The following is a 41239-nucleotide window of genomic DNA, read 5'->3' on the forward strand; positions in this document are numbered from 1 at the left end:
TCCAGTTATAAGTTATGAGATATTAGTTAGGAATTAGGAGCTATGAGTTATGATTACCGAAAATTTAAGCGGTAGAATCCGCCGCTTAAACTGTTTGCCGACTGAAGAAATAAGAGTAACTCAATGCTACAAAAACGTTAGCAGTAAGCTAAACAATGATTTATAGATTAATCATAATCAAAATCTTAATTATTCATAACTCCTAACTCTTAACTACTAAATTCCAACTCCCCTCTTAACTATTTATTGTCAATCATATTTGTCAAAATTCAATCATGACTTTAGTCATGGGTATAACCATGACTTTCTCCTCATGTAACTACTAAAGATAAGTTCTTATGATGGTGGCATCCAACCAGGAAAAACCCACCACACAATGAAACTCAAAGCATTATCGCTAGTCGCTGGAGCAATTGCCTTAACTTTAACTGCAACCTCCTTTGCTGTTCACGCCCAAACAGCCTCTCCTTCACCCGTGTTACTTGCACAAACTCCACAAAAAGAAAGAGGCCCTTGGAAAGAATTGGGTCTAACGGATGCCCAAAAAACCCAAATTCAGACAATTCGCCGCGATAGCCGCACCAAATTTGAAGCAGTTTTGACCCCAGAACAAAAGGCCAAGTTAGAGGCAGCGAAACAAGCACATCGGGCTGAGTGGCAAGCGCGTAAGGCTCAGGGGCAAACAGGTCAAGGTCAACGGCAACCAGGTGAGCATCATGGTCGCAAAAAAGGTGATTTTGCTGATTTAAATCTGAGTGAATCACAGAAAACCCAAATGCGACAAATCCGCGAGTCTGAAAAACAACAGATTCAAGCAGTGTTCACCCCGGAACAGCGCCAAAAATTAGAGCAATTCCGTCAAAATGCTCCTTCTCGCCGTCAACAAGGTAATCCTCAATAATCATCTTTCAAAAAATAGTTAATAATTCTGGGGTGGGCAGTGTCGCCCATCTCAATCCCAAAATAGATTATGATGCAACCCTTTGCCGCTTCCCCAAATCCCGCTCCTCGTCTGCAACAGGTTTTAGATGTACTCGATCGCATCGCTGAAGCACAGGGGCGAGATGTTCCTCAAATTGTGCAAATAGAGAAATTGCGTTTCCTCCCGACTGGCACTTTTGGCAGAACTTGGGCAGACTTCCTCAATGAACACAATTTAAAACCCTTTACTACAGGTAGCCGCCGTAAACAACTCCATGATGGGGTTCACGTCTTCACAGGCTATGGCACAGACTTCATTGGTGAAGCAGAAGTACAGGCATTTTTATTAGGAACAAAATTTAGCATAACTAACTTGATGCTAGGGCTAGGACTGTTGCGAGTTATCCATAAAAACTTAAATTCTCGACAACAATTTACCTGGGATAGACTTTGGCAAGCATACCAACGCGGTTGTCACTCTCACTTTGACCCAGATACTTGGCAACCAGAATTACTCTGGCACTTACCCTTGACTGATGTCCAGGTATTGTTTTCCATAGTCAAAAATTAACAGACTTCTTGCAGAAGATGCGGAAAGGGGAAAAACTTCATCCCCTTTCCCTTTCCCTATTTATCCCCATACTCCAATACTGCGTAGGTTTTGGCTAAAAAATAAAAATGTTAGGACTTACGCATTGACAAGAAATACTAAATATGCATAAGTTTAAAAACCACATCTTTTGTAAGGGCACAGCATTGCTGTGCCCCGACATTCTGGTCTATTGACGATCGCAGGATAATTAAGAAAAGCCTGAAACAACCGGGAGCATCGTTAATTCACATCACGAGGCATTTGTACAGTGCCTAAGTCCTAAATGTGTAGGCTGGGTTTGTTGGGTAACGCTCAAGCTCAACCCAACCTACGAATATTCAAAACCTACGCAGTATTGCCCCATGCCCAATGCCCAATTTAGTAGACTTTCAAGATAGTTTTGAGTTATGAGTTAATCAAAACTCCTAGCTTGATTAAGATGTCGAAAGAATTCGCAATTGGTAGTAAAGTCCGTGTTGTGGCACTACCAGCCTACGTCAAAACTGCTGAACCTATGCCGATGCTGCGCCCTCCCAATGTAATTCACATTGGCGAAGAAGGTATAGTCATTGACCGCAGACCCGGTGGATATTGGGGTATTCGCTTTGCTAGGGGGGCTTTTCTCCTAGATAGTCAATACATCGAAAGCACAGATACCCCTGCCGAATCTCACTTAGAATGAGATTTCTCGCAACCAAGAATTGTAAACTTGTGTAAAGTTGTGATTCTGGTTTGCACCATGATTTCCCGCCGCACTTTTTTAAGCATATTATTTGCCAGCTGTATTTCTGTGATCAGCTGGCTGAATTTTACCCCTGCTGCTAATGCTCTTGGTGGTAAACTTCCTGCAATTAATCAACCCGCACCAGAGTTTACTTTGCCAACCAACACAGGTGATGGCAAAATTTCCCTCTCTGACTTGCGCGGTAAATGGCTAGTCCTGTACTTTTATCCTAAAGACTTCACCTCTGGTTGTACTATAGAGGCTCGTCGTTTTCAGCAAGACTTACCCCAATACCTCGAAAAAAATACCCAAATTATTGGCGTTAGTGCTGATGACATTGATTCTCACGCCAAATTTTGCGATTCAGAGGGACTAAAATTCCCGTTGTTGGCTGACACTGATGGTTCAGTGAGTAAAGCTTACGGTTCGTGGCTTGGCTTTTTATCTATGCGCCACAGTTTTATCATCGATCCTCAAGGTGTCTTGCGCGATACTTTTGTGAAAGTTAACCCAACTATTCACAGTTCAGAAGTGCTGGCACGACTAGAAAAATTACAGTCCACAGCTTCTTAGACGATTAGCCTAATCAAGGTGGATTTTTTAATAAAGTGTAACTTTCGTAGGGTGCGTTAGGAATGTAACGCACCATTGAGAATGCTTTCGGTGTGTTACGCGTAGGCGTAGCCCGTCGTAGACATCGCTAACACACCCTAGAATTCACATTTTTTACTCAGAAAAAAAGGGTTTTTGACTTTTGACTAACGGACAATAAACCCATCTTTTTTGAGTACAGCTTTGACTTGACTGCCAGATAGAAACTCGACAAACTCTTTGGCAGCAGAAGTATTTTTACTGCTTTTAATTATTGCTACCGGATAGACAATCGGTGAGTGAAACTTATCATCAGCAGCGACTACGACTTTTACTTTGTTGGAAATTTTGGCATCAGTGGCATAAACTAAACCTGCTTCGGCGTTACCACTTTCTACTGCTGCCAAAACTTGACGCACATTGTTAGCAAAAACCAATTTTGACTTGACCTGCTCATAAATTTTCAACTTTTTTAATACTTGCTCTCCATATTGACCGGCCGGTACACTTCTGGGTTCACCGATCGCAATTTTTTTAATCTTACTATCTCTTAAATCGTAGAAGCTAGTGATGCCAACAACATCCTGAGCCACAATCAAGACTAGACGGTTATTTGCCAGGTTAATACGGCTATCTGGTAGCAACAGTCCTTTTTCTTCCAAGGCATCCATTTGCTTTTTGCCAGCAGAAATAAAGATATCTGCTGGGGCACCTTGCTCAATCTGTTGCTGCAATGCACCAGAAGCCCCAAAATTATAACTAATATTGATATTCGATTTACTTTGTTGGTACAAAGGCTTAATTTCTTCCAGCGCCTCTTTTAAGCTGGCGGCTGCGGACACGAGTATGCTGGTGTTCGACTGTGCTATTACAGGAGAAGGAGTAACCAACGGTAAACCAATTGCTAGCAGCAAGCCAGCGATCGCTATACCCAGGAAGCCAAAAATTTGTCTTCTTTTCATAGAAAAGGCGTTTGAAAGGTTTCTTCCATAAAATTGATGCTAGGTAAAATAGTAGCAAATATACCAACTTTTAACCAACCATATCGGTAAAAATATGCCTAGAAAAGAACAAGGGTGGGTTACATTCCAAACCTCAGAAGAGGAGCGAAAGATTTTGGAAGAGTTTTGTGGGCAGTCTCAGCGAACCAAGACCGAGATTCTTCGGGAACTGGTACGTGGTCTTAATCAACACTCTTCACCATCAAACTTGCTACCAACCATAAACACAGAAGAGGAAGATATCTACGCTCAAATGCCTGAGATAGAAATTAGTATTCAAAAGAAACCACTCAAAGTTAGCTCTCGCAATATTCTCAAGGGTGTTGTTAAGCGAGTTGTCACTGGAGCCGTTAATAGTGAGGTGACGCTGGAGATTGTTCACAAAGTTGAGTTAACTTCGATTATCACCAGAGTATCGGTAGAGGAGTTGGATTTGTCTGAAGGGAAAGAGGCTTATGCTGTTATTAAGTCCAACGATATAGTTATTGCCAGGGAATAGGCTGTGGTGATGTCTCTGAACAATTACTTTGGCGTAGCCCGTCGTAGACATCGCTATTCACTCAAGAGAAACGATCAGACATCTGGTGAAAAAGAATGTAGAGACTTAGCAGTGCTAAGTCTCTACAAGGGTTCTGGATAACGCATATTTAATTTCACCAGATGTCTATTCATAATTGCTGTACAAATAAATTTCTTAATAAGTATCTAGGCATAAATAAATTTAAAGTTTGTAGTAAGGACTTTAGTCCTGATAATCCTTGCTCTGAGGGATAAATCGCTCACTACAAACTAGGAGTTTATTTTATATTTAATTATGTCTACCTACTTACTACGCAAATAAATTTATATTTCCGCTAGATACTTAAGTAGATAAACCGGGCTACGAACAGATTTCGCAGTCCGGTTTACCACTCTGTAGCTTATGAAAGTACTGGTACTGCTTCCAGTTTCTCGGCTTGGTTCTTCAAGATGGTTGGTAATTCGCTACTGAACGCCTCACCTTCAACCACTTGCGAAAGGAAACCATCTGGCCCAACTGGAACATCGCCTGTGATGGTGGTGCGATAGAGGACGCGCTCGACTTCTACATGATCTAGATCCTGAGGGGCCAAATGTGATGTGGCACGGTTGTCCCAAAACGCGATGTCACCGTTGTTCCAGCGGAAGCGGGTGGTGTAGGCGGGCTTGGTGATCTGGTTGAAGAACAACTCAAGCAGCAGGTCGCTTTCTTGTCGTGATACGTCAATAATGTGCGAGGTGAAGCCAGGGTTCACGTACAATGCGCGTTCACCAGTCTCAGGATGAACCCTTACTACTGGGTGGATTGAAACCAGGGGATTGGCTGCAATGCGCTGGGCAATCTTGCTGTTGCTGGGCAGATTCAAACGCGCATTGAAGCGATGTTCGGCTTTTAATGTGTCTGCTAGCGCTCGTAGGGGTGCTGACAGACCTTCGTAAGCTGCAACTAAATTTGTCCACTGTGTGTCACCACCGAAGTTAGGGACGTTAACCGCACGCAAAATCGATGCAGCAGGCGGGTTGACAACTGCTGTCACATCGGTGTGCCAACGGCTTTCGTAGCTGGAACGCCGCAAACCATTGCGCCGCTCGTAACGGCTGCGGTCAATGGGCAGGATTTCTGAGAAGCCTTCAATCGGCTCATCTTCGTGGGGATGTGCGTAAGTTACTTCGCCGAAACGAGCCGTGAACGCAATCTGTGCCGCATGATCGATGTTTTGACCGCGAAAGAACACAACTTTCCACTTCAATAGTGCTTGACGAATTTCTTTGACTGCATCATCGTGCAAAGGACGCGACAGGTCTACGCCGCTGATTTCGGCACCGATGAAACCAGCTACTTGTTTGACCTCAATGTGTTTGTTGCTCATCTGAATTCTCCATAGTTTGATCAATAGGGCGGTGTTCGCACTCGTTAGATATGTTGCTTGCACTTAATGGGTAAATACCAAAGGAAGCGATCGCATCTGAAAATTATCATACTATAAATCGATAGACTTATCGTAGTATCTATTTTCGTATTTTAGACTGCCGCAACAATAGTCGATTTAGTCTGGGCAAGGGCAAGTTAAAATAGACCGATAAGCACTAATTTAGACTTGCCACGTCAAGCGATCTCTTGACGAGCTTCTCTACCAGACGCTACGCATAGTTTGTTTCCCTGTAGAGGTACTGTAAGCACACAAGAGCATTCCAGTCGCTAGTGCTTGGTTTTGGTTCAACTAAAGCTTTTACAATCGCTCTGGCTGCGATCAGAACACGGCTCGTAATATTCACCTCTGGCGAGAAGCAAGCTACGTGATTAAATGGCTACAGAACAAGCACTAAATCTTCGCTGCGAGTGCCTTTTTTTGGAACTTACGACGATTCCACAATAGCGTCTCTATGTTGTTTGCTACTGACAGGCGTATTTATAGTACTTTCATCTAAACTTTATGAAATCTTTTTACTTTTAACACAAGTATTTCATGTCTTGATTAATTTATGCTGTAGGATTACAGAGAAACAATTGTATTTGCTATAGGATAGTTTTGCCAAAAGCTACAAAATTATTAACATTCATTCTGTGGACATAAAAAACTTTTAATTAAAATATTTATAAACAATTTGATACTGCTGAAGAAGCAAATAATACCTTGTGTTTAATTTGTAAATTAGATAAATCCTAATTTTAGTCTATTCTGATATTCAGAGATAATAGTTTGCTTTTGTGATTAGCGACAGGCTAATAACAAATTAGGAGTTGCCTTTTTACCAACCTTTATTAAGGCTTTAAGGAGATTGAAAATTACATGAACAAGCAATTATCGATTAAAAAGCAATTATCACAGAAATCGACTATTTCTAAATCTTGGTTACGCTTTTTAATTATCATCTTATTAGTAATAGGCGTATTTTTTCGCTTCGTCAATATTGACAAAAAAATTTATTGGGGTGATGAAGTTTTTTCATCATTACGCATATCTGGCTATACGCAGTTAGAAATGAGGAAGCAATTAAGTGATGGTCGTTTGATTAGCATAGAAGATTTACATAAATACCAGCATCCTAACCCTGAAAAAAATGCAATTGATACAATTAAAGGAATTATTCTAGAAGACTCGCAGATTTTGCCACTATACATCTTGATGACCCGGTTTTGGGTAGAGTGCTTTGGCAATTCTATAGCAGCGATCAGAACTTTTTCGGCATTGATTAGTCTGCTCACCTTTCCTTGTCTTTATTTACTATGTCAAGAATTATTTGAGTCTTCACTAGTAGGGTGGATAGCCATCGGGTTGGTAGCCGTTTCACCGATTCATATCGTGTATGCACAAGAAACGCGATCGTACAGTTTAGGGATAGTAGCCATCTTAATATCGAGCGTAGCACTGCTGCGAGCCATGCGCCTGAAAACAAAGGTTAGTTGGGGCATTTATGCAGCAACATTACCACTAGGATTTTATACTCATCTATTTTTTACCTTGGTTGCTTTTGCACAAGGAATTTATGTCGTTGCAATCGAACGCTTCCGATTGAGTAAAACATCGATTTATTGGCTGCTATCATTGCTTGCAGGGTTTATAACTTTTGTACCTTGGATTTGGATTATTATTACCAATCCTCAGCTAGAAGCAGTAGCTTGGACAAATACTAAACAAACATTATTTATGTCAGCTGCAAGATGGGCTGGTATATTTAGTCGGGCGTTTCTTGATTTAGGTATTAGTCCTAGCGATCCCGGAAAACTTAAGATTATCTTAATTCCTTTTATTTTAATTATTTTAGGTTTAATCAGCTACTCAATTTATGTTATGTGTCGAAGAACCTCTAAAGAAGTTTGGTTATTTGTCTTAACCTTGATTGGATCTGTAGGGCTTCCACTACTGATAACGGATTTCGTCTTTCAAAAGCGATACGCTACTAGTCGATATACACTTCCTTCAGTTTTAGGTATAGAGTTAGCTGTTGCTTACCTATTTTCCACTAAGTTCACGTCTATTTCTACTAAAGCTTGGCAAAAAAAGCTTTGGTCACTTGTAGCGTTTATGGTAATTATGGGCGAAGTTGTATCTTGTATGGTTCACTATCAAGCGGATATTTGGTGGAACCAAGTCCCTGAAAAATACCAAGAATATCCTCAAATTGCTAACATTATTAATCAAGGTAATAAACCGCTTTTAATTAGTGATGAGGATAACATCATTCCCCCATTACAAGTACTTAGTAACTTAATCGATCCCAAAGTGCAATTTCAAATTGTCGGAAAAAATCAGTTACCAGAGATTACTAATGGCTTTAGTGACATATTTTTGTTCTTGTTCGAGCCGTCTGATTCCTTAAAAGCTGGAATTGAAAAAGTTTATAACTCAAAGTTACAGCAGGTAAGCGACTTTCTCTGGAAAATAACAAAACCTAATTAAACCAAGGATACGGGCACATCTAGCGGTTGGGAGACTGCGAGGTGGAAACTAAAAGCAGACAGTTGGCATTTGAATATCGCTTGTAAGTAAGTCGGTGCTAATATTTCCAGCTATGTTAAGGAATTTTAATGTAGGGGAGCGAGTGCGTTGCAGAGGTTCCCGACGCTCGTTCGCCTTTGGCGTCTCCCCTTCCCCCAGACTCGCTAACGCTGCGCTATCCGTTGTAGCAACTGGCGTTACACCGGCAACAATCCAAGATGCGTTAGCCTACGGCATAACACACCGTACAGCTAATTTATAGATATTTATTTATATATATATTGAATTTCTTTCGCCGACTTAACTTAGGTTAAAAATTAATATCAATTAGGCTTATAAGTGGCACAGTTAGAGCAAAAATATACTTTAATTAAACAAATAATTTAAGTATATACTTGTACTGCTGCGGCTTATGTCATCGCCCCTTGAGCGCCCGCTAAAAATTGAAATCAGACTGCCATCTTCCCATCCTCAGTTATTAGAAGGACTGGATATATGGCTGCGCTTAGGTCTGATATCTGATATACAAGTTAGGCAGTTATGCCAAGAGTTCCTGGTGTGTGGGGTGGTGTTAGAACCCCAGGCTGAAGCGAAAACAAAGGTAGTATTTGCAACTTCCGATACCATGCAGGAGTTGCCCATAGGAGATTTACAATCGAGTAGCCGTAGACAAGCGCAACAAACACCAGCTAAACCCAACTTTATCAGCACAATGTTGCAGTCTTTGGGGGCAGAACTAAGTGTTCGTTGGCTGCTTTTTCTAGGGGTTTTCCTGGTAGTGGTATCCTCTGGGGTACTGGCTGCTAGTCAGTGGGCGAGGTTTCCCGCTTCTGGACAGTACGGGGTTTTATTTGCTTATACTTTGAGTTTCTGGGGATTAAGCTTTTGGGCGACTAGGCAAAATAACCTCACATTGACGGCTCAGACATTGCTGATTGTCACCCTTTTGTTAGTGCCAGTGAATTTTTGGGCAATTGATAGCTTTCAATTGTGGCAAAATCCTCTGGATTGGATTGTAGTGGCGATCGCCTGTCCTACCCTTACTGCTATAACTGTTTTACTCTCCAAAAATCGGACTATTTTTGCCAATTTACATCTGGGTATTTTACCTCTAGCAAATATTTTGGGGCTGAGTTATCTGCATTGGGGTTGGCAATTAAGAGGATTTCCCTTAATTGCCGTTTATGTGGCAATGATCGGCACAACGATTATTACCGTTTATCACAATCTTTACCAACAGCCTCATACTGTCAGCACGGAAGATCGGGGCGATGTCTACGACGGGCTACCCCTACGCCGTGGGTTAAGTATTAGTTTACCTGCTGCTGTAATTATTTATGCTTTAATAATATTATTGGTGCGGGCGATTTTTGTTACCAAGGTAGATGTCACACTGTTGGGGTTAGCTATTGGCATTTGTGGCTGGTTGGTGACTTGGTTAGCACAGCAGGGAAGTGGAGCAGAAGAAGTAACAGTAATATTCTCCCCATCCCTGGGGGAAGCTAAAGTTACATCTCCCCCATCCTTCTCATCCCTCTTACTGTGGGAAAAACTCGGTAGTATTTTACTCTTCCTGGGTTGGCTGGTATCGGTAATAAATTATCCTTGGCAAGCAATAGCTGTAAGTGGTTTGGGTTTGTGGTTTGTAGGGAGTCGCTTGCTTCGGTACAGTTTAAAGTTAGACTTCGCAGCGGTTTTTGTCATCGGCTTAGAGACGATTTGGTTAGGTTGGCGATTAGTACCTGATAACTTCCAGAAATGGGCGATCGCAACTGGTACTCAACTCACCAATTCTCAAAATGAACCTTGGGCTTTAGTGGCCATAGCTTTATTTCCCTACATAATTTTGATGGTGGCGCTCACAGATAGCTTGTATCGTAGCCAAAAGCGAGAATTAGCTAAGTTTGGCGAACTGCTCACCCTGTTATTTGGAACTCTTTTAATAACGATCGCTCTCGTAAATCCCACATTGCGATCGCTAAATCTGCTATTTTCCACAATCATTCTTACATTCGTCACTCAACGCCGCTCCCCCTCATCGCTTCCCCTGGTATACCTAACTCACATCATGGGGGTACTGACATTTTGCTCTACCATTAGTTGGCTCTTACCAAGCCTGAGTCAACAAGGCTGGGCAAGTATTTTATTGGCTCTGATGGTTGCAGAATGGCGATTTAGTCTCAGTGAGGGACTTTGGCGACGTAGTGCATGGGACATCGGCTTAGGACTAGCCGCAGCTAGTTTTTTCCGATTGTGGATGAATGCAGAATCATCTTGGTATGGCATAGCTGATAGTCAAGCCGATTGGGGAGCCTTATGGCTAGTTACACCTTTAGCTCTCACAGGTGTTGCCAATGCCACAATTATAGAGCGTCGGATTACTAGCCGTTACTTGAGTGTATTGGCTGTGGTAATTGCCCAGCTACTGACTTTACAGTTACCAGGAATCAGATTAATCGGTTTGGCTGTAGGTGCCGGATTGATGTTCGCAAATACGCGCTATTTGCGAAACCAAGCATCTGCGGTAATTACAGAAGGATTTGCTTTAAGTTTCATTGGGGTGCTGCTGTGGACGGGTGTGCCTGGTTTCCCTGGCCTAGCGCTAGCCGGTTGGTTTGTCGCCGGAGCGATCGCAACTCTAAGTCTATGGTTAGCGCGGACAGTTTTGAACCGACGCGGTAACGGATTAGGAGTTATCTATGCAGCCGCCAGTGATAAATGGGCGATCGCCTTGTATGGTTTTGCATTGTTGGGTTTGACGCTGCACTCGGTGCTGATTTATCGAGGGTTTACTACTTCAGGATTTTTGTTCTTAATTGCCACTGCAATCATCTTGGTAGCTATTGTTTATCGCAGTTGGCGAGAACCAACAAATTGGGCATTTTATGGTATTGGTTGGTGTTTGGAATTGTTGATTACCCAGGTGCTAGGGTTGGGGGAAGGCTCAACTGTTAAAATAGCGATCGCAAACATCGCCTTGGGTTTAATTGCTCAACTTGTCGGCGAGTGGTGGCGACGAAGACATCAATTAGAAAGGCTTCCTAGCAGCCTTCACATTTTGCCATTAATTTATGGTGCATTTAGTGTGTTGCTGCGTTTGAACACCTTCACCGAGTGGACAGGTTTGTATTCCTTGGGTGTAGCTTTAATTGTTATTGGCGTGGGGCGACGGCGCAAAAACTTCAAACCTCTGCTGTACTTAGGAATCATTGGTGTATCAATTTCTGCTTACGAACTTTTGTTCTATCAAATGTCACAAGCGTCAGGAGGAGCATTAGGTGATGGATTGATTGCCATGTCTGCCCTTGGCGCCAGTATCATGTATGCTTACCGCATTCTGTCGCCTTGGTTTGTGAGCTACTTACGCCTAACTCCCCAAGAAATCCAAGGAATTGCCCATATTCACTGGGTTTGGAGTAGCAGCTTATTAATGGCTGCCATTACTACTGCCATTGGAGTTAACCGTTTGGTGGGATTGGCAACTGGGGCATTTTTGATTCGCTATGCCATCTTTCAAGGACGAAATTCGCGCACTTCCCCCAGCATCTTCGGAGGAATTACAATAGCCGAGATGTGGGTTTACCTGGGCTTATTTGAGGTAGCCGGCATGAGGATTTATTGGCGGGAGACAGCAGTAGGAAAATTTTGGGCTGGGCCATTAGTTCCTTGGAATGGTGCGATCGCCTGTATGGTAGCCTATTTTCTGTACATTCTACCTTGGGAAAGTTGGGGTTGGTCTAAAAGACCTTGGCAGCAAGCCGCTTACATCATACCTCTGATAATTTTATGGGAAACCAGACTGCAAACTTACCCCATAACCTTACTACTCGCAGCTGGATTCTACATCTTCCTCGCAAAGGTGGGTGAAAACATCCGTTTTACCTATATTAGTGTGGTGTTGATTGATTGGGCGCTTTACCGTTGGTTTGATTCGTTACGTCTGACTGATGCTTTGTGGTATGTCACACCCATTGGATTATCACTGCTTTATATTGCTCAAGTAGATATGCAACTGAAGTTACCAGAGTATAAAATATCTCGTCATATTCTGAGAGTACTAGGTAGTGGTTTAATTTGTGGGTGGGCAATTTTATTTGATCAAAATGCAGCTTGGATACCGGGAATTTTCAGCCTCATCGCCATTTTTGCCGGATTAGCTTTGAGAGTGCGGGCTTTTCTCTACATTGGTACAGCCACTTTTTTAATCACTACAATCTATCAATCGGTAATTTTCAGTTTGCAGTACTCTTTTTTAAAATGGGTTATTGGCTTGCTAGTTGGCATCTTACTGATTTACATCGCCGCCAACTTTGAAACCCGTCGCGCTCAAATAACTTCCTTAATTCGTAGCGCCATTGATGAATTTCAATCATGGGAATAGGGGTAATGGTACTAAGAAAAGCCTAAAGGCATGTGTCGCCTCGTTCCCAGCCTCTAGGCTGGGAATGTATTCTCATAGGCTCTGCCTCCCGTCAAGCTACTGGAGGCGGAGCCTCCCAGAATCGGTTAAGAGCCTCCAGGCTGGGAACCAGTCAACCAGTCAGGGCAAGGGCTATATCTTTTCTTAGTGCCATTCGGAATAGGGGTAAGAATTAAGCTAAGGTTTAATACTTGATTAAGGGCTTATGAAGGTTTGAGCTTTGAAAGACTGTAAAAAGACTACTTTTGCGCCAACAGATTCAATAGCATCTTAATCTAGAAATCTGCTTTTCAAAACGGCTGATAGCGCACTGAAAAATTAAAGCCATTATCTTGTAGTGAACTACCGCGATCGCTTGTTCCCATCAATGGTACACCGTAGTCTGCACGCAATAGCAAACCGTTAAAAGGTTGCCAGTGCAAGCCCAACCCTAAGCTGGCAAGAGTTTGGGGGTCGCCATTAATACCACGATTATTCCAAGCTGTACCGATGTCAAAAAATGGTATTAACTGTAATGTTTCCACATTCGAGGCCAGGGGAATCCGAACTTCCACACCTCCAACTACCCCATTGTCAGCAACAAGTTGATTTTGACCATAACCGCGCACTGTGTCAACTCCCCCAATGCTAATTTTTTCCAACGAAAGTAAGGAATCACCGGTGAGTTGAGTGTTAACTTTGGCCAGCATCAAGATGCGGGGAGATAGCCGTTGCACCCATTGAAATTGTCCCACCCAAGAGAAAAAACACCCATCAGTACCACTATCGTTGACGGTTGCATCAAAGGCATCAATCCCAAAACTAAATTGCGATCGCGCCGCTAAAACACTGTTAGCATTACGTTGTAACCAATCTTGCGAAAAGCGGATTACCGTAACTCGTGATTTCCCATCTTCGGGCCCTTCGGTAAAGGAGAAGGGGATATCATTGAGGATGTAGGTTTGACTGCGCCGTAAATCGAATGCTAAACCGAGAGCAAATTCGCTGTTTGGGGTGTGGATTAGCGGTTGACGGACGTTAAAAGAAAGGGTTTCGGCTTCGCTGCGGATATCTAAGTCACGAAATTCGCTTTCAATAATGCGGCTACCGCTGTTGCTGTAGCGGACACCAATAGTTCCATCTAGGGCGTTAAAGGGAATAGAATAATTGATATTGTAAATGTCTAAGCCTTCAGTCCTGCCATATTCGGCACTAAATTTATCTCCAAACCCTAATAAATTATCATGAGCAACAAAAACAATCCCTTGTTCTGAGCCTACGCTAGTTGATTGGTTATTTGCAAAGATAACTCCAGCGTGAAAGGCTGGCGCTTCGGTAATTGTCACCTGTAAAATATTATTTCCGGGAGTGCTACCTGCGGTTAACTCGGCATTAACTCGTTGAATCACCGGGTCTAGTTGTAATAATTGTAGCGCTTGTTCGAGGCTTTTTTGATTTAAAGGCTTACCTGCAAGCCGTTCAATCCGAGAACGCACATACCCAGGTTGCAATCTTTTTAACCCTAAAATGGAAATTCCTTCGAGTTCGCCTTCCACAACTTGGATTTGCACGACACCACTAGCGACATTTTGATTGTTGGAAATAAATGCCCCACTGGTGATATAGCCATTTTTAACATAGAGTTGGGTAATTTGCGATCGCAGTTGCAATAACTGCTCAAATGTAATTTTTTTATTTTCTAAGGGTTGTTTTAACTTGATGATTTCATCTTCTAAAACAGAATAGCCTGTGACTTGAATTTCTTTGACAAAGAACTTTTCACCACTAGGAAAAGTTGTATCGCGTAGATTTTCTTGTGGAGGTGATGGGAGTATGGGGACAGTTGGTGTCGGTGGTGTGGGTGCAAGAGTTGGTGTAGGTGATGGTTGGGGTAGAGTTTCTTCAACTTTCCCCGGTGTATCGGGGGGAATTGTTACTCCAGATGGGGGTGTCGATTGTGCAAATGCTGCAAGTGGAGTGATGTTGATGCAGGTAAGTAATATGAAACAAAGCTTTTGAAACCGAAAGTATGAACCCATTGTTTATATATGATATGTAAAATTTGTCAAAGATAAGGTCTAAATTTTTGCAAGTTACCATCGGGTATCTAAGAGGTTGTTTGAAAAGTCCTCTTGTCGGTATCAAAACATTTTAGATCCCCCTAAATCCCCCTTTTTAAGGGGGACTTTGATTCCGGTTCCCCCCTTTTTAAGGGGGGTTAGGGGGGATCAAAGTGCCTAAAATCACAGCCAAATACTTTTAAAACATCCTCTAAGAGGATAAAATACCCAGATATCCGACTTTTTTTTAATAATTTATCAAGCAGGTATGATGTTATATAGCGTTTCTCGTTTGTGTGAGGTACACCCGTAGGGGCACGGCACTGCCGTGCCCCTACACCCCGTGATAAATGTTGTACCGCATCTGAATGGGAAACTCTATATCATGTCTATATTAATAATTAATCAAGCAGACATGATGTTAGTAGATTCTCGAAAATTGTCTTCCCAGGCTGAAGTCTGGGACAGGATATTATTATTTAATTAAAATACCATAATAGTTTTCTTGATGATTGCATAAAAGTGCAAATCATCAATAAACGATTTGGAAATCTCTAAGATTATTGATGGTCGCCTCCATGACCATAAAAAGTTATCCCATAGGTACTGCAAAGATCGGTCTGACGCATGACATCATAAGTACCATCGCTATAAATGGCTTTGACATCATAGCTACAATGATTACTATTATTGCCAAAGTTAACGGTGTCAGATGAACCGTTAACAATATCTGAATTGAGAATATTGCTACCCCAATATTTAGATTTTGTTGAGGATACATACAATTGAGTGATTTCTAACTCATTGTTATTGTAAACTAAAAAATCGCGCTCGTCTGCAAGAGCATTTTGGCTGGTTAATGGCACTATTGGTAATGCCAAAGCTGTTGCTAAAAGTGTATTGCGGAATAGTTTAGAAAACATAATAAACCCCTCAATCTGAGTGAATAAAAATTACAAGATTTTTATCAGCAACGGTTAATCAATCATGGTTTTGGTTATTTTTCGATTTATTAACCGTTTCTTTAATACTGAGATTAAGGGAGATGACTAGGTAATGCACTGACCATTTATGCAAATATAGTTGCATGATTCTGTATGGTGCGATCGCATGATTGTGCATAGCATTTTGCAGAAAACTGTGTATGCGATTTTCCCGATATGTGCAATATTTATTTTGAACAACTTCGACTCAAGATTAAGTACTCATTGGATAATCGATATAATCCTTGTGGTTTAATTATTGGGTCGCCTTTTTTCCAAATCTATAACGAATACCATAACCAGGTGTTGCTAAATTAAAATGATGAAATCCCCAAAGAAATATCTTAAACTCTTACTCTCTGCACCTTTACGACTACCAAAATTTCGAGTAGCTGATTCCGTCGCTGGAATTTCTCTCTGTAAAAGGCTAATTCATCTCTTCACCCAGCAATACCAAAAACTAAATCGCCATCGATTGATTAAAGTATTATTTTTGGCAACCCTCGTAATTTGTTTATTATTTGGACAAGTTGTATCTGCACAAACTCCAAATGTCAGTGCACTAGTTGAACAAGGAATTAAAGACTATAATGCCGGAGATTTTTTTAAGGCAATAAAAAATTGGCAAGAGGCATTAAATCAGGATAAAAATAATCCGTCAGTGACGGCGGTCGTGAATGAAAATTTGGCGCGTGCTTACCAACAAATAGGAGAAAATAAAGCTGCGATCGCATCGTTATCGGCGGCAATTAATGACTATAATACGGTGGAAAATATTCAGCAAGTCGGACGCATGAAGTCAGAACTTGCCCAAGTTTACAGCAATTTGGGACAGCCTCGCAAAGCGATCGCACTTTTGTGTGGTCAACTAGTAGATAAGTCGAAAATCTCCGAAAATCAACCAAGTCAACAAATAAAATGCACTCCAGAAAGTGCTGAACAAATTGCCACCAAATACAACGACAAACGCGGTGAGGTTGCGGCTTTGGGTATTCTCGGTGAAGCATATCGCTTAATTGGAAGTTACGACGAAGCAATTAAGTATTTAGACACAGCGCAACAAGTTACACCCGAATCTAAATTTTTGGTATTTAATAGTTTGGGTAATGCTTACAAAAGTCGCGGTGAATTGCGAGAGTTACAAGCCGATTCTGCAAATAAGGCTGGTATTTCTAGTAAAGAACAAGAATTTAATAAAAAGTCACAAGAAGACTACGATAAAGCGCATCAATATTTTCAGGATAGTATAAAATTCGCCCACAATGAAAAACAAGCTTTAGCAGAGATGCGGGGATTATTAAATTTAATTCAGTTGGATTCACAGATAAATAAGAGCAAATTGATTAATGATCAGGAGTTTCACAAAACCCTTAAGGATGCTTTAAAAGTTCTCGAAGGTTTGCCCGATTCAGCCACAAAAGTCTATGGGGCAATTGATTTAGCATACTTGCAGCGCGATGCTAAAGGAACTTCACCCTTTACCTACTGTCCAACTCAGCTGATTTTATCTGGTGACAACGAAGCATTAAATTTGCTCGAAAGCTCAGTATTAACAAGTAAAAATTTACAAGATAATCGCCTAATTTCTTATTCTAATGGTGCTTTGGGTCATTTCTGGGAATGTAGCTCAGATAATCAAAAAGCATTAAAATATACCCAAACTGCTATCATCGCAGCAGATAGCAAGTTGAGTGCAAAAGATAGCTTGTATTTGTGGGAGTGGCAAGCAGGACGGATTTTAGATAAACAAAAGCGAAAAGAAGAAGCGATCGCATCTTATCAGCGAGCATTTGATACCTTAGAAGATATCCGCCAGGATATTTTGACCGCCGAACGCGATGTCCAGTTTGACTTCCGCGATGTCGTTCGGCCATTATACCGGACATTGGCACAGTCGCGGCTCGATTTGCTAGGAGTTGGGGCAATTGGAGACGAAGGACGTGCAAAGGAACTATCGAAAGTAGTTAACACCATTGATGCGTTAAAACTCGCAGAATTACAGAATTATTTTGGCAATGATTGCATTTTGAGTGGGTTGAATCCCAAACAGGTAGGTGAACTCCTCGAAGATAATAGTGTAGCGTTTAAGAATACTGGGTTTTTGAGTTCAATAATTTTGAATGGCAAAACCGGGATATTATTGCAGTTACCCAATCAGACAACCAAATTTAAGTGGATTTCAGACTTCAATCAAGAAGGTACAAACAAAATAGTTAGCAGCGATAGCCTACAGAAAAAAATTGCTGAGTTTCGCACAGGACTAGTTAAAAAAGAAGAAATTAACTACGATACAACAATTGCATCACAGCTTTATGATTGGATAATTCGCCCCTTTGCAGAGGATATAAAACCGGAGAAAGTCAAAACTCTGGTATTTATTCAGGATGGGTTTTTGCGTACCGTTCCAATGGCGGCACTTTATGACAGCCAACAACAGAAATATTTAGTCGAAACTTACGCAGTTGCCACAACTCCCAGTTTACGACTTACCACACCTAAACTACGCGATCGCAGTACGCAAAAGGCGTTAATTTTGGGTTTGACAAAAGAAGCCACCATCGACGGCAAGACTTTTGAACAGCTTTTTGCGGTTCCCGATGAAATCAGTGCAGTTGAAAGTATATTTCCCAATCATACCCCCCTGATTGACGATAATTTTCTCCCCGAAAGTTTTCAGGAAAAACTTGATAAAACCACATATCCCATTGTTCATATAGCTAGTCACGCTCAATTTGGCATCATTCCCGAAGACACCTTCATTGTCACAGGGAAAAACCAAAAACTTACCATTAGCCAATTAGAAAACTCACTCCGAAACCTCAACAGCAAATCGGATAGCGTCGAACTACTCACACTAACTGCCTGTGAAACCGCAGTTGGCGATGATCGTGCCACACTAGGATTAGCTGGAGTTGCATTGCAAGTTGGGGTTAAAAGTGCGATCGCATCTTTGTGGAGTGTTAACGATCAATCGACATCGGAACTAGTCAAAACATTTTACACCAACTATCGCAACGCTGGCATGAGTATTGCCGAGGCTTTGCAACAAGCCCAAATTAGAATGATTCATGCTAAGAAATTACCACCATCTGAAGGTATTAATATTACGTATGATCATCCTGCGTATTGGGCACCAATGATTGCGATCGGTAATTGGCTTTGAATATATTTCACTTCACTTGGAATTATTATTCAATAATTCTAAGTGAAGTCAGAACCCCGACTTCTTTGAGAAGTCGGGGTTCTAGCAACCCATCATAGATCAGAGATAGGACTCATATTTGATTTCTGAAAAAATTCAGTACAACTCAAAGAGACTTCTTGGCTATTGCCTATTGCCTCTTGCCTCCTACGCAAATAAGTAGGTAGGTGAGAAAATTTATAACTATGTCATTGCGTTCGCCCTTGGCGTTCCCGCAGGGTACGTAACGAAGTGGAGTGTTCGCGTAGCGTGTCGTAGACAAGCAATCACAAGGTTTTCACCGCTTTTACTTTTCGTTACATAGTTAGGTTTATTTGTGCCTACCTACTTAAGTTTAGAAATCAAATCGGATTGCTATATGAGTAGAAATTAACTTACAGTTTCATAACCTTCAGTGACATTCTCGACTGAGTACCAAGCGTCCATCAGCAAGTCGATAAAGCCCTTGTGGTTCAATTATTGCATCGCCTTTTTTCCAAGTCTGCGATGTTGGTTCAACATTACGCACCTCACCTGTCGAATAGCTTGAAATTAATCGATCTCCCGGACTATTACGTAAAGCACCAGAACCAGTAATGAAGAATGTACCCTCTTGCTTGGAACTGCGTGAAACGCAACTATTGGCGATAAGTGCATTGGTGTCGATGACGTTTGGAAATGCTCCAGTGAAGCTGTTTTGAATAGAAGTGGTATCGGGTGCGTTAATATTTGTTATGCCTGAAACGCCTAATTGAGAACTTGCAGTAATATCGCTTTTTTCGGTTGGTTTTGTCCGTGACTCAATACCGAAAATACCTTGTGAGTTGATTTGGACTTTCCCACCGGAACCAGTGTATGCATTGGCGCTGATATCGCTGTTTTCTTCGGGGATAGCGACGATAAATTTAGAGTTGATATTGATGTTACCGCCATTGCCACCAGCTTGACTTCTACCTGCGGTGGTTGAAATTAAACCGCGATCGCGCAAAAGTAATAAATCAGCGATATCGAGTGTAATGTCACCACCATTACCTGCATTTGTCAAAGAAGCGATCGCACTACCTTTTCCCAGAATTTCGATAAAATTAGCTTTAATTCTAATATTTCCAGCGTTACCTGTACCGAGGCTGCCGGAGACAATTTCAGCATCATCACGTACACTAAGGCGATTGGTAGCAATATCTATATCACCACCTTTACCATTAGCCCCTTCGTCAACTGATGATGTTAAGCTACTTGCAGATTCACTGTCTGAACCAGTCAAGATAATGTTATCAGCTTTTACTCTTAAATTACCCGCGTTTCCATTTCCCTGAGTTCCTGATGATATCTGCGATTGTTCTTGGACATTTAATAGTTGAGTTTTGATGCTGATATTGCCTGCGTTACCATTAGCTTCATCGTCAACCTGAGTTATAATTCTGCTACTTCCTCGTAAATCAATTTTCTCGGCATTAATCCCAATATTTCCGGCATTACCTTGATTAAATGTAGTGGCAGAAATTTCTCCCTGATTGCTGAGGTTTAAGCGTCCTGTTGTCACATCAATACTTCCCCCAGAACCAATTCCCCCAGTTTGTAATTCGGCAAATAAACCTGATGGTGCAAATGAACCATCTAGTCGTTCTCCACCAACCCCAGTAATATCAATAGAATCAGTGGCACGAACGACCAAATTACCACCTTGTCCCTTACCCCCTATTAACACTGAGGTTGATATATTTCCACCATTACTCAAGTGCAACCGTTCTGTGTCAATAGTTATTGTGCCACCCCGCACATCTGCATTACTTCTCGACACATCCGAGGATAAGTTACTCATATAAGAATAACCCCCGAATCGGGATAGAATTTCTTGTGTTAGAGGATCGGACAAAATTTCTTCTGCACCAGCTTGATCTAGTGTAGCCAATAACTGTTCTTTGGGTACGAAAACAAACCCGTCTAATTCTACATCTTTGGCGCGGATGGTAATATTCCCGGCATTACCACTGCTTTGAATGGATGTGGTTGTTATATTTCCTCCTTGACTGACAGTGACTCGCGGCGTTTCAATCGTGACATTACCTCCATTTCCTGAGCCATAAAATGTATCGCTTGATATATAGCTAGAGTAACCGTTAATATCTACGTATTCATTAGCTTTAATAAAAATGTTAGCTGCATTTGCACTGCTAAAAGTATTCGTTCTAATCTGACCGCTATCTTTGAGATTAAGTCGCTGGGTTTCAATGGTGATATCCCCTGCTGTTGCTTGAGTTGTACTTCCTCGTGGTGTAGCAATACCCGTAGATATATTACTCTGAGTCACCTCAACCGCATTCCGAGCCTGAATAGAAATAGAACCGACATTTCCACCACCAGATGAAAGTGCTGTCACTCCGCTTCCTAATAAATTATTTTGAACTCGCAAAGTACCCGTTTCAATCCGCAGATTACCTGTTGAACCTGAACCAAGGCTTCCGAGTCGTAAAGAAGCTTGGTTAGTGATATTGACATCATCTGTAGCTCGTACTGTCAAGTTTCCTGCATTACCCGCACCTCCAGATCCAACAGAGACAAAGCCACCATTGATATTAACCGAGTCCGTAGCATTTAAAGTCAGGTTCCCTCCATTGCCTTTGCCAAAACTCAATACAGAGAGAATACCGCTATTTTCTGCTATTCCATCTCCAGTAATTGCGATTTTCCCGGCATTGATAGTAATATCCCCGCCCGAACCCGTAGCAGAAGCGCTACTAGCAGATAAAATCCGACTGCTGTTAGCGAGAGTTACTGCATCGCTGGCTTGAATTTGAATATCACCACCTTTCGCTACACCAGAAGTAGCGCTCTGAATTCCAGCACCGTTGTCTAAATTCAATTGAGTCGCATCAACAAAAATTGAGCCGCCATTGCTACCGAAAATAAATGAACTATTTAAGCCAATCTCCCCTCCAAATAATTCAATTGCACTATTGCCACCTGCAACGATAAAGCTATCATTTGTTAAGTTGATGGGTGCGCGTCCGAAATTTTCTGGTAACTTAAAATCCAATGAGGAGCCATTGACATTTAACCCAACAGTTGTATCCCCAGTGATTGCTCCCAATTTAACTTGTCCATTTTGACTAAACAAATAACTACCATCCAAGGTGATTTCACCGCCCAGAAGTGCTAGTGTGCTACCAGAGCCAACACGTAAAGCATCAACAACATTTCCCTCTGAATCCCGAATCACTGCTTGGCTAGTAATATTTCCAGGTTGTGAACCAAACTGTAAACCAACTGGTACATTGATAGCCAATAACGGCGGCGCTTGGAGATTTGTGGCGCTAAACTCTACCCCATTGGCAAAGACTAAACTATTTGCTGTTGTCCCCAAAAAAGAACCCTGTATATCTAAACTGGCATTTTTACCAAATACAATCCCATTGGGATTTAGCAAAAACAAATTTGCATCACCCAATACTCCCAATCTCCCGAAAATATTCGATGAGTTACCACCAGTAACGCGAGAAAAGATATTTGTTATCCCTTCTGGATTGGCGAAATAAACGCCTCGACCAACACCGACGTTAAAATCTTGAAAACTGTGAAATAGGTTAGTGCCACGAGCCGCACCACCATCGATAATGTCATTTTTTTGATCAAAAGGAATGACTTGCGATCGCTCTTTTACCAGGCTGTTATCGGGAGTTAACTGAGCAAAAGTAGGATTAATAGAAACTGCGATCGCTCCCACACATCCCAGCCATCCTGTGACAGCAAACCGCAAAATTTTCACCATAACTTCTGCTTCTTTATTTGGTAATAGTTGACTATCTTGTGATGGATGGATTTTAAAGGTCATTTTTCAGTATCAATTAAGAAAAACTTGGAGAATTATCCCTCTTGTTGGGTAATGTTATGTGACGCTCGAAGACCTTTAAACCTCCTATTAAGAGTTCTTTTTTAATGACATTCTCGACTGAGTACCAAGCGTCCATCAGCAAGTCGATAAAGGCCTTGTGGTTCAACTATTGCATCGCCTTTTTTCCAAGTCCGCGATGTTGGTTCAACATTACGCACCTCACCAGTCGAATAGACTGAAATTAATCCATCCCCCGGACTATTACGTAAAGCACCAGAACCAGTAATGAAGAATGTACCCTCTTGTTTGGGACTGCGAACAATGCAACTATTGGCAATCAGTGCATTAGTGTTGATGACGTTTGGAGATAATTCTGTGAAGCTGTTTTGAATGGAAGTGGTATCGGGTGCATTAATTTTAATTACACCTGATACACCTAATTCAGAACTTGCAGTAATATCGCTTTTATCGGTTGGCTTTGGACGCGACTCCATACCAAAGATACCTTGTGAGTTAATTTCGACATTTCCACCGCGTCCTTCATAGGTGTCTGCGCTAATGTTGCTGTTTTCTTTGGGAATGGCGACGATGAATTTAGAGTTGATATTGATGTTACCGCCATCGCCACCTGATTTGGCTAACCCCGCAGTTGTGGTGATATTGCTATTACGACGCAATAGTAATAAATCTGTAGCGGTTAAGTTAATATTTCCACCATCACCAGAGTTAGTTACAGCAGCAATAATTCCTTTATTATCTAGTTGTACAGTACCTGAATTAATGTTAATATTCCCAGCAATTCCATCTCCAAGGCTACTAGAAGATATAGCTGCACCATTGAGAGATAAATCACGGGCTGTGACGTTAATATTGCCGCCTTCACCTTTACCTGTGAATCCTGCATCTATTGCGACTGTGCTAAAGATGCCAGTGTCAAAGTTAGAACCATCGAGAGTTGTCCCCTGAAGAGAGAATTTACCGCCAGCATTAACGGTGACGTTACCTGCATTTCCTTGTCCAATTGTCTCAGCATTGATATTAGAACCATTTGTGAAATAAATGTCACCAGTAACATTAATTAGCACATTTCCAGCATCGCCTTTACCAGCAGTAGTAGAGAATAAAGCAGCACCATCGGCTAAAGAAAAGTTACGCCCCTCAATTTCAATATCTCCACCCTTACCTACTGCATTTAAATTAAGAATGGAGAACAAAGCGCTTTTTCCTGAAATCAAGACATCACCACCTGCTCGAATTGCAATTTTACCAGCATTTCCATCTGTGGCAATAAATGTTGCTATATTACTATCTTTGATTGTTGTGTTACCTAATGTGGTTATAAAAACGTTACCCGCGTTGCCTTTCCCATTAGACAATGTAATTAAATAAGCATTATTAGATAGCTCTAAGCTACGGGCTACAATCTCAATATCACCACTGTTACCTACACCGGTTTCCAACACGCCGCTAGCTATTCCGCTAATAAGTCTTTCACTGCGTCCAGAAAATATCACAGCACCACCTGCTTGAATTTTGATATTCCCGCCATTACCTTCACCTGATGTACTAGCACTCAAAAAAGAGGCACCTGTGAAGGAAGTATCCTCTTTTGTATTTATTGAGATATTGCCAGCATTACCTTTACCACCAATATTGCTGTTAAAAACGGTAGATTCTCCACTTACAGAAAATGACTTGGCGAAGATATCAATATTTCCGGCATTACCTACACCTGTTTTGGAAATGGCGCTACTTATATTGCTGCTATTGGCAAGAGAAACTGTGTCTTTTGCTTGGATTGAGATATTACCACCGTTTCCTTTGCCAGAAGATTTCAACATTGCCACCTTGACTATTTGGTGTTCCTAAACCTGTCTCTATACCTGCTCTAAGTTTACTTTCTCCTGCTAAATTCACATCACGAGCATGAATTTTGATATTCCCGCCATTCGCACCTCTAACATTAACTTCTGCGGCGTTATTGAGAGAAACATTTGCCCGTTCTACACCATCAGGCACTACCAAACTGATATTATCACCTGCAATATTTAATCCTACATTTCCTGGTGCAGCCAAACCTGCTAACTCAATATTTCCTTCATAAGTGCGAATACTCCCACCATCAATATTGATATTTCCACCGACAAGCAGCAAACTTTTACCATCTGCTACTCTTAAACCTGTGACATCTTCAGCAATAAGATTTTTACCAGCATCTGCTTGCGATTGATTAGTAATTCCTACATTCGCTTGGATTTGATTAAACAACAACGCCGAAGGATTAATCGTCAATAATGGTGCTGCTTCAGGATTCGTCGCGCTAAAAACTCCCTGATTTCCAAACTGAATTCCGTTCGCTGTTGTGCCCATAAACGAACCCTGCACATCTAAACTGGCATTTTTACCAAACACAATGCCATTGGGATTGAGCAAAAACAAATTCGCATTACCTAATACGCCCAAAGTTCCGAAAATATTCGATGAGTTATCACCAGTAACGCGAGAAAAGATATTTGTTATTCCCTCTGGATTGGCGAAATAAACACCTCGACTTTCACCTACGTTAAAATCTTGAAAACTGTGAAATAGGTTGCTACCACGAGCCGCACCGCCTTCGATGCGGTCATTGTTTGTATTAATAGGAATGACTTGCGATCGCTCCTTCCCCAAGCTGTTATCGGGAGTTAACTGAGCAAAAGCAGGATGAATAGAAACTGCGATACCTGCCACGCATCCCAGCCATCCTGTGACAGCGAACCACCAAATTTTCACCATCTCTATTCTCCGTACTATTTCTATAGCGGTTCTTAATTGTCTAATACAGACCTAACCCCCAGCCCCTTAAGAGCAAGGGAAGGGGAGTAAGATTCAAAGCCTCTCTCCGGTGGTACACAAAAGTCGAATTACCCCCCTTAATCCCCCCTTATAAAGGGGGGAAACAAGATATAAAGGGGGAAACAAGATATAATATCATGTCCGCATAATTAGTTATGCTAACCACAGTCATTGCACCCCACCCCTTAATCCCCTCCCCGCAAGCGGGGAGGGGAGACAAAGCGTAGCTTTGGCGGGGGTGGGGTTCTTCGGGTTTAATAAGCAATCAAGCGGACATAATATAAAGGGGTGAAACAAGATATAAAGGGGGAAACAAGAAATCTAGTTCCCTCCCCTTTCCAAGGGGAGGGTTAGGGTGGGGTAAAACCTTGGTTAAATCAGCTATTTCAGACTTGTGTGTACACCGTAGATCCTTTTAGGAGAGAGGAATGGAACAGAGATCAGAGTGTGTTGCATCGAAATGAAAACTGCTATATTTTTTCGCCGGCAATTTTCTGGAGGTATTCGATTCGTTGCTGAATATTTTTTTTATCTACGTCATCACCCATCAGCATTTCAGACTCTGCAAGTTCTTTAACTAAAGTTGCCCCAGTTTGCCCTAGTTTACCATTACTGGTTGCTTTTAATGCTTCTTCCAGTGCTTCATACCACAGTTCATTTTCAGTATAATAATTTATGCTTTCTGGAATGCTAGTAAATTGGTTTTTAGCGAGTGATTGAGGATTGATAACGGTAAATTCTGCACGTCTAATAATCGTATCGTTTTCGCAGTCAATTGCAATTTGCCATAAATATGTTTTACCAACTGTGAGTTCGGGGTAATCGAGGGGAAGTTTTAGTTTGTTAATCCCGACTGTTGTGGGTATTTCTTTAACTTGACCAATTTGTTTAACGGTTTTGGCTGAATCAAATTCAAACAGTCGGAATCGCGCATTTTGAGAACTTGACATATACCAAGCTAACATTGGACGTGTGGAAGCGGTTTTACCGATAAATGTCTGAGGTGCAAGCTGCGTCAGTGGTATGCCGCTTGTTGAACATCCACGTGAACCACCTGCACGGGAATTTCCGCTAGCTGGTTTGCGATCGCGTGGTTTAAACTGAGCAAATGCTGGGACTGCGGTCATCAGGAAAACCACTCCTACAACCAAGCTTGTAAGTCTGCGCTTATTTTGCCAAAATACGAAATGTTGATGACTCATGGTAAATGCTGTTGATTGTTTGATTATCTAAAACTTTTGCATAATTCCGAATTCTGGCGACTGATATTCTTTCTCAAAATTCCTTCGTAGGTGTCCAATTAAGTTCACATATAGTCCCACGTGGAGAAAGCGATTCGCGGCGAAACTCTCCTCCTAATTGTTTAGCAAGTATTTTAAAATATTTTGTGCCTTTATTTTCTATTTTTGATTTAATCCCTGAACCGTTATCTTTTACAGATAAATTGTATTTATTTTCACTATAAACACCCGATGCTTGAACGCGCTTAACTCCTTGGGCATGTTTACCAACATTACATAGAGCTTCTTCCAAAAACAGACATATTCCCCGTTTGTGTTCTATACTTAAATATTTATCATCAATCGGTTCAAAATTGCGAATTTTGACTTTTAATGTTTTAAAATGTTCAAAATCTTTACGTTCTAACGTACTTGAATAAACTTCATATAATAAATCGTGTAGGGGTCGTTTCAATTCGAGTATTAATCCGCTACCTAAACGTAAACTTTCTTCCTTAGTTAATGCTTCAAGTTTGAGAAATTCGCCAATATCCCGAATTTCTCGATCGAGTTTTTCAAATTGTCCAACCAGTTGAGTGTAGGGAATATCTTTAGCACGCAGATGCTTTAATCCATAAGCAAGAGTTTGCAAAGGGCCATTATGAATCACCGTAAAAGTGTGCTGAATTGTGTTTTGACGTTCGGTAATTTGCGATCGCAAGAATTTATCATACTGGTAAAATGCAAAAGCACTCAAGCCAACTCCATTCACAGCTAATATTAGCAAACTAGGTGCTAGAGGAATCCATATACCCCACACCCACAGCATCATATACCCGCAGCTAAACAGACAAAATCCCGCTACACCAACACTAAGTAGATTTCTCCAAACAGATTGGGTCAGCCGTCCGAGAATAATCGGCAGAAAACCCCAAATAAAGATCCATGTGTACTCTCCTATATCTCCCCAACTATGCAACATTGGACGACTATCGATTACACTACTCAGGATTTGACTGATCACATGAGCGTGATAGTCAATGCCATAAATCTGACCGTTTAATTTTAAGTTTGGCAAAGCAGATGTATAAAAAATATCGCCAGCGCTCATGTTGCGGTTGCCAACTAACACAATGCGATCGCGCAACAATTTTGCATCAACTTGACCATTGAGAATATCGCGCAACGACACAATATGAAAAGGCTGATAACTATTGCGAAAGTTCATCAAAATTGATAATCCCCCATCATCAACACGAACATATCCGCCAAAATTAGGGGTGATTCGGGGTAATTCTATGTCACGAAATCTAATTGTATTCGGGTCATTTTTCCCCGTTTTCAATTCAATTCCTTGTACTGTTAAGTACTTAGTAACCAAGTGTAACGCTAGAGAATATTTATCTTCCTGATTATTTTTAGGGTTTGTTGTAAATAACAAATAGCGTCGATTTTTGCTATCCTCATCATTAAATAAATCGATAAATCCAACTCGTTCAGGTGGCAAAGTCTGGGGTATAGAAGTTTCTCCGGGTGGTAATATTTTTTGAATGCCGATAATATTAGTATTCTTCTGCAATATCTGGGCGAGTTGTTTACCACCAGGTTCAACAGGAACATTTTTGAAGATATCCAGCCCAATAGCTAGCGGTTTATAAGTTTCCAGCTTGGTGAGTAACTCTGCAATCTTCTGATCTGGAACGGGATATTGCTTAACCCATTCAATATCTGTTTCATCGATGCCTACAATTACCACACGTTCATCAGGTTTTTCTACCGGACGCAGACGTAACATAGTATCTAGAAGCATCCATTCCCCAGATTGCATTCCTCCAGCTATACGTATCAATATCACCAGAACTAGTACCACGATCCCAGGAGGTGCAGCCTGTGACCACAACCCAATTTCTTTGCGAATGTGATTCCAGATTCTCCTTTTCATCTAGCTTTCGGATTACTTTTTCCAGTATTAATCAATTAAACCTTCTTCACGGGAACGAATTTCGGTTTGGATTCGCATATTCTTACCACCTTGCTTGCAGTCTTCAGGATACACTCCCAAGACATCCTGAATCTTTGTCCAGTAAGTACGTACTGCTCTTTCTGATTTATACATTCGCTCGGCGATCGCTTTATCTGTCAAACTCTCTTCAAAAGCTAACCGCAACACCTCCAACCATTCGGGTTTGAGTTCGATCGCTGTTTTGATATCTTTCGTGTGAGTTGCACCATGAAGCGCCAAATTAACCCGCATTAGCATTTCATCTTCGGGTAATCCTTTGTCTGCGATCGCAAACCCAGCTTGATGATTATCAATTTCGTGTTTGATCCGAATTAACGCCTTCACATAACTAGTTTGCACCATAAAATTCTGATGGGGATATTCTTGGAGCAAAGTTTGCAACAGCTTAATTCCGGTATCAATTTCTGCTGTCTCTCCTTGCTGATCGGGAATTGATAAATCCATCACAATCAGGTCAAAGTGATGAAATTTAAGTTGATAAAGTGTCTCTTTTCCAGTCTGAGCCTTAATAATAGCAGCATCGGGATACTCTCGACTTAATACATCGAGAGTACCAGTCAAAATTAATTGGTGGTCATCGACAACAAGAATACCCAGTTTTTTTTCCACTGGTAAATGTCCATAAACTTGATGTTCTTTCAAACTTATCTGTACCATATTTTCATCCAAATCGAAAGTTTCCTTCAGCTTTACGAAAAATCCCTTCCTCTCTGGTGTTTAGAGGACGTTTGAAAAGCCCTCTTGTTGGTATCAAAAGTTCTAGATCCCTCTAAATCCCCCGATAAATTGGGGGACTTTGATTCCGGTTCCCCCCAATTTATCGGGGGGTTAGGGGGGATCTAAAAGTGCCTAAAGTCACACCAAAACACTTTTCAAACATCCTCTTACCTTGAGAGTCATATCTTGCATCTTTTAGCCCTAACTCTACTCATTGAAGTATGCGCTTATTTTAATTGGAGATGAATTTTCAAGCTATGCAGAAAAGTGCAAATTTAAAGATGTGATCTCATTTTCGATTTGGGATTTTAGATTGGGAATCATCTTGAGGCGTCTGGCTTATACCAATTCTCTGTGAAGCTGTAGATTATTTTTAACCCTCCCAACCTCCCCGATGCCTTGGGGAGATTGGGAGGGGTTCTTATTTGTAACTTATGCAAGAGGTCTAATTTTTTCACCTTGGAACTGGTACTTGATTAATTACCGACGCAATGACTGCATCCATTTGTAAACCATCCAGCATCGCTTCTGGTTTCAAAATGAGACGATGACGTAGCAGGGGCGATGCAACTGCTTTAACATCATCTGGTGTCACAAAATCTCTTTTAGCTAACCATGCTAGGGCTTGAGATGTCTGCAACCAAGCACCGGCGGCACGAGGCGATGCACCCAAAGTTAAATCAGGATATTGACGCGATGTTCTCACCAACGCCAACAAATAATCAATGATCGCTTCTGATACTTTAACTTCTTTGACTGCTTGTCGGGCTTGCAAAATCTCGGCTACTGTGGCGATTGGTTTCAAACGGTTAATATCCAAACGTCGTGCTGCAAACCCCGCCTGACGATTGAGTAACATTTGTTTTTCAGCAGCTTGATCGGGGTAATCTACCACCAGCTTAAATAAAAATCTGTCCAACTGCGCCTCTGGTAAGGGATAAGTCCCCTCAAATTCCAGAGGATTTTGGGTTGCAATCACCCAAAATAAATCTGGTAAGGGCAAACTTTCACCATCCAGCGTTACCTGCGTCTCTTCCATCGCTTCTAGTAGCGCCGCTTGTGTCTTGGGGGGAGTACGGTTGATTTCGTCTGCTAGCAGCACTTCGGTAAATATTGGCCCTTTTTTCAAAGTGAAATTGCGGCTATTCAAGTCAAAAATATTTGTACCAGTAATATCTGAAGGTAAGACATCTGGTGTTAATTGAATCCGGCGAAACTCCCCTTGAATTAACTGTGCCAACACTTTTACTAGGAGAGTTTTACCAGTTCCCGGTACTCCTTCCAAAATTACGTGTCCACCCGCTAGCAGTGCTACTAAGAGTTGCTGTATTAGGCTAGATTGTCCGACAATTACTTGATTAAGACCTTGACCAAGACGAATTAAGATAGGATGGGTTTCGCTCATATTTTTTATTGATAAATAACTAACGCAGAAATACTATGCATAATCCCAAAAATGAATTACGAATTACGTTAGCGTAGCGGTAGCGACGGAGGAGCGTCATTACGAATTAGTCTAATGGTTCGCCATTTCCCCAACCAGCTTAACAGGTCGTGTTCACTGATGGGTTGTTTGCGAGATTGTAGCTTTAAAACTGCATCTAATTCTGCTGGACTTGCGCCTGTTTTTTCTATCCAGAAATTGATCAAGGCTTGAGGTTCTAAAAGTATTTGCCCTAATCCCAAGGCTTTTTGGAGTTGTAGTTGTTCTTGTTTACCCACCATCTCGACAACAAAGTCGGTGGTATCAGCTTTCTGCAACACTCCCGCTAAAGCTTGGATGTATGCCTCGCTGTTATTTACAACTGGTGTATCTAAAGCTACTGCCTTGCCGAAGCGACGATTCTGCGCCCAAATTAGCACTAATAGCAGGATACCTACCTGTATCAATATGGGAAGTAAAGGAGTTTTGGCAAAAAAGCTAGATAAATCTCCTTCGCTTTCTTTCTTTCTGACATCGGCATCTTTATAACCGTGGATATATTCATCGACAAATATTATGTTACTTTTTTCACTAACTAAACTAGCTAGATACTTGAAATTACTTAAATAATCTTGGTAAGCGTTGGCGGCTAAATAAGGAGTGGTAGAAAAAATCACCTTTCCTTTTTTGTAATTTTCTTCCCAGACAACAGCACCAAAGCGATCGCCTAAATCAACTTGCTTGGAGTTAGCTTTTTTATATCGTCTACGTGTATCAATTTTGATATCACCTTGGGCAGATTTCTGTATAGTGCTAAACTCCGCTTCTGTAACCCGCGCCCCCGCACCCAAAATTACCAAAGTATTCCCTTTTTCTACCCATTCACGCTCTTGACTATTCAGTCTCGTTTCCCTTGGATAGCCGCCTACCTGTAGGAGGGTAACTGGGCTGTTTTCTGGCTGAATATCACTAAAAGGCTTTTGCCAGCGCTTGATAGAAGTTCCCTGCTGTTGCATAAAAGCATACCAAGCACCATAGCCATCAGAAGCACGGTTATAAGTAGAGCCAGCATTAAGTTTGGTATTATTGGGAGCGGCTAACAAACTAAGTAAAACGATCGCAGCGAGTGCGATCGCTCCCATCCAAGCAAGGCGATTTGAACGTTTCATTTTCGACTTTTACTATAATTACTTCGTCTCAGGATCGTTAGTGTTAATACTTACTTATTTTTCAGGTAAAGTCAAAAATAACAAAATACAATTCCTCACTGCCATCGCCGTAGTAGACCATTCCAGGTTAGTGACCACACCCTTCAAAACAAAAAAAAACCCTACAGATGTACTCTCTAAGGCTTTATCGTACCTTGTAGGGGTTTTTTAGCGATTTTAGGATGCCAGTCTTTTTTTTAGCTCTGCCTCTAGCTGTTCATCAGTACTGACCACTACTCGCCCTGGCTTGGCTCTGATAATACTGAGGAAATGTTGAAATGCTTCTTCATCTTGGGGGTTGGCTTTGACGTATTCCCGCAGTTCTTTTTCTGACAAATTTAAATAGTCGCTCATCCGATAATCTCCTCTCCATTGCTAAGAATCTCTACCTGAATTGTTTCACCTATCAAAACTACGATTCTGTTTGTTCTTTGATCAAATCTAACCAATTCTATATTCCGTAGTAAATTACTGGTGCGAACACATAAACGGAAAAAGGCTTTGAGTTGGTCTATGGTCGGTTCCATTAGCTATTGTCTATTTTACCTAGATAATTATCTATCGCTACCAGTACCTAGTAGTCTTGACCAACATAATGCCGCCTTACTTTGCTGCTTATATTACGCTAATTTAACCACAAGTGCGAACGATAACGATAATACAAACCCGCATTAACCCCTCTTTGCAGGCGGAGTTAATGCGGATATTATGGCTATTTATCCGCAGATAATATCACTCAAATTGCACAAGCGATCGCCCCGATACAATAATGAAACCGACAGAATCAAGCCTCAAAAGCGGCTGGCGAATTCCCTCTAGAATGGCTGCATTTAAAGCAGTTTCTATCTTCAATTCTTCAGCTAATGCATTATCCCAACTTTGCTGGTTCAGACGTAGGCGTAATTGTTCTACTCTATTGGCTAATTTCTTTTCGGCGACCTTAGCACAACTTTGGCACAACTCAATAAAATCGGAACGATTAGAAAGTAATTCCGAAGAAGTGTTACGCACTTGGTAGCAAAAATTTTGCCATTTAGTAGGGTCAACAAAATCGTCAATAATTCCTAAGCGTTCCTTTGCTAGATTGTAATCTCGTCCTTGATTATTGTTTTTATCTTTATATGGACGTTGCAGGATACTTAAGAGTGCTTTATCTTCAACAACCCGTATTGGCTCCTTGCGACCATCAACATAGATAGTTTCTATAATTGGCGGAAATAGAGCATCAACACGTCGCTGCAAGATTTTGAATTGAGAATTATCTAGTTTGTTATCTAGTAAAACTTGTTTGACAAGTTTTAAATTTGTCTCGACTACATAATTGCATTGGAAACCAAACCACTCTTTCCCTTCTTTAGCATCCCAAGATGAATCAGTGCGCCACATCGCAAAAGCTTCACCTCGGTCATCCCAATTTATATAGTTCAAGAGTGCTTCGATAAATCCTTCCCCAATCCGAAAAAGTTTAACACCAGCATTCTGATTTGCTACCCGGCGATTATAAGTACCAAATTGGTCTAAATAACTATCAGCAAAACGGTTTTTTAAGTCATTTATGGGAACCAAGGTACGCGTTGTCGGTTGATAACGTCGCATCTCTGATGAATCTGGGTTATTTTGTCCCCTGAATCCCAGCGCGTCACAAATCCAGCCTTCAATTGCTCGCTTAATTTCTAGATGACGAGCATCATAATTATCTAAATCTTGAAAATACTGGGTTGCAATTTCATCGTTCGCGTCAATTTCATCGAGAGTATTTTGTTCGCTAATTTTGGCTATTTCCGCTTCAATTTGCTCTTGAATTGGTGAAACCATCTCTAACAATCCAGCCGCACTGGATTGAAACAAAACTGTTTCTAATTCTGCAAGTTTCTCATCCACATAAAACTGTAAACTGGCAATTGATTGTTGAAAAATACCAAACCCATCTTTTAATACTTTATACCAAGCATTGTGAGGGCTATCTTCTAAATAAGGGCCAATCAAGGCACTAGATTGGATGCCAATTTTGCCGCCAATGCGGTCAAGTCTGCCAATTCTCTGCTCTAATTGATTAGGCGACCAAGGAAGGTCAAAATGAATTAACCAATCGGCAAACTGGAGGTTACGTCCTTCTTCTCCAGAGCGATCGCATACTAAAATAAAGCAGTTTGGATTATCCTTGAACCTATTTAAGCCTTCCTCTACTTTGTCGGGTGATTCTCCAAATTGATGGCTGGCTACTGTCTGGGCACCAAAGGTATTAGACAAATACCGGACAATTTCGCCACAAGTTTGCACAAAACTGGTAAATACAATAAATTTGGGCAGAATATCGCCAGTAATTGGTCTCTTGATTCTCTGCTGTATCCTCGTGATGAATTCGTTTTGATTCTTCCGAACGTTTGCAGGAATTTTGAAGTATGTACCTAGCTGATTTAGCAGCACTGTTTTCAAATTTTCCCTGCGTTCTCCGTCCTCTTGAGGTTGACGAACAATTTTTAGTAAGGATTGGAGAATCTCTTCTTCCCCTGAAAATTTGGGGGTTGTAGTTAAGATGCGAACATCATCTTCTTTAAACTCCTGGATGAGTTTAGGATGAGGTTTAGCAGTTAAACGCGCCGTAATTACCTGCTCTAAAATCCCTAACCAAGTCCCAGCAGCTAGAAATAACAGCAGAAAAATTCGCTGATATTGCTTTTCACCAGGAGCAACACTCCGCCATTGATTAAGGAGTTCGTGGATATCAAGCGATCGCTCGTCTAAATCATACTCTTCTTTCGGCGTAAAGTTGCGGTCAAATATCACATCTTCCACCGCCGCGCGACGGTTGCGAAGCATTCGCCGATGTAGTCGATAGATATCGCTGACATGGACGCGAATCGCTTGGACGATTTGCTCTTGCTCGGTAGAATTTGCTTGTAAACAATTTTCTAAATCATCCGCCAGCTTCAGTAAATACTGATCCTCAGCAAACAAGTTTCGCAATTGCTGCAAGTTGCTTTTGAGAATCTTTGGTTCTGCACCTTCTTTAAAAGAAAGCAAAAGTTTACCAATTTGCTGACGGCTTTCAACTTTGGTGCGGAAACCTGCTAAATCACCCAGTTTATAGGTTGTTGGGTCGAGCAAGTGCAACATCGCCAAAAAATCCTGCTCATGGTTGAGAACCGGAGTGGCAGATAATAAAAGTAAGCGATCGCTTTTATGAGCAAGTTCTTTGCAAGTCTGAAAACGCTGTAGCACTGCTGCATCCTTAGAGGTCGCCATTGCCGCAATATGATGGGCTTCATCTAAAATTAAGCAGCCTATCTTTGCTTTCAGGTTGATTTTATGGACATCTTCAACCGCCAGCACTGCTACCCGTTTGCCAAAATGGGAGATGTAAAACTTGTTTTCTAACTCAGTCCGCCATTGTTTGAGCAAATATTGCGGAACTATCACCACCGCACCTCTTTTCGGTTCATCGAGAAGGAATTGACGGAGAATCGCCCCCGCTTCAATGGTTTTTCCGAGTCCCACCTCGTCTGCTAACAAGTAGCGTTGAATTGGGTCTTCCAGCACCCGCCGGACGACTTCAACTTGGTGAGGATAAAGATCAATATTTGCCGAGATCAGTCCCGTCATCCCGCGACTCACAGCGCGTTGCTGAATCAAGGATTTCACGAAAGCCAATCTTTTGTCATGGAAGTAGGGCGTTTCGTGACCCTTCATCGCCAGAGTTTGGATGGGGTCTGTGTTTGGTAGATTACAACGAACGTAAATGTCTTCAACAGATGCGATCGCAGTTTTCTTATCTGGTAAATCAATTTGATACATTTCTGTATCTTCATCCCAGATGAAAACCCTGCCAACTATCCATTTATCCTGGGTTTGGAACTTGATATAGCATCTAGCTTGGGGTTCAAGCTTGACTTGAGAGAGCGAATTTAAAGGTAAAGTTTTTTGAAGACGTTGCCCTATCGAGCAGAAATACTCAACGATCGCATTGGCATCAGATATTTCCGTAACTTTTCCGATACCCAAAGAGTTATTCTGGGACTGTACCAATAAACCAAGCTTAATCATAGATCCAGTCCCCTGAACACACTAAAAGAACCTTCCAGACTAGTTTGTTCAGCTATATCTGGCAGTTTTGTCGATCAACATTATAGATTAATAAACCGGTATTACAGTTTTTGTGAGATCGATGTCTACGACGGGCTATGACGCTCTCAACGAGACGCTAAAAGCGTAGCTTGCAACTCTTACAGAGTACGCGGACTCGCCTAGAAATTGCGGCTATACAAACGTTCGCCCTTGGCGTTCCCGTACTCCTTTCCTGCAGAACGCTCTGCGAACAAAGAAGCAAGCTATGCGTAGCGTCTCCGTCAGAAGAAGAGTAGTCCTCCTGCGCGGACTCAAGGAATTTCAAACCCAGGATCGGTAGCTTTTGTCTGTATAGCCGCGAATTCCATTCGCTAGGGCTAGGGATATTTTGACAAATGATGATGAGATGCACCCCGTTGTTAAATGCAAGCCAACACAATGCCATTGTTCACCGACGCAATGCCATTGTTTGCCAACACAATGCCATTGTTTGCCAACACAATGCCATTGTTTGCCAACGCAATGGCATTGTCAGCCAACGCAATGGCATTGTCAGCCAACGCAATGGCATTGTCAGCCAACACAATGGCATTGTTCGCCAACGCAATGGCATTGCAGGGTGTGGCCAAATTTAATTTGCTACAAATTATAGCGTTTCCTAATCACACAAGGTACGTCATAGCCCCCTCCTCGCTTGCGGGGAGGGGGTTGGGGGTGGGGTTCTTGTATCTCATATCTCACTCAACTGAGAACCGCTATAATCAAATGCTCTACTTAGCTGATAGGACTTACGCATTGACAATAAATACCAAATATGAATAAATTTAAAAACCACATTTTTCGTAAGGGCACAGCATTGCTGTGCCCCTACATTTTGGTCTATAGACTTCTTGCATAAATCAAAAAAAGAACCTCACCCCGCCTTTGACTTACGTCAAAGTCTCCCCTCCCGAAGAGCGGGGAGGGGGTTGGGGGTGGGGTGTTAGGGGACTTTTGCAAGAGGTCTTATTTACGATCGCAGGATAATTAAGAAAAGCCTGAAACAACCGGGAGCATCGTTAATTCACATCACGAGACATTTGTACAGTGCGTAAGTCCTAGCTGATTATGTGGTCTAAGAGGATGTTTGAAAAGTATTTGGCTGTGATTTTAGGCACTTTGATCCCCCCTAACCCACGCCAGTCGCTCCACTTGGGGAGACCCCATCGCGCAGCGTCTCGTAGAGAAGACCGCGCTGGCTCGCCTTAAAAAGCGAGGAACCGGAGTCAAAGTCCCCCAATTTATCGGGGGATTTAGGGGGATCTAAAATATTTTGATACCGACAAGAGGACTTTTCAAACAACCTCTAACAGATTTACGCTTTGGCTTGAGAAGACCACGATACAATTAAGATTGTGTACCTTTATTTATTATGAAGAAAATTAGAGACAACACAATTAAATTAAATCAATTTTTAAAATTGATGGGTATAGTGCCAACTGGAGGACAAGCCAAGCTGATGATTCAAGGTGGCGATGTCCAAGTAAACGGTATGCTGGAAACTCGACGAGGACGGCGACTAGTACCGGGCGATAAAGTGACAATCCAAGGACAGACTTTAGAGGTGAATTTGAACAACAATGAAGACCCAGATGTAATGATAGATTTCACCGAGCAAACCGAGTAAAGAAAGTTTATCCCAAATTTAAAAGTTTCTCTTTTGCCTTGTGAGTAATGCTACAAATTTCCAACAATGTTATTATCCCACAGACTGAAATTGAAATTACTGCGATTCGTTCGCAAGGAGCGGGAGGTCAAAATGTGAATAAGGTTTCTACCGCTATCCACTTGCGCTTTGATATTGCGGCTTCATCATTACCCGATTATTATAAACAACAGCTTTTAAAGCTGAACGATCGACGCATCACCCAGGAAGGAGTCGTCGTAATTAAAGCCCAAGAACATCGAAGTCAAGAAAACAATCGCGAGTCAGCATTGAGACGACTTCAAGAACTCATTAAAAGCGCAGTTGTAGTGACGAGAAAACGCAAACCCACCAAACCCACTCGCAGTTCTCATAGAAAGCGCCTTGACCACAAAAGTAAGCACGGACAGGTTAAATCTAACAGAGGGCAGGTGACAGATGGTTGATTTATCGATTATTCGTAGAAAAGACACGTATCATTAAATCTGAAAAAATATGAATAAGACAGTACTAAAGATTTTGATGTTTGCGCTTTTAATCTTGTTTATCATCTCTCCCTTTGCAGCCCTTGCTAGTTTAATGCTCGTAGTGTTAGTGGCGGCGTTTTTCTTTTTACTAGGGGACGTGTTTCAAGCAATTCTTGGTGGCGACACCAACCCGAAAAAGTCATAAAAGCAAAATTCAAAATGAAGAGAGGGATTTATCGGAAAAAGCCGCTTCCAAGGTGCGATCGCTTTCTCATAAACAATTTTCCATCTGTCATAGCAGTAGTTGACATAAGTAGTCGGACAAAATTAATGACATTGTGTAATTAATTTTGTCCAGCTACTTATATAATTGCTTTCTCAACCAAAAATTAAATAATTGTAATACCGATTTAGAGGATGTTTTAAAAGTTCTTTGGTCGGTCACAAAACGTTTGAGATCCCCCTAAATCCCCCTTAACAAGGGGGACTTTGATTCCGGTTCCCCCCTTGTTAAGGGGGGTTAGGGGGGATCTAGAAGTGCCTAAAATTACATCTGACCACTTTTAAAACATCCTCTTAGCTAAAAGGAAGAGACTTTGATTCTCACTCCTCAACGCTAGTAGGCAAGGGGTTGGGGATTAAGTGTGTGTTGAACTCAACTCAAAAGCGCTATCAAAAGAAAAATTAAAAATTAGTAGTCACAATATAATAAGTATTAGGAAAATGAATTGTTGATAACTTACATCACAGCCTAAACACTTTTTTAGAGTCAACTTCAAGCAGAATACATAAATGCGGATAATTGGACATATCAACAACAAAAGGTACTACCCATGAGTTCCCGCGCACTGCTGTTAGTGAATCGTCATGCCCGCCAAGGGCAAAAGGGTCTGTCGGAAGCGATTCAATATCTGAAAACACTTGACTTTGATTTAATTGAGGAGTCTACAGAAGATCCCAAACATCTTGCTGAAGTTATACTTCGCTATCAGCATCAAGTTGACTTGGTAATTATTGGCGGAGGAGATGGTACTCTAAATGCTGCCGTAGATGCTTTGGTTGACACTCAGTTGCCTTTAGGAATCTTGCCTCTGGGAACTGCCAACGATCTAGCGAGAACTTTGGAAATCCCGAATTCCCTCAACGAAGCTTGCAAAATTATTGCATATAGAAATTTACACCGCATCGACTTGGGTTGTGTGAATGGCAAGCACTTTTTTAACGTTGCCAGTATGGGATTGAGTGTAAAAATTACTCAACGACTTACCAAAGAAGTCAAGCGCCGTTGGGGAGTATTTGCTTATGCTGCCACTGCATTGCAAGTGATTTTGGAAGCTAGACCTTTTACAGCGGAGATTCTAATCAACGGTGAATCGGTTCACGTCAAAACAGTGCAAATTGCTGTGGGTAACGGCCGCTATTACGGCGGTGGTATGGCAGTGGCTGACGATGCCACAATAGACGATCAAAGGCTAGACCTTTATAGCTTGGAGATTAAACACTGGTGGCAGATGATATTATTACTACCTGCAATGCGACAAGGGCAACATATACATTGGCAGAGTGTACGCTCCCTTCAAGGTCAAGAAATAGAGGTACATACTCGCAAACCGCGCCCTATCAATACAGATGGTGAAATCACTACCTACACACCTGCTCATTTTCGGGTTATACCTAAAGCTATAGCTGTTTTTGTACCTCGATAAATCAGGAGTTAGCAGTCATTCAATTTTAGATTTTAGATTTTTCCTTCAATTCAAAATCTAAGTTGCGCTGTAAGCGCACCTTAGTGCGACCCAAAATCTAAAATTGGCAGAGTTAGAAGTTATTCTCCCTCATCTCCCTCTACTACAAAGTGGGAACTCGCATCAACTCACGCCAAATGCATCTGAGATTTTCTCAAGATATAAAGTCCCTGTTGCAACGCCTAGCTGAACAACCGCTGACTCTAGGTGATATTCTGGCAGAAACCTCAGAACGAGGCTTCTGCCTGGTAATTACATTATTAGTTTTGCCTTTTTTACTTCCTATGCCACCGGGATTAACTGGCCCTTTTGGTGGTGCTTGTTTACTGTTGTCAGTGCAAATGGTTTTAGGGAAGCGATCGCCTTGGCTACCGAAAAGAATCGCTAACTACAAATTTCCTCGTCCCTTCGCTCAGTTACTTTTGCAAAATTTGGGACGGCTTACCAAAGTTTTACAGAAAATCGCCCGTCCCCGATTGGCAAAAATAGCTCATAATCCTTTGATTTGGCGAATTAATGGGTTTTGTATCTCTTTATTAACAGTATTACTAATATTACCAATTCCGTTTACAAATCCTATCCCCACTATAGGTATTTTACTTTTGACTGTTGCCACAATCGAATCTGACGGTTTATTAATTTGCATCAGCTACGGCATTACTGCCCTAATTACCTTGCTATTTGGATTTCTTGGTTATGCAGTGTGGTTAGCTCCCAGTTTGCTGCCATCTATATTTAAATAATAAAAGCCCTCAGCTTTTGACTGAGGGCTGTAATTTATTAGGGTGCATCTACCATTTATTAATCCGCTTTATTTATTGCCACATCCGGGAATATTAGACTTTTGAGCAAATTTATTTTCTTCAACTATTAAAAATATCAGCAATAAAAAAGCCTTCAACTAAAAGCTGAGGGCTATGATTTAATTAAGGTGCATCTACCATTTATTAATCCGCTTTATTTATTGCCACATCCGGGAATATTAGACTTTTGAGCAAATTTATTTTTTTCACCTATTAAAAATATCAGCAATAAAAAAGCCTTCAACTAAAAGCTGAGGGCTATGATTTAATTAAGGTGCATCTACCATTTATTAATCCGCTTTATT

Annotated in this window: 30 protein-coding genes; 15 read left to right on the forward strand and 15 right to left on the reverse strand. The window is 41.4% G+C overall.

Annotated elements, in window-relative coordinates:
• Positions 1–376: 376 nt before the first annotated feature.
• The 4 genes from V7K62_RS26290 to V7K62_RS26305 all read left to right on the forward strand — a co-directional run bounded on the left by V7K62_RS26290 (position 377) and on the right by V7K62_RS26305 (position 2810).
• Entirely contained in the window at positions 377–901 is a 525-nt protein-coding gene (locus V7K62_RS26290) for a Spy/CpxP family protein refolding chaperone (RefSeq protein ID WP_334869301.1), read from the forward strand.
• A gap of 69 nt (positions 902–970) precedes the next feature.
• Entirely contained in the window at positions 971–1492 is a 522-nt protein-coding gene (locus V7K62_RS26295) for a Coq4 family protein (protein WP_334869303.1), read from the forward strand.
• A gap of 460 nt (positions 1493–1952) precedes the next feature.
• Positions 1953–2195 (forward strand): regulatory protein SipA, encoded by a 243-nt coding sequence (gene sipA, locus V7K62_RS26300; protein ID WP_292737954.1) that lies wholly within the window; start codon positions 1953–1955, stop codon positions 2193–2195.
• Between the two features lie 57 nt (positions 2196–2252).
• Positions 2253–2810 (forward strand): peroxiredoxin, encoded by a 558-nt coding sequence (locus V7K62_RS26305; RefSeq protein ID WP_334869306.1) that lies wholly within the window; start codon positions 2253–2255, stop codon positions 2808–2810.
• A gap of 185 nt (positions 2811–2995) precedes the next feature.
• On the opposite strand, the gene modA is transcribed toward V7K62_RS26305, so the two are convergent.
• A complete protein-coding gene (gene modA, locus V7K62_RS26310) occupies positions 2996–3790 on the reverse strand; it encodes a molybdate ABC transporter substrate-binding protein (RefSeq protein ID WP_334869308.1) in 795 nt (264 codons plus the stop codon).
• A gap of 94 nt (positions 3791–3884) precedes the next feature.
• Between modA and V7K62_RS26315 the strand changes: the two genes are divergently transcribed.
• Both V7K62_RS26315 and V7K62_RS26320 read left to right on the forward strand, forming a co-directional pair.
• On the forward strand, positions 3885–4328 hold the full coding sequence (locus V7K62_RS26315) for a TOBE domain-containing protein (RefSeq protein WP_334869310.1): 444 nt from the start codon (positions 3885–3887) through the stop codon (positions 4326–4328).
• A gap of 9 nt (positions 4329–4337) precedes the next feature.
• On the forward strand, positions 4338–4469 hold the full coding sequence (locus tag V7K62_RS26320; protein WP_334869312.1) for a hypothetical protein: 132 nt from the start codon (positions 4338–4340) through the stop codon (positions 4467–4469).
• A 280-nt stretch (positions 4470–4749) separates the two neighbouring features.
• Here the strand turns inward: V7K62_RS26320 and V7K62_RS26325 are convergent, their stop codons facing one another.
• Entirely contained in the window at positions 4750–5718 is a 969-nt protein-coding gene (locus tag V7K62_RS26325; RefSeq protein ID WP_334869314.1) for a TauD/TfdA dioxygenase family protein, read from the reverse strand.
• A 921-nt stretch (positions 5719–6639) separates the two neighbouring features.
• Here V7K62_RS26325 and V7K62_RS26330 point away from each other — a divergent pair.
• Together V7K62_RS26330 and V7K62_RS26335 are read left to right on the forward strand one after the other, a co-directional pair.
• Positions 6640–8250, forward strand: a complete 1611-nt coding sequence (locus V7K62_RS26330) for a glycosyltransferase family 39 protein (protein WP_334869316.1) — start codon at positions 6640–6642, stop codon at positions 8248–8250.
• Positions 8251–8701: 451 nt separating this feature from the next.
• Complete coding sequence (locus V7K62_RS26335; RefSeq protein ID WP_334869319.1) at positions 8702–12670, forward strand: DUF2157 domain-containing protein; 3969 nt, start codon at positions 8702–8704, stop codon at positions 12668–12670.
• A 329-nt stretch (positions 12671–12999) separates the two neighbouring features.
• Here the strand turns inward: V7K62_RS26335 and V7K62_RS26340 are convergent, their stop codons facing one another.
• Together V7K62_RS26340 and V7K62_RS26345 are read right to left on the reverse strand one after the other, a co-directional pair.
• Positions 13000–14727 (reverse strand): ShlB/FhaC/HecB family hemolysin secretion/activation protein, encoded by a 1728-nt coding sequence (locus tag V7K62_RS26340; protein WP_334869321.1) that lies wholly within the window; start codon positions 14725–14727, stop codon positions 13000–13002.
• Between the two features lie 581 nt (positions 14728–15308).
• Positions 15309–15671, reverse strand: a complete 363-nt coding sequence (locus V7K62_RS26345) for a hypothetical protein (protein WP_334869323.1) — start codon at positions 15669–15671, stop codon at positions 15309–15311.
• Positions 15672–16050: 379 nt separating this feature from the next.
• Here V7K62_RS26345 and V7K62_RS26350 point away from each other — a divergent pair, with 379 nt between their 5' ends.
• Entirely contained in the window at positions 16051–18894 is a 2844-nt protein-coding gene (locus V7K62_RS26350; protein WP_334869325.1) for a CHAT domain-containing protein, read from the forward strand.
• A gap of 430 nt (positions 18895–19324) precedes the next feature.
• On the opposite strand, the gene V7K62_RS26355 is transcribed toward V7K62_RS26350, so the two are convergent.
• The 11 genes from V7K62_RS26355 to dpdE form a co-directional block, all read right to left on the reverse strand.
• Positions 19325–22744 (reverse strand): two-partner secretion domain-containing protein, encoded by a 3420-nt coding sequence (locus tag V7K62_RS26355; protein ID WP_334869327.1) that lies wholly within the window; start codon positions 22742–22744, stop codon positions 19325–19327.
• A 101-nt stretch (positions 22745–22845) separates the two neighbouring features.
• Positions 22846–24585, reverse strand: coding sequence for a beta strand repeat-containing protein (locus V7K62_RS26360; RefSeq protein ID WP_334869329.1), 1740 nt, complete (start codon positions 24583–24585; stop codon positions 22846–22848).
• The gene (locus tag V7K62_RS26365) at positions 24551–25519 is read right to left on the reverse strand and encodes a filamentous hemagglutinin N-terminal domain-containing protein (protein ID WP_334869331.1); all 969 of its coding nucleotides are present in this window, start codon (positions 25517–25519) and stop codon (positions 24551–24553) included. The genes V7K62_RS26360 and V7K62_RS26365 overlap by 35 nt, the downstream gene beginning before the upstream one ends.
• A 530-nt stretch (positions 25520–26049) precedes the next feature.
• Positions 26050–26781: a DUF928 domain-containing protein gene (locus tag V7K62_RS26370; RefSeq protein WP_334869333.1), complete on the reverse strand. Its 732-nt coding sequence runs from the start codon at positions 26779–26781 to the stop codon at positions 26050–26052.
• Positions 26782–26854: 73 nt separating this feature from the next.
• The gene (locus tag V7K62_RS26375) at positions 26855–28741 is read right to left on the reverse strand and encodes a sensor histidine kinase (protein ID WP_334869335.1); all 1887 of its coding nucleotides are present in this window, start codon (positions 28739–28741) and stop codon (positions 26855–26857) included.
• 27 nt (positions 28742–28768) lie between these two features.
• The gene (locus tag V7K62_RS26380; protein WP_334869337.1) at positions 28769–29479 is read right to left on the reverse strand and encodes a response regulator transcription factor; all 711 of its coding nucleotides are present in this window, start codon (positions 29477–29479) and stop codon (positions 28769–28771) included.
• Between the two features lie 514 nt (positions 29480–29993).
• Positions 29994–30944, reverse strand: a complete 951-nt coding sequence (locus V7K62_RS26385; protein WP_334869339.1) for an AAA family ATPase — start codon at positions 30942–30944, stop codon at positions 29994–29996.
• A gap of 68 nt (positions 30945–31012) precedes the next feature.
• Complete coding sequence (locus tag V7K62_RS26390; RefSeq protein ID WP_334869342.1) at positions 31013–32131, reverse strand: DUF4350 domain-containing protein; 1119 nt, start codon at positions 32129–32131, stop codon at positions 31013–31015.
• Positions 32132–32347: 216 nt separating this feature from the next.
• Complete coding sequence (locus V7K62_RS26395) at positions 32348–32524, reverse strand: DUF6887 family protein (RefSeq protein ID WP_334829753.1); 177 nt, start codon at positions 32522–32524, stop codon at positions 32348–32350.
• Entirely contained in the window at positions 32521–32697 is a 177-nt protein-coding gene (locus tag V7K62_RS26400; protein WP_334869344.1) for a DUF6888 family protein, read from the reverse strand. The genes V7K62_RS26395 and V7K62_RS26400 overlap by 4 nt, the downstream gene beginning before the upstream one ends.
• A gap of 205 nt (positions 32698–32902) precedes the next feature.
• Positions 32903–36214: a protein DpdE gene (gene dpdE / locus V7K62_RS26405; RefSeq protein ID WP_334869346.1), complete on the reverse strand. Its 3312-nt coding sequence runs from the start codon at positions 36212–36214 to the stop codon at positions 32903–32905.
• Positions 36215–36651: 437 nt separating this feature from the next.
• On the opposite strand from dpdE, the gene V7K62_RS26410 reads away from it, so the two are divergent.
• The 6 genes from V7K62_RS26410 to V7K62_RS26435 all read left to right on the forward strand — a co-directional run bounded on the left by V7K62_RS26410 (position 36652) and on the right by V7K62_RS26435 (position 40874).
• Complete coding sequence (locus tag V7K62_RS26410) at positions 36652–36870, forward strand: hypothetical protein (RefSeq protein WP_334869347.1); 219 nt, start codon at positions 36652–36654, stop codon at positions 36868–36870.
• Positions 36871–37646: 776 nt separating this feature from the next.
• Complete coding sequence (locus V7K62_RS26415; protein WP_334869348.1) at positions 37647–37901, forward strand: RNA-binding S4 domain-containing protein; 255 nt, start codon at positions 37647–37649, stop codon at positions 37899–37901.
• 47 nt (positions 37902–37948) lie between these two features.
• The gene (gene arfB, locus V7K62_RS26420) at positions 37949–38365 is read left to right on the forward strand and encodes an alternative ribosome rescue aminoacyl-tRNA hydrolase ArfB (RefSeq protein WP_334869350.1); all 417 of its coding nucleotides are present in this window, start codon (positions 37949–37951) and stop codon (positions 38363–38365) included.
• Between the two features lie 49 nt (positions 38366–38414).
• The gene (locus V7K62_RS26425; protein WP_334869352.1) at positions 38415–38591 is read left to right on the forward strand and encodes a hypothetical protein; all 177 of its coding nucleotides are present in this window, start codon (positions 38415–38417) and stop codon (positions 38589–38591) included.
• Between the two features lie 628 nt (positions 38592–39219).
• On the forward strand, positions 39220–40092 hold the full coding sequence (locus V7K62_RS26430) for a lipid kinase (RefSeq protein WP_334869354.1): 873 nt from the start codon (positions 39220–39222) through the stop codon (positions 40090–40092).
• Between the two features lie 176 nt (positions 40093–40268).
• Positions 40269–40874 (forward strand): exopolysaccharide biosynthesis protein, encoded by a 606-nt coding sequence (locus tag V7K62_RS26435; protein ID WP_334869357.1) that lies wholly within the window; start codon positions 40269–40271, stop codon positions 40872–40874.
• Positions 40875–41239 lie beyond the last annotated feature (365 nt).

Origin of the sequence: Nostoc sp. (assembly GCF_036917935.1) — a bacterium.
Lineage (GTDB): Bacteria > Cyanobacteriota > Cyanobacteriia > Cyanobacteriales > Nostocaceae > Nostoc.

Coding starts and splice junctions, on each gene's coding strand:
- V7K62_RS26290 (WP_334869301.1), top strand. CDS start 377: ATGAAACTCAAAGCATTATCGCTAGTCGCTGGAGCAATTGCCTTAACT.
- V7K62_RS26295 (WP_334869303.1), top strand. CDS start 971: ATGATGCAACCCTTTGCCGCTTCCCCAAATCCCGCTCCTCGTCTGCAA.
- sipA (WP_292737954.1), top strand. CDS start 1,953: ATGTCGAAAGAATTCGCAATTGGTAGTAAAGTCCGTGTTGTGGCACTA.
- V7K62_RS26305 (WP_334869306.1), top strand. CDS start 2,253: ATGATTTCCCGCCGCACTTTTTTAAGCATATTATTTGCCAGCTGTATT.
- modA (WP_334869308.1), bottom strand. CDS start 3,790: ATGAAAAGAAGACAAATTTTTGGCTTCCTGGGTATAGCGATCGCTGGC.
- V7K62_RS26315 (WP_334869310.1), top strand. CDS start 3,885: ATGCCTAGAAAAGAACAAGGGTGGGTTACATTCCAAACCTCAGAAGAG.
- V7K62_RS26320 (WP_334869312.1), top strand. CDS start 4,338: ATGTCTCTGAACAATTACTTTGGCGTAGCCCGTCGTAGACATCGCTAT.
- V7K62_RS26325 (WP_334869314.1), bottom strand. CDS start 5,718: ATGAGCAACAAACACATTGAGGTCAAACAAGTAGCTGGTTTCATCGGT.
- V7K62_RS26330 (WP_334869316.1), top strand. CDS start 6,640: ATGAACAAGCAATTATCGATTAAAAAGCAATTATCACAGAAATCGACT.
- V7K62_RS26335 (WP_334869319.1), top strand. CDS start 8,702: ATGTCATCGCCCCTTGAGCGCCCGCTAAAAATTGAAATCAGACTGCCA.
- V7K62_RS26340 (WP_334869321.1), bottom strand. CDS start 14,727: ATGGGTTCATACTTTCGGTTTCAAAAGCTTTGTTTCATATTACTTACC.
- V7K62_RS26345 (WP_334869323.1), bottom strand. CDS start 15,671: ATGTTTTCTAAACTATTCCGCAATACACTTTTAGCAACAGCTTTGGCA.
- V7K62_RS26350 (WP_334869325.1), top strand. CDS start 16,051: ATGATGAAATCCCCAAAGAAATATCTTAAACTCTTACTCTCTGCACCT.
- V7K62_RS26355 (WP_334869327.1), bottom strand. CDS start 22,744: ATGACCTTTAAAATCCATCCATCACAAGATAGTCAACTATTACCAAAT.
- V7K62_RS26360 (WP_334869329.1), bottom strand. CDS start 24,585: ATGTTGAAATCTTCTGGCAAAGGAAACGGTGGTAATATCTCAATCCAA.
- V7K62_RS26365 (WP_334869331.1), bottom strand. CDS start 25,519: ATGGTGAAAATTTGGTGGTTCGCTGTCACAGGATGGCTGGGATGCGTG.
- V7K62_RS26370 (WP_334869333.1), bottom strand. CDS start 26,781: ATGAGTCATCAACATTTCGTATTTTGGCAAAATAAGCGCAGACTTACA.
- V7K62_RS26375 (WP_334869335.1), bottom strand. CDS start 28,741: ATGAAAAGGAGAATCTGGAATCACATTCGCAAAGAAATTGGGTTGTGG.
- V7K62_RS26380 (WP_334869337.1), bottom strand. CDS start 29,479: ATGGTACAGATAAGTTTGAAAGAACATCAAGTTTATGGACATTTACCA.
- V7K62_RS26385 (WP_334869339.1), bottom strand. CDS start 30,944: ATGAGCGAAACCCATCCTATCTTAATTCGTCTTGGTCAAGGTCTTAAT.
- V7K62_RS26390 (WP_334869342.1), bottom strand. CDS start 32,131: ATGAAACGTTCAAATCGCCTTGCTTGGATGGGAGCGATCGCACTCGCT.
- V7K62_RS26395 (WP_334829753.1), bottom strand. CDS start 32,524: ATGAGCGACTATTTAAATTTGTCAGAAAAAGAACTGCGGGAATACGTC.
- V7K62_RS26400 (WP_334869344.1), bottom strand. CDS start 32,697: ATGGAACCGACCATAGACCAACTCAAAGCCTTTTTCCGTTTATGTGTT.
- dpdE (WP_334869346.1), bottom strand. CDS start 36,214: ATGATTAAGCTTGGTTTATTGGTACAGTCCCAGAATAACTCTTTGGGT.
- V7K62_RS26415 (WP_334869348.1), top strand. CDS start 37,647: ATGAAGAAAATTAGAGACAACACAATTAAATTAAATCAATTTTTAAAA.
- arfB (WP_334869350.1), top strand. CDS start 37,949: ATGCTACAAATTTCCAACAATGTTATTATCCCACAGACTGAAATTGAA.
- V7K62_RS26425 (WP_334869352.1), top strand. CDS start 38,415: ATGAATAAGACAGTACTAAAGATTTTGATGTTTGCGCTTTTAATCTTG.
- V7K62_RS26430 (WP_334869354.1), top strand. CDS start 39,220: ATGAGTTCCCGCGCACTGCTGTTAGTGAATCGTCATGCCCGCCAAGGG.
- V7K62_RS26435 (WP_334869357.1), top strand. CDS start 40,269: ATGCATCTGAGATTTTCTCAAGATATAAAGTCCCTGTTGCAACGCCTA.